We start from the raw sequence: 45,398 nt of genomic DNA on the forward strand, positions 1-45,398 counted from the left end.
CCTAACACCAGGGCACCAGCCAAATAAATCCAGCCCGACATGCCTGTGACGAAAGGCAGCAAACTGACCGCCAGTAACATCAGGGTGTAGAGCAGAATGTGCAGTTCGGTGAATTTATTGCCGTGGGTGACCGGCAACATGGGTATGCCGGCTTTGGCGTATTCTTCCTTGCGGTGAATGGCCAGGGCCCAAAAGTGCGGCGGGGTCCAGGCGAAAATAATCAGAACCAGTAGCAGCGCATGGCCTTCTACCTGGCCCGTTACTGCTGTCCAGCCCAGTAACGGCGGCATGGCGCCGGCGAGGCCACCAATGGTGATGTTCTGTGGCGTTGCCCGCTTCAGGAACAGAGTGTAAACCCCGGCATAACCTACCAGCGAAGCCAAAGTCAGCCATGCTGTCAGGTGGTTTACCTGCCACATCAGCACGAACATGCCCACACTGGCCAGCAGCGTGGCAAAGGTAATCGCTTCTACTGCAGAGATTTTGCCTGTAGCCACCGGGCGCTTGCGGGTGCGGGCCATAACGGTATCGATCTTCTGGTCGACCACGTGATTAACCACAGCGGCGGCGCCGGCAAGGAAGGCAATACCCATGTTGCCCCAGATGAGCACACCCAGATCGGGTAAGCCAGAGGTGGCCAGTAGCATGCCGATGACCGACGTGAGGATCATCAAGGCCACAACGTTGGGCTTGGTTAACTCCAGATAATCCCGCCAGGAAATACCGCGTGCAAATCGTCTGGATACTTGCTCAGCCGGCAGTGTGTCCACTTGCTCAGTCATGCCGTAACCTCCTGATGCATTGTTGTTGTGTGTGTTGCTATTGAAGCCTGAGGCTGTGGCAGCAAATGGTGCCGCCAAATCAGATAAATCACCGACAACAGCAACCCGGCGCCGACGGCGTTATGAGCCACTGCAACCGGTAGCGGAATATGAAGCAGAACGTTGGCAAGCCCCAGAGTAATCTGCGCCACCAGTAACGAGGCGACCAGCTTTACAGGACCGTGCAACTCCCGGTTGTGTCCTCTACGCCAGATCAACGCCAATAAAATGCCAAAGTAACCCAGTGAGGCCAGAGCGCCCATTCTATGGGTTACGTGTATCGCTACCCGGCCATCAGCGGTGAGCTGGCCGCCAAGATAGTTGGGGCCAACATGTTGCGTAATATCAAAGCCATGCTGAAAATCCATACCGTCTGGCCACCACTGGCCCTGACAGGTTGGCAAATCGGTACAGGCAACAGCGGCATAGTTTGCGGCTGTCCAGGCGCCCAGGGCAATCTGCAGAATAATGAGGAGCAAGCCGCCGTATAGCCAGGGGCGAAGCCTGGCCAGACCAGGCGAGGCGGTGGGCTTGGGCTGTGCCTGTGGTGCTGAACCTTTAGTAACATTGGCAGACGCCGCCTGCGCGGCTGAGAACTTGCGTAGCCGGAGCGCTAGCAAGGTGAGCAGGCTAACCGTGGTAAATCCTCCGAGAAGGTGCAGAGCCACAACCTGGGGCCAAAGCTTCAGAGTAACGGTCCACATGCCGAAGGCACCCTGAAGCAGAATAAACCCGGCAATAAAAAGTGGCAGTATGAAAGGTACACCGCTGCGGCGCTGTTTCACCGCAGCCGCTGCCAACCCGAATACCACCAGCCCCAGGGTACTGGCGGCGTATCGATGTATCATCTCTGGCCAGCCTTTGGCGACGTCCACTGGCGTATCCGGAAACCGGGCATTGGCGATGGCAATGTGCGTCTCGCTCTGGGGCACGGAAATAAAACCGTAGCACCCGGGCCAGTCCGGGCAACCCAGCCCGGCATCCACCAGCCGTGTCCAGGCGCCAAGCATAATAACCACAAAGGCCAGCACCACTGAGAGTGTTGCCCAGCACAGCATTACCTTTGCCCTTGGCTGGCTGTCGACAGGCCGATGGTTCAAGAGGACTCCTCCGGGCTGACCCTCAGCCTACCAGTGACAGTTTGAGCAGGTGCTTCAAATCCTTGAGCATATCCTTGCCAGAATTTTCCGGACCGTAATGCATCATTACATTACCGAACGGGTCGATAAGCATAATGCGCGGTTCTTTTTCCGGATTAATACCCGCGGGCCAAGCCGGCGTTGAGCCAGGGGCTGGCACCAGCCGCTCCATCAACCGGTATTCCGTAGGCCAGCGCGCAGCCAGATCACCAGTAATGCTGCCCAGCACGGCGGCCCGGGATACCCGGTTGGCGTTTTTACCCAGCGCAATATTGGCTTGCCGCGCCAGATAAAGCAGCTCTTCGCAGCGACTCTCACATGCTCCGGCGGCAACGAGCAATTGCCATTGGGGCTCCGCCTCGCTCACATTGAAGCGGTCTGCAAATGGCTCACCCGAGAGTGTTTCAAGGTGTAGATCCGCAGCCGGCACCGCGGGTTCAATCAACGTTCCCTGGTTGGTATGACCGGCCGGATTCAGCCAGCCGGTATAGAACATTACGGTGGCCAGAATCATCGGCCCAAAGCCAAAGGCTAATAGTAAAAAAGCCGTACGTCGGCCCTTGCGTGCTTGCTCTGGCGTAGGGCCGCCTGTCTCTTCGCTCTGTGGTATCCGGCTAGCCATCATCATTGTCATTATTGGATCCTGCCTTTCGATAACTCGCAACTACACTCAATATAGTCAGCACCACGGCAAGCGCAAACCATTGTGTTGCGTATCCGTAGTGAGTTTGCGGGCCCATAAGGTCCGGCTCCCAGTCAGCACGGTAGGCTCCCGGTTGCTCACTGCCCTGAAGCCGGATGATAGCTGCGGGCAAGTCTGCAATCTCAGCTCGTGCCATCGGCCCGGAAAGCCTCTGCACGCGCCTGGGCCAGCCTTCGCCCGTGCCAGTGTCGCCGGACAGAACCGGCGGTTCCGGGTATTGGCCTATCCGGCCGGTCAGGCTGAACACGTCGCCGGGAGCGGTGACGTCTGGTAATTCGCTTCGCATTCTTGGGGCCGCCACCCAGCCCCGGTTAACCAGAACCGGTGGGCCCTCAAGCGGGTAGAAGGCGGTTAGCACCTCATAGCCTGCCATACCATCACGGGTTCTGTTGTCCAGCAGCCAGCTATGGTCGCCATAGAGCCCTGTCACCGTCACTGGTCTACCGTTAACCAACCCGCCAGCCACCTGCTCCGGCCAGTTGAGGTTCTGTGATTCCTGCTGCCACTGATCCAGCAGAGCCTGCTTTTCTTCCGCCCGGTGCAGTTGCCAAATACCCAAGCACACCAAAAGCGGTAAAAAAGTGCCCGTAAACACCATTAACCGCCAGTCTGCATGCCATCGCCGAAGGTTTTTTTTTGCTCCTGTCATGGTCTGCTATAGTAAATCCGGCAGCACCCAAAACAAAAACCAAAGAGAGTTTTTATGCTCAAAGCCCTTATCATTATTCTTATGCTTGCCGTCATTTTCAGCCTTTTCAGCGGCCTGTTTTTCCTTATCAAGGATGGCGGAAAAACCAATCGCGTGGTGAACTCCCTGGCGGTTCGGGTCGCGCTGAGTGTGCTGCTGCTGATCGTCATTCTTCTGTCGCTATGGCAAGGGAGCCTGACACTGCACCCGACTCCCTGATCACAGCCCCTTGCTGCCTCAAATGACATACACAAACACAAACAGCCCAAGCCATACCACATCAACAAAGTGCCAGTACCAGGAGGTTGCCTCAAACCCGAAATGGCTGTCTGCGGTGAAATGCCCCTTGTGGATGCGTATCAGCATAATGATCAGCATTAACGTGCCCAACATTACGTGAACACCGTGAAACCCTGTGAGCATGAAAAACGTAGTGCCGTAAATGCCCGATTGAAGCGTTAGATTCAGCTCCTGATACGCGTGCACATACTCTTCTGCCTGAAAAAACAGGAACACAAGCGCCAGCAATATGGTGGCGCCAAGCCATATTTTCGTTTTTTTGCGGTTATCAGCTTTCAGTCCATGATGAGCAACCGTTATGGTAAATGACGAAGTCACCAGGAGTATGGTGTTAACCAGCGGCAGACCCCAGGCGCCAATCACCGATTCCGGCGCCGGAAAGGCCTCAGGATCCGGGTTCGTAATCAAAGGCCAGGTTGCCTGAAACCCCTCCCAGAGCATGTTAGAGCTGCCACGGTCGCCTTCCCCTCCAAGCCAGGGCACAGCAAACACGCGGGCATAAAAAAGCGCGCCGAAAAAGGCGGCAAAAAACATGATTTCCGAGAAAATAAACCAGCTCATCCCCCAACGGAACGAGCGGTCCATTTGTGGGCTGTAAAGTCCGCCACGGCTTTCTCTGATAACACTGCCAAACCAGCCAAAAAGCATGTAAATCATGATCAGAATACCGGCTGAAAATATCATCCAGCCGCCAGTTGTGCTTTCGGCCTGGTTACCGGCAACCATAATGGTGGCTGCCCCAAACAGGGTTACCCCCAAGCCCACAGTAGCCACAATGGGCCACTTGCTCTGTTCGGGAACGTAATAGGTCTGAAAGTCCGCCATAGCACTCTCCGATGGCTTATCCATTATCGTTTGTTGTTGTGTTTTGTACCGCAGCCTGCGGCTCTCCCTGATCATAAAGGGTATAGGACAATGTCAGCTTGGTGATGTAATCGGGAAGATCCGGGTCGACAATGAAGACCAGCGGCATTTCCGTGTTCTGCCCGGCAGGCAGCGGCTGCTGGTTAAAGCAAAAACATTCTGTTTTATGGAAATACAACGTGCCCTCGGATGGCGAAAGGCTTGGCACCGCCTGCCCCACCATATCCCGGCCGGTTGGATTTTCAGCATAGAAATTTACAGTGGTAGGCTCACCCGGGTGCACCTCAACGCTGCGATTGACAGGCCGGAATACCCAAGGCATGTCCGGCCCGTTTTGCGCCAGAAACTGAACCTTAACGGTACGGTTCATGTCTGCAGCCGAGGTTTCAGTGGCTTCATAGCGACCATTGGTCTTGCCATTAATGCCTGTGATATCACAAAAAACGTCATACAGAGGCACCAACGCAAAACCGAAGGCAAACATTCCGGCCACGCCGGCAAGACACCAGCCTATAACCCGCACATTGCTGCGCGGCGAATCGGGTTTGTTTACCGGCTGCTTAGCCATTTTAACCTGCCTCCTATTTCACATCTGGTGGCGTAGTAAATGTGTGGTAAGGCGCCGGGGAAGGTATTTCCCACTCAAGCCCATGGGCACCTTCCCAGGGCCGGGCAGGTGCTTTTTCACCGCCTCTGGCACACTTCACAACAATAAACAGGAACAACAACTGAGTAGAACCAAACATGAAGGCCCCGATGCTCGATACCATATTGAAGTCGGCAAACTGCAGAGCGTAATCCGGAATACGACGGGGCATCCCCGCAAGCCCCAGGAAGTGCATGGGGAAGAAGGCCAGATTCATGCCGATGAACGATAACCAGAAATGGGTTTTGGCCAGGGTTTCATCGTACATGTGGCCTGTCCATTTCGGCAGCCAGTAGTAGGCCGATGCAAAGATGCCAAAAATAGCGCCGGGCACCAGCACATAATGGAAGTGCCCCACCACAAAGTAGGTATCGTGATACTGGAAGTCGGCCGGAGCAATGGCCAACATCAGGCCGGAGAAGCCGCCAATACTAAACAGAATCACAAAGGCGATGGCAAACAGCATGGGCGTTTCGAACGTAAGCGCCCCCCGGAACATGGTAGCCACCCAGTTAAACACCTTCACCCCCGTGGGCACGGCAATCAGAAGCGTGGCGTACATGAAGAACAACTGCCCGGCAACAGGCACCCCAACCGTAAACATATGGTGGGCCCAAACCAGGAATGAGAGCAGGCCAATGGCACCGGTCGCATAAACCATCGAGGCATAACCAAACAACGGCTTACGGGCAAACGTGGGAATAATTTGGGAGATCGCCCCAAAGGCCGGGAGGATCATTATATAAACCTCCGGATGCCCGAAAAACCAGAACACGTGCTGGAACAGTACCGGGTCGCCGCCACCTGCGGCGTTGAAGAAGCTGGTGCCAAAGTTAATGTCCATCAGCATCATGGTTAACACACCGGCCAGCACTGGCATTACGGCGATCAACAGAAAAGCCGTAATCAACCAGGTCCAGACAAACATGGGCATTTTCATCAGGGTCATGCCCGGTGCCCGCATGTTAAGCACCGTGGCGATCACGTTGATCGCACCCATAATCGATGACACACCCGCAATATGGATCGCAAAAATAAAGAAGGTTGTACTCGGTGGCCCGTAGGTGGTCGACAGAGGCGCATAGAAGGTCCAGCCAAAGTTGGGCCCACCACCGGACATAAACAGCGTTGAAAGCAGAATCAGGAAGGCACAGGGCAGCAACCAGAAGCTCCAGTTGTTCATTCGTGGTAAAGCCATGTCTGGCGCGCCAATCATCAGCGGTATCATCCAGTTAGCCAGCCCGACAAACGCCGGCATAACGGCACCGAAGACCATAAGCAAGCCGTGCATGGTGGTCATCTGGTTGAAAAACTCCGGCTGCACGATTTGCAGCCCTGGCTGGAACAGCTCTGCCCGAATAACCATCGCCATGGTCCCGCCAAGCAGGAACATGGTGAAACTGAATATCAGGTACATGGTCCCGATATCCTTGTGGTTCGTGGTTAGCAGCCAGCGGCTGAAGCCGCGAGCCGGCCCGTGATGTTGATCCTGTGCGTGGGTACCTGCAACCGCACTCATGAAAACCCCCGTTACCGCCAATATTTGTGGCTGGTGATAGCTGTTATCCGGCGTTGATTACTGTTCGCTCTTGTAATCGAAGATTTCTTTGGGTGTGACCATATCACCCACATTATTGCCCCAGGCGTTCCGCTCGTAGGTAATAATGGCCGCAAGGTCGGCTTCATTCAGCTGGCTGCCAAAAGCCTGCATCGCGGTACCGGATACACCATTCACCACAACATCGAGGTGGGCGGTCATGTCTCCGGTTGCTATGGCGCTGCCTTTAAGCGCCGGGAAGGCCGGCGGTGCGCCACTACCATCTTCCTGGTGACAGGCCGCACAATTGCTGGCGTAGGCTTTTTCGCCGCGCGCCATCAATTCTTCCATTGACCAGTCTTTCTCGGTCAACTCGCGCTCTTTCTCGGCCGCCGCTTTCTGCTCCTCAACCCAGGCGTTGTATTCCTCTTCCGGAACAGCCTTTACAACCACCGGCATAAAGCCATGATTCTTACCGCACAATTCAGCGCACTGGCCACGATAGATGCCGGGCTCGTCCACCCGGGTCCAGGCTTCGTTGATAAAGCCGGGAATCGCGTCTTTCTTGAAGCCAAAGGCAGGCACCCACCAGGAATGGATCACGTCATTGGCTGTCAGCAGGAAACGGATCTTTTTGCCCACAGGGACAACCATCATGTTGTCGACTTCAAGCAAATAATTTTCGCCTTTCGCCTGAAGGTTGTTGATCTGATCCGGCGGCGTGGTGGTGTTGGAGAAATAGCCGAAATCTTCGTTGATGTATTCGTATTGCCACTTCCACTGATAGCCGGTCACCTTGATATCGATATCCGACTCAGTGGTGTCGTACATATCTATCAGGGTTGCGGTGGCAGGAATCGCCATGATGACAAGAATAACAAGCGGTATGAGCGTCCACAGAACCTCAACCATCGTATTCTCATGAAAGTTGGCAGGTTTCACACCCCTGGACTTGCGGTGGGCAAAAATAGACCAGAACATGACCCCGAATACCACGACACCTATGGCAACGCAGATCCAGAAAATGGTCATGTGAAGGTCGAATATATCGTTACTGGTACCGGTTACCCCGGGGGTCATGTTTACCGCCCAGTCCGCCAGGGACAGAGCGGGGAACGACAAACCGCCTAACAGGGCACCTGCCCGCTGAGCGTGCACGCGCATACTGTGTCTCCACAGAGTGTTATTCTTGTCGGATTTCGCGCAATCCCTCTACCCTCAACCGGCGCTCGCATTCACTGGAAGAGGTCAGAGTGAAAGCCTGCTTACAGATACATCAACATCGAGTATAGACACAGATCACCAAAATACTAAAAATCCCATTAAACCCAAAACGACTAAAAACCAGAAAATTTATAAACAGGTAGAATATGACATTCAAACTGTCGGTCACAGACCGGCGCCTATGGGCTCTGGCGTGGCCTTTAATGCTCACCAATTTGACGGTTCCCCTGTTGGGGCTCGTGGACACGGCTGTGCTTGGCCACCTGAAGAGCCCGGAATACCTTGGCGCAGTGGCCGTTGGCGCTAACCTGTTTACCATTTTGTACTGGAGCTTTGGCTTTATGCGCATGGGTACAACAGGGCTTGCCGCCCAGGCCTGGGGCAAGCGCGATAGCTTTAGCCAGGTTGCCCTGCTGCTACGCTCGGTGATGCTGGCAGTGGGCATTGGTCTGTTGCTCATTTTGTGCCATCAGCCTTTGATAAACATAGGGTTGACGCTAATGAATCCCAGCCCGGGTGTAACCGAACTTGCCGCTGAATACGCGACCATAAGAATCTGGAGCGCCCCAGCCGTGCTGTGCCAGTACACGCTGGTGGGCTGGCTGATCGGCACGCAGTACGCACGGGGGCCAATGGTCATGTTAATCGTCGCCAACGGCCTGAATATTGTTTTGGATATAGTGTTTGTAACGGTGCTGGGCTGGAATAGCCGAGGCGTAGCTATCGCCACAGTCATCGCTGAATATGGCGCTGCCATCATTGGTTTTGCCATTGTGCTGCGCCGCATGCCCGACGGACAGCGGCTCACCCGGGCATTGTTCGGAACCCTTGCGGACTATTTGGCCATTCTGCAGGTAAACCGCTACATCATGGTTCGTACCATCGCTTTGCTGCTGGTGCTGGCATTCTTTACAGCCCAGGGGGCCCGTCAGGGAGACACTATATTGGCGGCCAATGCGGTGCTGATTACCTTTTTACTACTCATTTCCAATGCTCTGGACGGCTTTGCCAATGCCGCCGAAGCCCTGATTGGTGAAGCCGTGGGCAGGGACAGCAAACGGCGGTTCCTTGTGGTATTCCGCTGCGCGCTGCGCTGGTCTCTCTGGGGGTCGCTGCTGCTCACTATCCTGTTTGTTTTCGGTGGCCGCAGCCTGATTGCAATGCTGACCGGTATTGAACAGGTGCGAACCACTGCCTGGCAATACCTGCCCTGGTTATGGCTGCTGCCTTTCGCCTCAGTATGGGGGTTTTTGTTCGATGGGGTCTTTATTGGTGCTACACGCACCAAGGATATGCAAAACACCATGCTGTTTTCGGCCCTGGGCGTTTTCGCACCTGTGTGGTGGCTGACCACAGGCTGGGGCAACCACGGGCTTTGGCTTTCGCTTATATGCCTTATGCTTGCGCGCGCTGGCAGTATGGGCTGGTTGTGCTGGTCGTACACCCGTAACGACCGATGGTTCACCCCCTGATAATCCGGAGACAATTGTTAACAATATCTGACAATCGAGAAATCACAGCTCGCCAAATCTCGTCTACACTTGTCAGAAAAGGCGGGCGCCTCGCAGTAGTGAGCAAATTTAATCTGCGGCGGCTTAATTGCCCAGTTACTTATTGCCCGTTACAGGAGGCGCCTTGCGACCTCAATTTGTTCAAACATCGGCATGGCCTCGCATGACTCCACAGGCTGTCCTAGAGATCATTGACCACGCGCGACGCAAGGAGGCCCGCTCGGGTACCTTTTTAAGGCAGTTGCATGAAAAAGCCGCTGCGTTGCCCTCTGCCGTCACGATTAATGGGTACCAGCCTGCCTCCTGTCTGTTTCAGTTCGCCATCGAATACATTGAAATGGCCCCCAGGCTTATAGAGTGCGTAGATGCCTGTGCCCGAGGGGCCGGCACAGCGCAGCTATTTGATCCCTTTGTAAAAGCCGCGATCGGCTACTTCACTGAGCCTTCCACGTTTCTGGTACACCACGATGGCCTGGATGGACTTTTGATTCGCGCTTATTTATGCCACCGCCTGATGGAAGAAATGCACGAGAATAACCACTCCATCAGAAACGGCGGGCTCGTCGATATGGAAGCCACTCGTGCCAATTTGCTGGTCCATGAGCTTATTGGCGAACCCTTCGCAAACGAACTGGACGACTCAATCACCGTTACGGTGCTGCAGATTGCAGGCACTCCGGATTATTACGAGCTGAATCTCGATCCATTCGTTGAGCAGGTAAACAACGATGCCTGGAATTGGATGCGAAACTACTGGGAGAACCTGCTGGTCCGCAACCATATTCGCTTTTCCCTGGGTTCTGGTCTGTCCTGACCTTTCTCTGGAAGGCTCTGCGCAATCATAAGGTCCACTGTTATAATGAGAAAACAAACCGTTTTTCTGTTGGCTGGGTATCTGCTGTCGGCCCCCTTGCAGTCAGAAGAGCTAACAGTAAAATTACAACTTGCGAACGGCACAGACGCTTTGACCGGCGCGGTGGTGTACCTTAATGACGGGAGCCAAGCGCCCCCCCGTGCAGGCAAAAGTGGTTCAAAAAGACCGCATGTTCCATCCTCACGTGCTCATTTTGCCCACTGGTTCCAGCGTTAACTTCCCCAACCGGGACAACACCCAACACCACGTTTACTCATTCTCGCCGGCAAAGCCCTTTAACCTTGAGCTCTACGCCGGTCAGCCTGAAGCGCCAGTCTTGTTTGATCAACCAGGTATCGTGGAGCTTGGCTGCAATATTCACGATCACATGCAGGCTTTTATTGTATTGGCTGACACCCGCGCCATTGGCCAAACCGATGAGCAGGGCGAGGTAACACTCGCGCTGGATTTTGGCGTGGCTCAAATACCCAGCACGCTGAGCCTGAATATCTGGCACCCCCGCCTGCCGGACAACACCAGGCCGGTGGTTCGGGAGATCCGTTCTACCGCCCTCACAAACGCTACTATCGAAACCATCAATATTGAGCTGGTGCCAGAAACACGCCATGAAAACCCAATGGATCATCTCCAGAAACGCTTCCGGGAACTTTGATGGCTCGCCTGACTTACCGTATAGGATTCCGCGGCCGTCTGGTTACCGCTATGGTTGCTCTGGTTGCCCTGGTAAGCCTGCTGATTGGCGCGCTTTTGATGGTTTACCTGTTCGAGGATGAAAAACTTCGGGCCCTGGAACAGCTCAATATCGCTGAGCGCCTGACCAATGACATCATTCACCGTCGCACCGACCTTGAGCTCTCGCGGTTGAATGTCGTGGTTCGCGACTTCGGCTTTCGCTCTGCCATCGCCAGCCGCGACCCGGGAACCCTCAACAGTGCCCTGGAAAATCACAGCGCGCGCGCCGGGGCAGATTTTGCACTGCTTTTAGACCGCCAAGGTAAACTGCTCGCCTCTACATTAGCTCACAGCGTTCCCGGCGTTACACCAGCACAGCTTTCAAATGCGCGAAAAAATGGCACAGACCGCTCATTGCTAACCATCGATCATCGTGGGTTTGAGATGCTTATAGTGCCGGTGGAGGCCCCTGGCTTGCGGGCGTGGTTGGCGGCTGGTTTTGAGCTGAATGAAGAACTTGCGTCTGTTATCGCTGAACTTAGCGGCAGTTCAATTATTTTTCGCACAAAGGCGGGAGATTCAGGCGAATTTGTCAGCCTTGCGGGATCTGCGGGGATCGATCAGGCATCTACACCAGTACGGCTAAGATCTACAAACAGTCAAAACTTTATCGAAAGCGCCCGCTACTTCACGCGCACGTTAAATCTTGGCACCTACAAGCAGGGCACTTTTGAAGCGCTGTTGATGATCAGCCGAGAGGCCAGCCTGCAAAATTACTACAGTCGTGCCCTGGAAATAGCCATGCTGGTAACAGCTATTATGGGGCTGGCAATAGTCTTGGCATTGCTCATGGCAAGGCACCTTGGCCGACCAGTATTGCAACTTGCCCGTTATGCACAGGCTGTGGGGCAGGGGAAAACCCCGCGCGCGCCCAACATTCACACAGGCGGCGAGCTGCGACAGCTACGAAACACGCTGCGGGATACGTTGGCTCGCCTTACCCGGCGCGAAGCAGAAATTCGCCACGCCGCTACCCATGATGAAGTGACAAAACTGGGAAACCGCAGCGCCCTGATGCATGCGGCCCACGAACATTTTAATACCGGGGTACCCTGTAGCTTGGTTGGCTTGCGGGTAAGCGACCTGTCCGACATCAACGACACCCTTGGCCTTGAGTTTGGTGACAAGGTTCTGCTTGGTCTGTCAAAGCGACTGCGCGACAAACTTCCGGATGCACACCTGATTGCGCGCACCGGTGGTGCCGAATTTCTGGCCATAGTGAGTGCCCATAGCGCCGAAGCTATAGAACAAAGGGCACAAGCCCTGCATGAAACAATAGAGTTGCCCCTGAGCATCGACAACACGCCATTTTCACTACGCTCCAACCTGATAACTCTGCAACTACCCGGCGATGCCTGTAATAAAAATGAGTTAAGACGGCGAATAAACCTGACCTTCGAGCGAGCACTGCAACACGGCTTTGCAGTCACCCGATATGAGCCTGGACAGGATGAAAGCCACTTGCGCGAGCTGAAGCTGATCGCTGATCTGCACACCGCCGTCCGCCGCGGTGACCTGCACATGAACTACCAACCCAAGCTGGATAGCCGCACCGGTGAGCTGCTTCAGGTAGAAGCACTGGTGCGCTGGATACACCCGGAGCTCGGGTTTATATCACCGGAAGAGTTCATTTTTCTGGCTGAGCAGTCGGGGCAGATTCACGGTCTGACAGATCATATCCTGCAGCGAGTTGCCAACGATGCCCGGGCCTGGTTTCAGGCAGGCCTGGAAGCTGGTGTGGCCATCAATCTTTCCGCAATGGACCTGTCTCGTCCCGGGTTGGCTGAACGTATCGCCGGCATTTTTGCCGACTGGCATCACAGCATGGAGCGGATCACCCTGGAAGTGACAGAAAGCGCCCTGATGGACGATCCCGAAGAGGCCATGGCCACACTAAACCAGCTGAGAAAACTCGGAGTAACCTTGTCTGTTGACGACTTTGGCACAGGCTATTCTTCACTGTCACAACTGCGCAAATTGCCCGTTCAGGAACTGAAAATAGATAAATCCTTTGTTTTAAAATTGCACACCGAGCCTCAAGACCAGTTGATTGTGCAATCCACGATCGACATGGCCCATGGCCTTGGCCTCAAGGTTGTCGCAGAAGGGATTGAAGATCTGGAGACCTGGAAATTACTGCAGTCCTGGGGCTGCGATCTTGGCCAGGGCTTCTATCTGAACCGGCCGGTTCCGGCCGACAGCCTTGCGCAGACTGCCGCTGCGATTGCCGAACGCCGGCAGGAGCTGGCTGACACTATGCCGGAGCAACCCTCATGACGTTATCTATCAACACTGTACACGCAAAAACGCTCGCGCCAATGCTTGCACTAGGGCTGCTTGCCACGCCTGTCGCCATGGCAGATATCGGCAGCCGCATTTGGGCCACCGGCGGCGTTACCACCATAGAGGGCAGCGCCGGCGGCGGGCTGGTGCCCTGGGCCCTGCTTGGCAGCTACGCAGAGATGAAGAATGGGGCGGTACACTGGCTGTAGGTCGCGCTGAGGTAGACGATTATACGCTTTCAGTGACCGGCGCAGGGATAAACTGGAACAACCGGGTTGAGGTGACGATTGCACGCCAAACCCTGGATCTTGATAGTCTGGTGTTTACTCTCAAAGACGGCTTTGGGCTTGAGCAGGATGAACTCAATCAAGACATCTTCGGTGTAAAAGTACGGCTGGCCGGCGATGTTCTCTACAGCCCCTGGGGGCAGTGGTCTGCTGGCGTGCAGTACAAACGACAGCGGGACTTCACCGTGCCAAACGCTATCGGAGCCAGGGACGACCGCGGCACAGATGTGTATATCTCCGGCTCCAAGGTGTTTTTTGCCGCCGTATTTGGCCGCAATCTGCTGGTGAACGCCACTGCACGGGGTACCCGCGCCAACCAGGGCGGGCTTCTGGGTTTCGGTGGCGACCGCAATAATGGTTACGAAGTGATGGCTGAAGTCGGCGCCGGCGTGTTTATAAACCGGCAGTGGTTAGTCGGTGCCGAGTACCGTCAGAAACCAGACAACCTGAGCTTCGCCCGTGAAGGCGACTGGTGGGATATGTTTGTTGCCTGGGTGCCCGACCGGCGCCTTGCGGTAACCGCCGCGTTCGTTAACCTTGGCGATGTCGCCGGGCTAACGGATCAGCAGGGTGCTTATCTGTCGCTGCAGGGGAGCTTCTAACCATGAATCTGCGCTCAATGAAGCCATATCTGGCCATATTGATGGTTACGGTGGGTTTGGCACTGGGTGGTAGCCAAAGCTTACAAAGCCCGCCGGATAACAGCCTGTACCTGCAACTGGGAGAGCGGGAAGGCATCGCCAACGTGGTGGAGGATATGCTTTACCTCATCGTGGAGGACGAACGCATTAACCATCAATTCAAGGGCATCAATGTTGCACAGTTCCATGGCAATCTGACGGATCAGTTGTGTGAGCTCAGCGGTGGCCCTTGCCAGTATTCCGGCCGCGACATGCGTGAACTCCACGCGGCAATGAACATCACCAACACCCAGTTTAACGCGCTGGCAGAAAACCTTATTCTTGCCATGGAAGAAAACCAGGTACCCACCGGCGCACAAAACCGGCTGATCAAGCATCTGTTGCCCCTGTACCCGGACATTCGCCATTTTTAAACCACGGAGAAAACAAAGATGACTGAGAGCAAACACCCTGTCCGTCCGGGCCGTTATCAACACTACAAAGGGCAGGATTACGAGGTACTCGGCACCGCCAGGCACAGCGAAACCGAGGAAGAACTGGTGGTTTACCGTTGCCTTTACGGCGATCACAGCTTGTGGGTGCGCCCGCTCAGTATGTTTCGGGAAAACGTAACCGTGGCGGGAGAACAGGTTCCGCGTTTCGCGCGTATCGACAAAGATTAACAGTTGCACAAGCACTTTGACTCAGCTGGCTAATTCCTGCACATTACCGCATTTTCATGATGCCAGCCTTCAAAAGAAGGCCGGATAACGCTAACGCCACACCCGGAGTTTCCCCATGAATGCCGTTGTTGCCGCGGTACTGATCATGCTCGTCATGAGCCTGGCCCGCATCCACGTTGTTGTTGCCCTTATTGTAGGCGCCGTCTCCGGCGGCCTGATCGCAGGATTATCTCTCGAAGCCACCATTGACGCGTTCAACAACGGCCTTGGTGGCGGCGCCACCGTTGCTCTGTCCTACGCCACCCTGGGTGCCTTTGCTGTGGCTATTGGCAAGTCTGGCCTGGCCCACGCGCTGGCAGACAAAACCCTGGCCATGGTGGGACAGCAGGACAACAGCGCTGCGGCCAAGGGCGTGCGTTATATGATTATCGGCGTACTGGTGCTGATCGCCCTGTCGTCACAAAACATTCTGCCCATCCATATTGCATTCATACCGCTGGTGGTGCCACCCATGTTGTATGTAATGGCGAAACTGAAAATGGATCGCCGGCTGGTAGCCTGTGCGCTCACCTTTGGTCTGATTACACCCTACATGTTTCTGCCTATCGGATTTGGCGGTATTTATCTGAACGAAATCCTGATGGCCAAAATCAGCGCCAACGGTGGCGCCACTGAAGGCCTGAGTGTGATGAGGGCCATGGCCCTGCCAGCCCTGGGTATGCTCTGCGGCCTGCTGATTGCTATTTTTATTACCTATCGTGGCAATCGTGAGTACGATCTTGAGGCCATTACCCGCACCGAGCGGGTGAACGTGTCCTATAGCCCGGGCACTCTGATCATGGCGCTAGTGGCCATTGTGGTCGCCTTTGTGGTTCAGTTGTGGCTGGGATCGATGATTCTGGGTGCGCTGGCGGGTTTCCTGCTATTCAACCTCTCCGGGGTGGTGAAGTGGAAAGAAGCAGACGACCTGTTTACCGAAGGCATGAAGATGCTGGCGATGATCGGTTTCATTATGATCACCGCATCCGGTTTTGCCGAAGTGATGCGCGAAACCGGCGAAATCGCCACACTGGTACAAAGCTCTGTTGACGTGATTGGTAATAACAAGCCTATGGCGGCGCTGCTGATGCTGCTGGTAGGTCTGATGATTACTCTGGGCATTGGCTCGTCTTTCTCGACCATCCCCATCATAGCGGCCCTGTATGTGCCCCTGGCTCTGGAAATGGGCTTCAGCTCCATGGCCATTGTCGCTTTGGTCGGCACCGCCGGCGCATTGGGTGATGCCGGCTCCCCAGCCTCTGACTCCACCCTCGGCCCCACCGCCGGCCTGAACGTAGACGGCCAGCACAACCACATCTGGGATTCTGTGGTGCCCACGTTCTTGCACTATAACCTGCCACTGCTCGGGTTTGGGTGGTTGGCGGCTATGGTTCTCTGATTTGGGAGTTGCCTTCTTTTCTCGTAGCCTGCTGGTTTTGGGGGCTACGAGGTCACGGGGGCCTTTTCTTCTGGAAAAAAGCAACTCGCTGCGCTCAGACATCTTTTTCCGCCAGAAAAGGCCCCCGCACCCTCTGAGCGAACCGTGCAGATATCGCCGCGGCATCGACCCCACCAATCCGGCAGACTACAGTCTTTAATCTTTAGTCCTCAGGCCCAGCCTTAAAGAAAACAACCTGCTTAACCGTATGATCATCCTCGTTATCACGGGTATTAACCCGCGTATCCAGCTCAGGGTTGGTGGGCTGCTCCGCATCTGAAACAGCATCGGTAAAACCGCAGGCCACACACTCGCGAATCTGCTCATCAGAATCGTCGGTGAACATCATGATTTTGTCCATCTCCGCACAGCGTGGGCAGATGGCACCGGCTATAAAGCGTTTCGGGGTCGCCATAACGTACCTCCAGATTAAAGCCTCCGGCAGCCATAATGGCCACCGGAGAAGGTTGGATCAGGCCGCGTCGTCCGTGATGCCGGTCTGTTTCAGTAAAGCGCCTACTTCAGGCTCGCGGCCACGGAAAGCTTTGAACAACTCCATAGGCTCCTGCGACCCGCCTTTCTCCAGAATGTTCTGCAAGAAGGCCCGCCCGGTTTCTGAATCAAAGATGCCGTTTTCTTCAAACAACGAGAAAGCATCTGCGGCCAACACCTCAGCCCACTTGTAGCTGTAATAGCCCGCGGCATATCCGCCGGCGAAGATGTGGGAGAACGCGTTGGGGAAGCGGTTGAACTCCGGACCCTCCACCACGGCAATGTCTTCACGCACTTTGCGGTGCATGGCCAGTGGATTGGTGGGCGCCTCTTCGGTGAATTCCGCATGCAGGCGGAAATCGAACAGGGAGAATTCCAGTTGGCGCACCATCGCCATGCCGGACTGGAAGTTTTTCGCTGCCAGTAGCTTCTGCAACAAATCTTCCGGTAATGGCTCGCCGGTTTCATGGTGGCTGGCAATCAGCGCCAGGGATTCAGGATTCCAGCACCAGTTTTCCAGGAACTGGCTGGGCAGTTCTACCGCATCCCAGGCCACACCGTTGATGCCAGACACTTCCGCCACGTCCACCTGGGTCAGCATGTGGTGCAGCCCGTGGCCGAATTCGTGGAACAACGTGGTTACTTCATCGTGGGTGAGCAGCGACGGCTTGCCGTTCACCGGTGGCGTGAAATTGCAGGTCAGGAAGGCCACGGGCAATTGCAGCGTGCCACGCTGATTGCGCCAGCGCACCCGGCAATCGGCCATCCAGGCACCACCGCGCTTACCTTGACGGGCAAACAGGTCAAAGTAGAACCAGGCGATAGGCTCACCATCGCGGCTGATGCAGTAGGCGGTGGCGTCTTCGTGCCAGGTTTCTACCTCTGGCTTTGCTTCTATCTGCACATCGAACAGCTTTTCGGCAACCCGGAACAGGCCCGGTACCACTTTATTCACAGGGAACCAGGGGCGCAGGGTTTCCGGTGAGATGTCGTAGCGCTGCTGGCGCAGCTTTTCGCTATAGTAGCCTACGTCCCAGGTTTTCAGGTCGTCGAGGGCGTGTTCGTCTTTGGCGAAGGCTTTTAGCTCGGCAAACTCTTTTTCCGCCACCGGCTTGGATTTGGCCGCCAGTTGGTTGAGAAAGCCCAGAACTTCATCGGTATCCCGGGCCATTTTGGTGGCCAGCGAGCTTTGCGCATAATTGTCGAAGCCCAGCAATTTGGCCTGGGCGTGGCGGCGCTTGAGAATCTCGGCCATCACTTGGGTGTTGTCCCAGGTGCCGGCATCCGGGCCTACGTCAGAGGCGCGGGTGACAAACGCCTCGTAAACTTCGTGGCGCAGTTCGCGGTTGTCGCAATAGGTCATCACCGGGAAGAAGCTGGGAAAGTCCAGGGTAATCACGTAGCCATCCAGTTCTTTCTGGCTAGCTGCCTGCTTTGCGCCTTCGATGGCGCTTTCCGGTATGCCGGCCAGCTCTTCCACATTGGTGATGTGTTTGAACCAGTTTTCAGTGGCGTCCAGTACGTTTTCACTGAAGCTGTTGGTCAATTCTGCCAGCTCACGGGAGAGAGCTGCATACTGCTGTTTCTGCTCGTCGGGCAGGTCGACGCCGCCAAGGTGAAAGTCTCTCAGGGTGTTATCCACAGACTTTCGCTGGGCTTCGCTTAGGTCTTTGAAATCCTCCCGGGCGGCCAGCTTTTTGTAGGCGTCGCACAGGGCGGAGTTTTGGCTGAGTTCAGTGCTGTATTCCGTCAGTTTTTCCAGGCAGTTTTTGTAGACTTTGCGCAGATCGTCGCTGTTCATCACGCCGTTGAGGTGCGAAATAACCGACCAGGCATTGTTGAGTTTGTCTTCCAGCGACTGCATGGGCTGGGCCAGGGTATCCCAGGTAGGGTCTTCGTTCTGGGCCAGGCTGGCGATTTTCACGCGATTCTCGCTGAGAATCTGGTCTATGGCCGTTTCCATGTGCTCGGTGCGCACATGATCAAATTTTGGCAGCAAATCATCAGTCAGTAACGGGTTATTCATGGATGCCCTTCTCAGCTGTTCAAATGTCAGGTAGCTTTATTGATATCAAACTTTGGGGGAAAGGCAGCTATGCAGGAGGTTGTTCCAAAACACGCTCCTTGCGGCACATCCATGTGACGCTTGGGCTCCGCCATCCATGGCTCCGCACAGTTTTGGAACAACCTCCTGCATAGCTGCCCCCGACTCCAGAGTTAATGCAACTAAGGTATATGTAATGACGAATATACGCTCTCACAAGGGTACCACGCCAAGTTTCGGAGAACGCGCTCTGGTGGATGCCAGTGCTGTGGTCATCGGAGATGTTCAAACCGGCGACGATTGCTCCATCTGGCCAATGACGGTGGTGCGTGGCGACATGCACAAAATCCGTATTGGCGATCGCTGCAGCATTCAGGACGGCTCGGTGCTGCATATCACCCATGCCAGCGATTATAACCCCGGAGGCTATCCGCTGATTATTGGCGATGATGTCACTGTCGGGCATAAAGCCCTGTTGCACGGCTGTACTGTGGGTAGTCGGGTGTTGGTAGGTATGGGGTGCATTATTATGGATGGCGCCGTGGTGGAAGATGAGGTAATTGTTGCGGCCGGTTGTTTGGTGCCACCGGGGAAAACCCTGGAATCCGGGCACCTTTATGTGGGTTCGCCGTGTAAGAAGGCACGGGCCTTGTCGGAAAACGAGCGTACGTTTTTCAAATATACAGCGGCCAACTACGTCAAGCTCAAAGACGAATATCTGGCCGAACCGGGCTGATCATAAGGGCAACCAACATGAACCGGGGGGCGCGGGAAATTCAGGGCAGGATTTCTACCGGTAGATCTCCCGTTGAAATAGCATCATCGCACTCGGGGTCGCGTATGGCGATTTCTACCCGGCGGTTCAGGGCCCGGTTTTCAGGGGTGTCGTTTGGGGCGAGGGCGTTGGTTTCCGCGCGGCCGGCAGCAACGACACGCTCTGCAGGCACCTTTCGGTTCAGCACGAGTTCATGCACGACTGATACCGCCCGGGCTGCGGAGAGATCCCAGTTGGAGCGGTATCGGCTGCTGGAAATAGGGCGGTCGTCTGTGTAACCGGAAACCAACACGTCGCCGGTGCAGCCAGCCAACACGCCCACTACCCGTTCGATAATGGGGATCATTTCCGGTTTGATAGACGCCTGGCCAGAACGGAAGGTGGCTTCTTCGGAGAACCGGATCACCACTTTGTTTTGGTCGTAGTTAACACTCAAAGCACCCGAAGCCACTTCAGTTTCCAGTTCGCTGATCATTCGGCGAGTCAAATCCAGCACACCGCCCGGGATAACCGTGGTTTCCGTTTCTGGCGCCCGTTCATCGATGAATTCGGGCTCTCGGGCCTGTGTCTCCGTAGGCTCTGGCAGGGAGACCGTGTCTGACTCCACCAGGGTGATCGGCGAACCGCCAATGCTATCGCCCAGTACGTTGGCGGAACCAAAAGCCACGGACATGGAATTGGCCATGGCTTTGTATTTTTCGATATCCATTTCTGCGAAAGACAACAGCAGAATAAAAAACGTCAACAGCAGGGTGGCCAGATCGGCAAACGTCACGATCCACGCAGGCGTTTGGTTTTTCTGTCTGGGCTTTTTGCTGTTACGGGGTTGCTGCAACGCGTCAGCCCTCCCGCTCCGGCGTCAGCCCTGTGCGCTGATCCGGCGTTACAAATGACGAGAGCATTTCGGTCATCACCCGTGGGTTTTCACCGCGCATGATGTTACGGATGGAGGTAACGATCAGTACCTGATTGCGGCTTTCGTCTTCCGCTTTCAGCTGCAGCTTGTCGGCCAGGGGCAGGGCAATTAACTGGGCAATAAACGCGCCGTAAAGAGTTGTTAACAGGGCAACCGCCATGGCCGGGCCGATGGAAGACGGATCGTCCAGCGAGTTTAGCATCTGTACCAGGCCTACCAACGTTCCCAGCATGCCAATTGCCGGCGCAGACTCACCAATGCCCCGGAATACCCGCTCGGCCACTTCATAACGTTCAGCCATCTGCTGGGACTCCTGAGCCAGAGCCTCCTCAACCAGTTCAGGGGGGTGGCCATCCACGCATAAATTAATTGCCTTCTGGAGGAATTCGTTGCTGGTTTGGTGGTTTTCCAGCCCCAGCACACCCTCTTTGCGCACGACTAAAGCCAGCGCCCCCGCTTCACGAATAAGCTCCGCCGGCCGGTCGACCTTGTCGGTAAATGCCGAGCTCATGGCCAGTCGAAACGCGCTGGTAACCGAGGACAAGCGGAACTTTATGAGCGTGACCGCAAATGTGCCGCCCAAAACAATCGCCAGACCGGGAAGGTTGAGGAAGGTCAGAAGCGAGGCATTTGCCAGCATCGCCAGGATAACGATCAAAATACCGGCGACAAGCCCTACGAGGGTAAGAATGTCCATGCACAGCCCTTACAGAAAGTCCCTTACGGATTGTTGTTTTGGAGAATGAGCCGCCCAAGGCGCCCTGTCTCAACCGTTACGCATCGCATCAATAACCGTTACTGTTTCCGGGCGCACACCCCGCCATACCTGGAAGGATTCGGCCGCTTGTTCAATCAGCATCCCCAGGCCATCAAACACGTGTATGGCCCCGTTATCCAAAGCCCACTGGTTAAATGGCGTTGTGTGTGAAGCGTACATCATGTCGTACACCACTGTGTCTGCCGTGATCACATTTGCGCAAAGGGGGGGTAAATCGCCCTGCAAACTGGCGCTGGTGCCGTTGATAATCAGATCAAACGGCTGATCCGGCTCTTCAAATCCACAGGCGCTCAATGTGGCGGTGCCGGCCTCATCTGCGAACAGTGTAGCCAGTGCTTCTGCTTTGGCCACCGTGCGGTTTGCGATCGTTAAACTGGCAGGATGCTGTTCAAGCATGGGGCTCAAAATGCCACGTACAGCGCCACCGGACCCCAAAACCAGTATTCTGGCACCTTTTAACCGCACGCCATGATTGCTCAGCAAGTCCCGAGCCAGCCCATGGCCGTCGGTGTTGTCGGCGACCAACTTGCTTTCATTGTTTTGATACAAGGTATTCGCGGCACCGGCTTTTTCAGCTCTCGCGGTTCGGCAATCCGCCAGCTCCCAAGCTTGCTCTTTGAAGGGGACCGTGACGTTCAGGCCTTTACCCCCGCCCTCAAAAAACTGGCGAACCGTTACCGCAAAACCGTCCAGAGGCGCTTGAATCGCTGTGTACTCAATCGGCTCGCCAGTCTGCTGAGCAAACTGGCTGTGAATTTTCGGCGATTTGCTGTGATTTATCGGGTGGCCCACCACCGCGTAAAGCTCATTACTCATGACATACCCCACTTACTGCCCGTCGTCGGCCAGCCAATCGCGCCCGGTTAAAAAATGCTCCGTCAGGCGGGCTTCTTCGCTACCCGCTTCCGGTACCCGGCTGTAATCCCACCTTACTAAAGGCGGCAATGACATCAATATGGATTCTGTGCGCCCGCCAGACTGCAAACCGAACAAAGTGCCCCGGTCATACACCAGATTAAACTCCACATACCGGCCACGGCGGTAGAGCTGAAAATCCCGTTCGCGCTCGCCGAAGGCAAGGCCCATGCGGCGCCGAACAATGGGTTCATACGCCTCAATGTAACTGTCGCCCACGGACTTCATCAGCCCGAAATCCTGCTCGAAATCACCGGTATTGTGGTCGTCGAAGAAAAGCCCGCCCACACCTCGCGGTTCGTCCCGGTGCTTCAGGTAAAAGTAATCGTCACACCAGTCTTTATAGCGCCGATAGGTATCTTCGCCAAACGATGCGCAGGCATTCCTGGCGGTCTTGTGCCAGTGCACGCAATCTTCGTCAAAGCCGTAATAGGGCGTCAGGTCGTAGCCGCCGCCAAACCAGTAAACCGGTTGGCCATCTTTCGGCGTGGCAATAAAAAATCGGACGTTGGCGTGGGAAGTGGGGACATAAGGGTTGTTCGGGTGAATCACCAGGGAGACACCCATGGCCTGCCAGGGAGCGCCCGCCAGGTGGGGGCGGTGGGCGGTGGCAGACGCCGGCATGGTGTCGCCCATTACATGGGAGAAATTAACCCCCCCTTTTTCAAACACCCGGCCATCGCTGATCACGCGGCTTACTCCGCCGCCGCCCTCTGGCCGATCCCAGGCATCACGCACAAGCTTTGCGCCGCCTTCCAGCGCTTCCAGGCGCTGGCATATGGTGTCTTGCAGGCCAAGCAGGTACTGCTTAACGGCATTACTATCCGGTTGCTGTGGCATGAGTTCTCCTAACGAAGCTGTTTACCGCTCACAATATCAATGATGTGACTGGGTTTCTGGCTGCCGCCAAGCGCACCCGGCACAATTTGATCGAGTTGATCACCAAAATAGTCGACAACCTGCCGTGCATTAAGCGCTGGCTCTTGCCCGGCGGGGTTGCAGGACGTGGAAACCAAAGGCATGCCCGTGGTTTCACACAGCGCCTTGACCACCGGGTGTTCGCTGACTCTGACCGCAATCGTGTTGTGATCACCACGCACCCAATCGGGAATCTGTTTGTTCACATCTGGCAGCAGGCAGGTAACAGGGCCGGGCCAATGGCTAAGGGCTTCTTGGTAAAGCTTTTCCGGTAGGAGATCCAGCAGAAAATGAACCTGCGCCACAGACGACGCAACCAAAATCATTCCTTTTTCCACAGGCCGGTTCTTGAGCGTGAGAATGCGCGTAACCGCCGAAAGATTCCATGGGTCGCACCCCAACCCCCAGACAGCCTCCGTGGGGTAGGCGATAACCCCGCCACGCAAGATCACACTACGAGCCAGCTGTAACTGTTGGTCGTCTAAGGAACTGGGCTCAGGCAATTTTTTGGAAACCTCCGGGGGCAGAACTTACCAACCCTTCAAGTTCAAGAATTAGAAGAGACTGAACAAGCTGATCGGCCGGCAGGCCGGTTGCTGAGCACAGTGCATCGGTTGACTGGGGATCATACCCTAATGCCTTGAACACCGCGATTTCTCTGCTGTTAAGCGTATCCATCCGGCCAGCTACCGGCTGTGCCATACCTGTGCGTGCGGCGCCCGGATCTGGCAAGCTGCAACCAGCCGGGAACGACCAGGCTGTACCCAATTCTTCCAGAATATCGTCTACCCGATCAACCAGGCGGGCGCCCTGCTTGATCAAATCGTGGCAGCCTCGCGCCACCGGGCTGTGAATGGAGCCGGGAATCGCAAAAACCTCACGCCCCTGCTCCAGTGCCAAGCGAGCTGTAATCAGGGAGCCACTTTTAAGGCCGGCCTCTACCACCAGAATACCGCGGCTCAAACCGCTGATAATGCGGTTGCGTTGAGGGAAGTGCGCAGCTCTTGCTGGCGTCCCCGGCGGGTATTCAGAGATCATCAGGCCATAGTCGATTACCCTCTGGCCTAGCCGGCGATGCTGGTTCGGGTAAATGCGATCAAGACCACACCCAATCACTGCAATGGTAGCGTGGCCCGCATCCAGTGCCCCCGCATGGGCCGCACCATCTACACCCAGGGCCAGCCCACTGGTTATCAGCAAACCGCGCTTGCTCAACTCTGCTGCAAAACGGCGAGCATGATCAAGCCCGGCCGGTGTGGCATTGCGACTGCCAATAATGCCAACCTGGTCCCGGCTCAACAAACCGGTATCACCCCGGGAATACAGCACCAGTGGTGCATCGTGAATGTGTCGAAGGGCTTCCGGGTAATGAGGGTGCTGCCAGCTGACTATTTCTATTGCGTGTCGCTCGCAGTCCGTCAAAATCTGCCGAACGGCGTTGACTACCGCATTGCTTTCATCCCGACGCTGCCAGGCAAGAATGGCTGCTACGGCCTCGCCGTTCAGGCCATAGGCCTTGAGCGTTGCGGGGTTTTTGGTGAAAAGATCCGTGAGATCGGGAATGGATACGAGCAAGGCTCGCCGCCGGGTGCGCCCAAATTTTGGCAAACAGGTAAGAAACAGCCACTGCGCAGAGCGAGAGGAAAACACAGCATCATCCTTGTAAACAACAAAGCCGGGCCTTCCTGGCCCGGCTTTTGATTAGCCAACTATGTGATCAGGGGTTGGTCACCTTATCGCCAACCGCCAGCGGGCGTGTTGCCTGCAGGATCAAGCCATAGCTCATTTTTTCGTAAACCTGGAATACCATCAGCAAGCCAGCCCGCTCGGAAGGCAACTCAACGGTTTCTTTGGTGATAGGGTCGCGTACCATATTTCCGCTTTTGAGGATAGCCATCACATTGCCGGCTTCTATCCCTTCACGACCGCCAAGGTTCAGAGCCACCACGTTATACTGGCCAATCTGGGTAACGCCGCTATCCACAGAGATCATTTTGCCTTCCACCTGATTGTCAGGGGAGCTAGGCATAAAGCTGGTGGTTAAGCGCCGGTCTTCGTTAACCAGCAAGCGATCACCAATGCGCACTTCTTCACTGGAGCTTGTCAGATCTACCGTCAGAACATCGCCATGTTCGGCAGACACATCACCGCGGGCAATGCTGCGCGCTTCCAGGCCGAGAAATTCGTCGGTATCCGGGTCCACAAATTCCTTGCTGCGACGGAACACACCCACTTTATCGGCGGGCTTTGTGCCACGGGCATACACCCGGTCGCCAGCACCGATAATGATGCGGCCGTCTTCGCCTTCCAGAATATACGGCGCTTCATTGATCAGCTCGGGGCTGACAATGCGGGTATCCGTCAAAAAGCTACTGATCGCATCCAGCGGAATGGCCGGTATTGGCGTATCAATCCGCTCAGAGCGTACCTTTGGTGACAGCTTTACTACACCATTGTCAGACTTCACCTTGGTAATACGGGGTTTTCCATCGATATAAACCAGAGCAAGACGATCGCCCGGATAAATCAAATGTGGGTTGGACACCTGCGGGTTAACGTGCCAGATCTCTGGCCAGTACCACGGGTCACTCAAAAAACGCCCTGAAATATCCCAGAGAGTATCACCCTTCACAACAGTGTACCGCTCAGGATGATCAGACCGCAGTTCTGGTGCAGCCTGAGCCCACGAGGTTAATAGCAGCGTAGTGGCCGCCAGAGCGTACAGCAGTTTCCTCATTGTCTAAGTCCTTGATCGCGTGCCTTGATTCTATGCATTCAGGTAAGGATGCAGTCAGTTGCCTGCAGCTTATTACGTTGTCATGCCGGATACTATAGAAGAAGTCTCGCAAATTGTGATGTTATCTTTTGTTCTTCCAGTAAATTCTATGGCATTTACGAAAGATTTTAACTATTGCCTGATCAGTTTGTACTCAATCGACAAATTGTTGGATAATGTACCCAAAGAGGCACAACGCTGCTTATATTAGTGCCAGAGGAACAATTTGCGCAGTACGCTGTCGCATTTCAGAGATCGCTTTCACACGGTTACAAAAGACAACGTTAAACGTTAGGTATACGAGCACCATGATACTAGACATTCTCGAATACCCAGACCCTCGCCTGCGTACCATTGCCAAACCGGTAAATGAGGTCACAGACGCCGACCGTACCCTAATCGACGATATGTTCGAGACCATGTACGATGCGCCCGGTATTGGTCTGGCTGCCACCCAAGTAAACGTTCACAAGCAAATCATCGTTATGGATTTGTCTGAAGACAAGAGCGAACCAAGGGTGTTCATCAATCCATCGGTTGAAGTGCTGGATGGTGATCTTGAAGCCATGCAGGAAGGCTGCTTGTCAGTTCCCGGCTTTTATGAAGACGTAGAACGGATAGAGCACTGCATTATCCGCGCAAAGGATCGCGACGGAACGCCCTTCGAAATCGAAGCGCGCGGCCTATTGGCGGTGTGTATCCAACACGAAATGGACCACCTGAACGGCAAGCTGTTTGTCGATTACCTGAGCAACCTCAAGCGCACCCGCATTCGCAAGAAGCTGGAAAAACAGCAAAAGCAGAGTGCGTGAACATTGCCTGAACAGCGCGTGAGAACCCTGTAACAAGCATCGGACCGGGCCCTGGCCCGGTCTTTTCGTATTCAACGGAACAGAGACCCAATACCGTGCGACTTGTTTTTGCTGGCACCCCGGATTTTGCAGCTACCGCTCTTACAGCCTTGCTGGGCACCCATCACACCATCGTAGGCGTGTATTCCCAGCCAGACCGGCCAGCTGGCCGTGGCCGCAAACTTCAACCCAGCCCGGTAAAACAGGTCGCCCTGGATAACGCCATTCCGGTATACCAGCCCGAAAGCCTGAAAACCCCGGAAGAGCAGCAGGAACTGGCAGATCTGCAACCCGACGTGATGATTGTTGCCGCCTACGGGTTGATACTGCCTGAAGCCGTATTGGCCATTCCGTCTCACGGCTGCCTCAACATTCACGCTTCTTTACTGCCCCGCTGGCGTGGCGCCGCACCTATCCACCGAGCCATTGCCGCCGGTGATGAACATACCGGCATAACCATTATGCAGATGGACAAAGGCCTGGATACTGGCGCCATGCTGTTGAAAACCCGAACCGCAATTGAATCAACGGATACCGGCGGCAGCCTCCACGACCGCCTTGCCGAGTTGGGTGGCCAGGCCATTATTGACGCACTGGCACAGCTGGAGAAGGGCGAGCTTAGTGGCAACGTTCAGGACAACCAACAGGCCTGCTACGCCCATAAGCTATCCAAGGAAGAGGGCCATATTGACTGGACCCAAAGCGCGGCCATCATCGAGCGCCTGGTTCGGGCCTTTAATCCCTGGCCCGGCACCTTTACCGATCTGGAACAACAACGCTTGCGAATACACGAAGCGAGCGCCACCGATGAGCACAGCCAGAAACCGGCAGGCACGGTAATACGGCGGGAGCGAGAGGGGATTGACGTGGCCTGCGACACAGGCACTTTGCGCATCACCCGGCTACAATTGCCTGGCTCACGCGCCCAAAGCGTGAACGACCTGATTAACGGCGGCAAGCACCTGCTGCTGCCCGGCCAGGAGCTCAACTGACATGGGCGACCAGAGCCGACCCATGCGCGCAGTTGCCGCCAGTGTTTTATTGGCGGTAGAGAACGGCGAGTCGCTATCGCAATGCCTGCCGCCAGCTCTGCAAAGCCTTGCGCCCAACGAGCGCCCGGTACTTCAGGCGCTTTGCTATGGCACCTGCCGCTGGTTTCATCGGCTCGACAGCGAACTGAACGACCGGCTAAAGAAGCCCCTTAAGAAACCCGATCGCGTTATTCATCACTTGATGATGGTGGCGCTATTCCAGTTGCGTTTCAGCCAACAAGCTAACTACGCCGTGTTGAACGAATCTGTAGAAGCCTGCCGCGCCCTCGACAAACCTCACCTGACAGGTCTGGTGAATGGTGTGTTGCGTTCGGCTGAGCGTGAAGGTGCGCCAGAACCAACAACGGACGCCAGCCGCTTCAGCCATCCGGTTTGGATGGTGAAAAAACTGCGTCATAACTGGCCAGATAACTGGCAGCAAATTCTGGAAGCCAATAACGCCCAAGCTCCCATGACACTGCGGGTAAACGCCCTGCGATTTAGCCGTGATGAATATCTGGCACTATTAAACGAAGCCGGCATTGAGGCGACCGCTACCCGTTTTGCGCCCTACGGCATCCAACTCAGCCACCCGGTACAGGTAGATCAGTTACCCTGGTTTGCCGACGGCGCAGTCAGCGTTCAGGACGAAGCGGCTCAGTTATGCACAACTCTGCTCGATTTGGCTCCGGGACAACGGATTCTGGATGCCTGTGCCGCACCCGGCGGAAAAACCTGTGCAATTCTGGAAAACCAATTGGAGCTGGCAGAAGTCGTGGCCATCGACGAATCTGCCGCGCGCTTGCCACGGGTGCAGGAAAACCTCGACCGTCTGGATCTTCGGGCCAGCCTGCTGCAGGCAGACGCCGCAAACACGGAGCAGTGGTGGGACGGCCAACCTTTTGACCGCATTCTGCTGGATGTGCCCTGCAGTGCAAGCGGCGTGATACGACGCCACCCGGATATAAAACTACTTCGCAGGGAAACCGACATAGTGCCGCTGGCAGCCATACAGCTCGGGCTTCTGGCGGCCATGTGGTCGGTGCTCAAGCCGGGCGGGCGCCTGCTCTACGCAACCTGCTCCGTGTTTCCCCAGGAAAATCACCGTATAATTCAACGGTTTCTGAAAAAACAGGCTGATGCTGTTCTTGCAACGCCAGACGTTCAGTGGGGATGCGACATGGGCGCAGGGCGACAGCTTCTCCCGGACCCGGTCAGCCATGACGGCTTTTTCTATGCCGTACTGGAGAAACCCGAACTATGAAAATTCTAATCCTCGGTGCCGGCCAGGTAGGCGGTACGCTCGCTGAGAACCTCGCCAGCGAAGCCAACGATATAACCGTCATCGACACAGATGCGGTGCGGCTCCGGGAGCTTCAGGATCGTCTGGACATTCGCACCGTGCAGGGCAATGCCTCCTACCCATCGGTACTGAACCAGGCCGACGCCGACGACGCCCACATGTTAATCGCCGTCACCAACAGCGACGAAACCAACATGGTCGCCTGCCAAATCGCCAGCATTTTATTCAACACGCCCGCCAAAATCAGTCGTGTAAGGGCCAGTGACTATTTGGCTAGCAGTAAAAAACTGTTTGGCAAAGACGGCGGTTTTCCCATTGACGTAATGATCAGCCCTGAGCAGCTGGTTACCCGGCACATCACTCGCCTGGTTGAGTACCCGGGTGCCCTGCAGATACTGGAATTCTCCAAGGGCCTGGCCAGGCTGGTCGCCATTCGTGCCACCGAAGGCGGGCCGTTGGTGGGGCGGGAATTGTCTTATTTCCGCATGCATATGCCCAAGATTGATACCCGAGTGGCCGCCATTTTCCGTAAAGACCACGCCATCATGCCCAAGGGCAATACGGTGATAGAGGACGGCGATGAGGTGTTTTTCATCGCCGGCGCCAGCCACATTCGTTCGGTGATGAGCGAACTGCAGCCATTGGTAAAAACCTACAAGCGTATTTTTATCTGCGGCGGCGGAAATATTGGCCAGCGCCTGGCCGATACCCTGGAAAACCGGTACCAGGTAAAGCTACTGGATCGCAGTCATGAGCGCTGTGTACTGCTCTCCGAAAAGCTCCGCAAAACCGTTGTGCTGGAGGGCAATGCCGCAGACAAGGATATACTGCTGGAAGAAAACATCGAAAACACCGACGTATTCATAGCCGTAACCAACGACGACGAAGCCAACATAATGGCTTCGTTATTGGCCAAACGCCTGGGCGCCCGCAAAGTTTTTACCCTGATCAACAATCCGGACTATGTCGACTTGATTCAAGGCGGCGAAATTGACGTAGCAATCTCGCCTCAGCAAACCACCATTGGCAGCTTGCTCACCCACGTGCGCCGAGGCGACGTTGTGAATGTTCACTCACTGCGCAGAGGGGCTGCGGAGGCCATCGAGGCGATTGCCCACGGCGATCACAAAACGTCCAGGGTCGTTGGCCGCCGACTGGATGAAATAAACTTGCCCCAGGGCGCAACCATTGGTGCCATCGTTCGTCACAACGAAGTGCTGATCGCCCACGATCACTTGCGGGTACAGCCAGACGACCACGTTATTATGTTCCTGGTAGACAAGTCCCGGGTGCGAGAGGTTGAAAAACTCTTCGCGGTTGGGCTTACGTTCTTCTAGTTCAAAATCAAGAGCATGAATCCCACTTAGAAATACCGCTTGGGCGCGCGTATAATACGCCTTTTTCAGCATGACCCTCTTCCGGGCACATTGAAGATTGGCTCCAGATTAAGTGGAAGAGCGGATACACACAGACCGAATCAGCAGGCGAGCGTAGTGATAGACAAGGCGACAAACAGCACAACTCCCGATATCAAGACCTTTCAGGGCTTGATTCTGGCTCTGCAGAATTTCTGGGCGCAGCATGGCTGCGTGGTACTTCAGCCGCTGGATATGGAAGTGGGCGCTGGTACCTTTCACCCGGCTACCTTCCTGCGGTCCATTGGGCCGGAAACCTGGAATGCGGCCTATGTACAGCCAAGCCGACGCCCCACAGACGGGCGCTATGGCGATAACCCCAACCGTCTGCAGCACTATTACCAGTTTCAGGTTGTGCTCAAGCCCTCCCCGGATAACTTTCAGGAAATCTACCTCGATTCGCTGCGGTTTCTGGGCCTCGACCCACTGGTTCACGATATTCGTTTTGTAGAAGACAACTGGGAATCGCCCACACTCGGCGCCTGGGGGCTGGGCTGGGAAATCTGGCTCAATGGCATGGAAGTGACCCAGTTCACCTACTTTCAGCAGGTGGGCGGCCTTGAATGCTATCCGGTTACCGGCGAGCTTACGTACGGCCTTGAGCGCCTTGCCATGTATTTGCAGAACGTCGACAGCGTGTACGACCTGGTCTGGACCCGGGGCCCGGAGGGCGTGGTCACCTATGGTGACGTGTTCCACCAGCAAGAAGTGGAGATGTCTACCTACAACTTTGAACACGCAGATACTGAGTTTCTGTTCCAGAGTTTTGATGTTCATGAGCGCGAAAGCGCCCGGTTGATAGACGCAGGCCTTGCTCTGCCGGCCTATGAACAGGTTTTGAAAGCATCTCACACGTTTAATCTGCTGGATGCCCGTCATGCCATCTCGGTCACCGAGCGCCAACGTTTTATCCTGCGCGTACGCACCCTGGCCCGAGCCGTTGCCCAGGCGTATTTCGACAGCCGCCGCAAGCTTGGTTTCCCACTGGCCAAAGACGATATTCGGGATGAAGTGCTGGCCATAGCCGCAGACAGCAAAGCGGGCAGCAAGAAAGGCAAAAAAGCGAAGCAGGCACAGCAGGTAGAGGGAAAGGCATAATCATGGCAACACAGGATTTTCTAGTAGAACTGGGCGTTGAGGAACTACCCTCCAAAGCCCTCAAACCTCTGTCTGAAGCCTTCACTCAGGGCATTGCCAAAGGCCTGGAAGAGGCAGGCATCGCATTCGATAAAGTCGAAGTGTTTGCCGCACCACGCCGCCTGGCGGTCCGCATTCGCGATCTGGCCGATGCACAACCAGACAAGCCTGTTGAAAAGCGCGGTCCAGCCGTGAAGGCAGCTTTCGACGATTCCGGTAACCCAACACGGGCCCTGACCGGCTTCGCCACATCCTTGGGCGTAACACCAGACCAACTCGACACTCTGGAAACCGACAAAGGTGCATGGTTGGTTTATCGCACTATTGAGCAGGGCAAGCCAACAGTCGATCTGATGTCCGGGCTGGTAGAACAGTCGCTGGCGGCACTGCCTATTCCCAAGCGCATGCGCTGGGGTGCGCACCGCACCGAGTTTGTGCGCCCTGTCCATTGGCTGGTGATGCTGTACGGCAACAAGGTGATTGATGCGCCCATCATGGGGCTAACGCCCGGCAACAAAACCCTGGGCCACCGCTTCCACTGTCCCAAGGCGCTGATTATCCCAACGCCAGCAGATTACGAGGTTGTCCTTGAGCAGGAAGGTTATGTGATCGCCGACTTCGCCAAGCGTCGTGAGCAAATCCGGGCCGGCGTCAGTGCCCTCGCCAAGGCCGAGGCGGGCGGCAACGCAGTCATCAATGAAGACCTTCTGGATGAAGTAACCGGCCTGAACGAATGGCCGGTGCCGCTGATGGGCCGTTTCGACAAGCGCTTTCTGGAAGTACCTGCAGAAGCACTGATTTCGTCCATGGAAGAACACCAGAAGTACTTCCATGTGGTGGACGACAACGGCGATATGCTGCCGCTGTTTATTACCGTAGCCAACATTGAGAGCAAAGACCCCTCTCAGGTTGTCTCCGGTAACGAAAAGGTGATCCGCCCGCGCCTGGCAGATGCCGCGTTCTTCTATGAAAACGACCGTAAAACCCGGTTAGAAGATCGTGTGGAACGGCTCAAGCCGATTGTGTTCCAGGAAAAACTCGGCAGCGTTTACGACAAAGCGGTTCGGGTGGCAGCTCTGGCCAATAAAATCGCCACCGCCATCGGCAGTGACCCGGCTCTGGCCGAGCGCGCCGCCATGCTGGCGAAGACGGATCTGGTCACAGAAATGGTACTGGAGTTCAGCGACCTTCAGGGCATTATGGGCCAGTACTATGCCGCCGACGATGGCGAACCGGCCGATGTAGCAAAAGCCATGAACGAGCAGTACATGCCACGCTTCGCCAAAGACAGCCTGCCCACAACCCTGACCAGCTGTGCGCTCGCCATCGCAGATCGCCTGGATTCACTGGTTGGGCTATTCGGCATTGGCCAGCCGCCTTCCGGTACCCGCGACCCGTTCGCCCTGCGCCGCGCGTCCTTGGGCGTGTTGCGCATCATCGTAGAGCGGGAGCTGCCGCTGGATCTGCAAACCTGCTGCGAATGGGCAGAAGAAAACTTCACCGGGCTGAGCGCTGAGAATACCGCCTCCAACGTGGTGGATTACATGCTAGAGCGGTTCCGTGCCCATTATGACGAGCAGGGCATTGGTGCAGAGGTGTATCTTGCCGTTCACGCTCGCCGGCCAACCCGCCCGCTGGATTTCGATCGCCGCATAAAGGCTGTAGAAGCTTTCCGCCAGCTACCGGAGGCTTTGGCCCTGGCCGGTGCCAACAAACGTGTATCGAACATCCTGGCCAAGCAGGGCGGCGATAGTGTGGGCGAAGCTGTAAACGACGGCCTGCTGCAGGATGCCGCCGAAAAAACGTTGGCCACAAAGGTTGAGCAACAGGCAGACAAGGTACTGCCACTGTTCGAGCAGGGCGACTACGCCAATGCGCTGCAATCGTTGGCGAGCCTGCAGGAACCCGTAGACAGCTTCTTCAACGACGTGATGGTTATGGCCGAGGATGAAGCTGTGCGGGATAACCGACTGGCATTGCTCAACCGTCTGCACAACCTGTTCCTGCGGGTTGCGGACATCTCACTGTTGCCTGCCGCTGGCTAACCATGCTCATCATCCTCGACCGGGACGGGGTCATTAACCAGTACAACGGCAGCTACATCTGCTCTGTAGATGAATGGCTCCCCATTCCCGGCAGCATCGAAGCGGTGGCACGGCTTTACAAAGCCGGCCACCGACTTGCTATCGCCACCAACCAATCCGGTATAGCTCGTGGTTTCTACGGCGCAGACGTGTTGGACAGCATGCACCAAAAAATGGCACAACTGGTGGAAGCGCAAGGCGGCCATATAGATTTCATCGCCTACTGCCCACACCATCCTGATGAGCACTGTGGTTGCCGCAAGCCGCTCACCGGCCTGCTGGACCAGATTCGGGACCACTTACAGCTAAGCACTCTGGAGGGTGCCGTAATGGTGGGTGATAGCCGCAAGGACCTGGAGGCGGGCCTTGCGGAAAACTGCCAAACGGTACTGGTGCGCACCGGCAACGGAAAGTACACCGAGCAAGACCTTCAAACCCGGCCAATACCCGGCGCAAGCGTGATCACTCACGACAACCTCAGGGCTTTTGCAGATGCGGTTTTATTGGCTGAGGGGCTGGAAAAAAAATGAGTGAAACCGTATACTAACGACTGTTAGTCGGCGTGTGGCGCAGCTTGGTAGCGCACTTCGTTCGGGACGAAGGGGTCGCAGGTTCGAATCCTGCCACGCCGACCAACCTCCCGCTTTACCTGCTTTAACCTCACCCTATCTGTCGCCATTCACTCCTGTTATTTTTGTATCTATAGTAAGTCTGCTAATGTTCTGAGCTTAAGCTGAAACGGAGGGATGCGTTGAAATCGGAAACAGTGCACAGGTCAGGCAATTTTGGTTTTCTGGCCGAACACGATTCGCTGTTTGTGGAACTTGCCGAAGCTGCAGAACGTGCTTTTTCCAGCGACCCCAACACCACCCTCATCAAACTCCGCCAGCTTGGCGAAGCCATGGCCCAGCACTTGGCCGCCCTCTGTGTCATTGAGTTTGACGAGCAAACCAGCCAATCCGATCTGCTCTACGATGCCTTCAAAGATCTCTACAACGGCCAGTACAACGAAGCCGCCGTAGCCAAGATCACCGGCCAGAGCGATAAAGTGGATCAACTCATCCGCCGCTACAAAAACGAACGCTACCCCAACATTGCCATCACCGTAGACCTGCTGACCACCGGCATAGACGTACCCCATATCTGCAAGATGTGAACACCATGAAGCCCTTGGTGAAAGACCCCAACATCACCCTGGAACAGCTGGTAGACGAACTCACCGACGAAGAGCAGCTTGAAAAAGCCTTGAACAGCCCCGGCGAGTTACCGGACGAAAGCCAGGCCGACGTAGTACTCAGCCAGCTCAGCCAAAAACTTATGCGGGTACTGCGCAAGGCCGACAACAAAGCCGAAAACCGCCCAGCCCTTAAGCAAAAACTGGACGAGCTGCAGCAAAGCTGGGGCGTCGAGCCCAAATCTCTACACCAACACCTACACCTACACAAACTCGGCCCGCGCCAAGCCTCAGAGTTCATCAAGCAACACAGTGGCTTGTTAAACCAGTTAGCCGAAGTGAAATCGCTGGTGGGCAGCGAAACCATGCCACTGATTTCCGATCACGAAGACGAGATTCGCGAACGCACCCAAAGCTGCGGCGTACACGCAAAACCCGAAGACTATCTGGACAGCTTCAACGAGTTCATCAAACGGCAACTCAACCAGTCTGCCTCCCTGGCGGTAGTGGTTAACAAGCCCCGCGACCTCACTCGCGAGCAGTTACGAGAGGTGAAACTGCTATTGGACAACCACGGCTACTCCGAAGCCCGCCTGCAAAGCGCCGTGCGCAACCAGACCAACAAAGACATAGCCGCCAGCATCATCGGCTATATCCGCCACGCAGCCCTCGGCGAAGCCCTGATTCCCTTCGAAGAACGCGTAGCCAAAGCCATGGACCGCATTCTCACCCAACACAGTTGGACCCCGAATCAGCGCAAATGGCTGGAACGGCTGGCTAAGCAGCTAGTGCACGAAGTCATCATCGACCGGGAGTTTGTGAACACCCGCTTTGCTGATGATGGCGGCGCCAGGCAAATGGACAAGATTCTGGGGGCGCAGCTGGATACGGTGCTGGAAGAGTTGAATGAGGCGATGTGGCCTGAGAAGAGTGCCTAGAACATGCATAGATTTTGCGTTTTTCTACATCCGTGACATGTCACATATATAGAAAACTGCAGTTTCCTTTGCATATCCTCCCCGACATGTATAGATTTTTGGCTTTTCTATACACGAATTGAGAAAGGGATAGTCTGTGCTGCCAACGTTACCCTTAAAGCAGGTTGAACAGTGGGAATCCAGAACCGTGCTGAAAAAGGCGGCGGAAGCTCATCGCTACCTGGCGGAGCTGAAGGGCGTCGCCGCAACTATTCCCAATGAAGAAATACTGATCAACACGCTGACTTTGCAAGAAGCCCGGCACAGTTCCGAAATTGAAAATATCATTACCACTCAGGATGATCTTTATCGCGCCGTGGTAGCAGATGAAGCCAGTGTGTCGCCCGAAACCAAGGAAGTGCAGGACTATGCCACTGCACTAAGGGCCGGATTCCGAAGTGTTCGAAAATCCAGGTTGATTCGCCTGAATGACATACTTTTGATTCAGGAAACCTTGGAGAAAAATCGCGCGGGTCTGCGCAAACTTCCAGGAACCGCTCTGAAAAATCAGGGCACCGGCGAGGTGGTGTATGAACCACCCCAGTCGGCTCGGGAAATCGAAGACTTGATGACTAATCTGGTGGCGTACATCAATGATGACGAACTGTGCGATGCGGACCCACTGGTTAAAATGGCCATAATCCATCACCAATTTGAAAGCATTCATCCTTTCTACGATGGCAATGGCCGAACCGGACGCATCATTAACATGCTCTATTTGGTTGCAAAAGATCTTCTCGACCTTCCGGTGCTCTATTTGAGTCGCTACCTGATACAGACCAAAGCCGGCTACTACCGGGAACTGCAAGCCGTTCGCGATACAGGTGAATGGGAACCGTGGCTGCTCTATATGCTTGAAGGTGTTAGCCAAACTGCCCAACAAACTATCGCACTAATCGGCCAGATTCGGGAACTGATGCAGCATGCTAAGCACCGTATGCGGGACGAGTGCCCGAAAATTTACCGCCAGGAGCTTCTGAACAATCTGTTTAACCATCCTTATACCAAGATCGAGTTCGTGATGGAGGATCTGGCCGTCAGCCGAATCACCGCCACCAAGTACCTGGATGAACTGGTCAACATTGGCCTGCTGGAGAAAACCAAGGTGGGGCGAAGCAATTTCTACATCAACTCACCGCTGATGGCGCTGTTCCTCGAGCGCGCTTAACATTACCCGGAAGCATCCATGACCAACAACGACATAGTCCAAAAACTCTGGAACCTCTGCGACGTACTGCGGGACGACGGCATCAACTACTCGGATTACGTGACCGAATTGGTATTGCTGCTGTTCATCAAAATGGTCCACGAGAACACCGAAGCCGGCACCCTGAAAAAGCACCCACTCCCCGAAGGCTGCCGTTGGACCGACCTGAACGGAAAATCCGGTATCAACCTGCTGAACGACTACAAACGCATCCTGCTCAGCCTGTCCACCGGCAAGGATGGCGACGGCACCCTGGTGCACGACGACCCGCTGATCAGCGCCATCTACGCCGATGCCCAAACCCGCCTGCGGGAACCTCGGCACCTGGAGCAGATGATCAAAACACTGGATCAGATTGACTGGTTCAGCGCCCAGAAAGACGGCCTGGGCGACCTGTACGAAGGCCTGCTGGAAAAGAACGCCAACGAAACCAAATCCGGCGCCGGTCAGTACTTCACTCCCCGCGCCCTGATCAACACCATGGTGCGCTGCCTGAAACCCCAACCCGGCGAGCGCATACAGGACCCGTCGGCTGGTACGGCAGGCTTTTCGATTGCGGCCCACGAATACATCAAAAGCCAGACCGACGACCTCACCTACAAAACCAGCAACAAACAACTGGCCTTCTTGCAGCACATTTACCGCAACCTCAAACCCGGTGGCCGCGCCACTGTAGTACTGCCAGACAACGTACTGTTTGAAGCCGGAGTAGGCACAGACGTGCGCCGCGATTTGATGCACAAGTGCAATCTGCACACCATCCTGCGCCTGCCTACTGGCATTTTTACGCTCAGGGCGTGAAAACCAACGCGCTGTTCTTCACCAAAGGCAGTGAAACAGACAAGAATCAGGAAGAAAACTGCACCGAAACCGTCTGGGTATACGACCTACGCACCAACATGCCCAGCTTTGGCAAACGCACACCGTTCGGCGACCAACACCTAACTCCCTTCGAAGCTGTTTTCTCACCTTCTCAACCAACAGGGGAGTTCGCTTTTCCTCCCTCTCCCTTGACGGGAGAGGGCCGGGGAGAGGGTGAAAACCCCATTGCCCACCCCAAAAACCGCACCGAAGGCGAACACAGCTTCCACTCAGAAGAGGTGGCATTGCCCGAAAGCACCAGCGAAAACGAGGGAATAGACCCAAAACTCGCCCACAGCCGCTGGCGCAGCTTCAGCCGCCAGTGGATTGCTGAGAACAAGGGCGATTCGCTGGATATTTCCTGGCTGAAAGACAGTGACAGTGTGGATGCCCTGAAAGGCTCAGATCAGCCATACTTGAATACGTCATCACTAGGAACCTTCGAGATTTATGCGCCCGAATTAGAGAAGCAAACCGAAATCATCCACCAAGTAGACCAACTCTTCGCCCACGCCGACCGCATCGAACAACAGGTCAACAACGCCCTGGCCCGCGTTAACAACCTCACCCAGTCCATCCTGGCCAAAGCCTTCCGGGGAGAACAGTGCAGGGGCGTTGCTGGAGAGAATCAAAGCGGAGCGTGCGGCCATGAAGCCAGTGAAGAAAACCCGAAAGAAGGCGTCATCGTGATCCGGGTGCAGCCTTAGATCCCTGTAGCTTGGGTCCGGCCCGTTTTATTCGGATTAACTTCAAGGCCAGCTTTTTCATAAAAAGGTTTATAGAAGGGTGGTAGCGCACTCGCTACCTGGCGTGCTCCACCATAATCAACTCGGTTAAATCAAAGCCCTCCGCCACGGCGCGGGTTTTGAAAGTCGCCAGCGCCTGGCCATTCACTTCGGGCGTGCGCGACATCAGCCACAGGTAATCCCGCTTGTAGCCGGTAATGTAGGCGGTGGCGTATTGGCTATCCAATTCAAACACCACATACGACGCGTAGAAAGGCCCGAAAAAGGAGACTTTAAGGTGGCCCACGTCGCTGTCGCCCACGAACACCGCCCGGCCTTCTGCTTCCTGCCACTGGCCTTCTTCGGCGTTGTAGCCCCGATTGATGACCTTGATGCTGCCGTCGTCGTTCAGGCTGTAGTTGGCGGTCACCCTGCTGAGCCCCTCCTCAAAGGAATGATCCAGTCGGGCGATTTCGTACCAGGTGCCCAGATAGCGCTGCTGGTCGAAACCGGTAACCGGTTCAATATCCTGGGGCACTCCGGTGCAGGCGCTGAGTAAACACAATGCAGTTATGAAAACCAGAATACACTTCATCAAAACATCTCCTGAAAACGTCGGCGGGTTATCACCTTACCAAAGCGTGGTCCCGGATTTTCGGTTTAGCTGCTAAGCTCCAGATCGTCGCTGCCTACGTATGTATGGCGCAAATCAACCAAGGAGTTCACTATGATCGGATACGTTACGCTCGGTGTCAGTGATATGGATCGGGCCAAAGCCTTTTATACCAGCCTGCTGGGTGATCTTGGCGCCAAGGTGCTGATGAATATGGAACGGATTGCGTTTATTGGCAAAGACATGGGCTCGCCCATGCTGGCGGTGTGCACTCCGTTCAACGGCGAACCCAATCATCCCGGCAACGGCAGTATGGTGGCCATTCCGGCAGGCTCGAAAGAGGCTGTGGATGCGTTTTATCACAAGGCCATTGAACTAGGCGCCACCTGCGACGGCGAACCGGGGCAGCGTATTCCGGATATGTTCTACGGCGCCTATGTGCGCGATCCGGACGGCAACAAGGTCGCGTTCTTCGAGTTCGGCTAAGTGTGGAACGCCACCGCCAGGCCCAAACGACGAAAAAGCAGAGCATAAATAACCACCTAAGGCTATTTTAGTGACGGTACGGAAATGGTCAGCCTCGGTGTAGGTGCAGTAACCAAGGTCTGAGACGCTCAAGTGTCTGTTTGACAACCCGCTGGCACCAGACCAAAATTCGAAACACATCCGCTTCTTGGCAACATGCGCCTCGCTCGACGAACCAGCAGGGGCGCGGCACCTCTGAAGCATTCGTATTGCAGGAGAACCAAGGCGCTTTCCCGCATCATGGAATATGGGGAAAGGACATACCCTCTGTGGCCAAAGCTCTACCGACAGTTGAGATCATTGAGGTCATCCGCCGCTCGGAACACGGGATTACCAAGCCTTTTATCTGCAGGGGTAACGATGACAACTTCTACTTTGTCAAAGTATTGGCGCGGGCCGGGACAGTCAGATCAAAGAATGGATTTCAGGGAACCTAGCGCTGCACTTCGATATACCCATTGCCCCATTCAACCTTGTCACGGTGCCGGAAGAAATTCTTGAGGTTTTACCAGCTGATCATGCACGAGCCCTGGGAGCAGGACCAGCGTTCGGTTCTCTTGAAAGGCGCGTTACTGAAATAACCTATCCTCAAATTTCGGAGGTTCCACTAGAGACTAGAAAAGCACTTCTGTGTTTTGACTGGTGGATATCAAACGGCGACCGGTGCTTTTCTGAGAACGGTGGTAATCCCAATCTGTTCTGAGAGCCTGGAAAGCGGGAACTGATCGTTATTGATCACAACCAGGCTTTCGACCCTGAGGTCACTGCTGACACGTTTTTCTGCGATCCTATTTTTAATGATGTAGCTGCGGACATTGCGGATGATTTGATTGAGCGTCAGATCTACACTGACAGAATGGCCGAAACTTCGTAACCAAGGAGTATCAGGAGCGGCTCATGGAGAAGGGTATCAAGCGTCTTCTGGAGCAAGAAAACCTTGGTAAGCGCTACCATAAGCGGAAAGTGCAGGACAATATTTACAGTGTCTCATTTCCGTTTGTCGAAGAGCTGAATCAAAAGGCCGTGCGAGTGATCAAACCCTTGTTTCTGGGCCAGGCTGATTCAACCGCGATTATCGAGCACGGTGGCCACTGGCGACTGAAAGTTGAACAGCTGCAAAAGCGCAAGTTACTCCATGGCCCGATTCTGTTTCCGGTTAAAGGGCCCGAAGATACCAAGGCGGGTGACCATCGCCATGAGGCGTTTGAAGAAACCTTGCATAGCCTTGAGGGTGCGGGAATACAGCTGGCCGCCTACGAGGAAAACCGGAAGATTCTCGATTTTGCTGCTCAGGCCCTCCACTGAGAGTGCTGCCCCTACAGCAACCCCTCAATCGGCAAAAATGAGAATATCGACACCAGCATCCGCTTGAACAGCCCGCTGCCGGGGTCGTGGCTGTGGCGGATTTCCTCTTCGCCGTTGCGCTCTATCCACTGTAAGTCGCCCTTTTCATCCAGCACGACTTCATAGGCCGTTATCCGAACCTGCTCCTCGAAGTGGTCTTCCATTACCTGCGCAAGCTCAGGGCTTTCGATCACAAACCCCAACTCGGTGTTGATGTGCACCGATCGGGGGTCGAAGTTGAACGAGCCCACAAACAGACTTTCTCCATCAATGGCAAACGTTTTGGCGTGCAGACTGGAGGAGGAACTGCCCATCAGGCTGCTTTGCAGCCCTTTCTCAACGGAGTTGGCAGACAGCTTGCGCAACTCGAAAAGCTGCACACCCGCTTCCAGCAGGGGTTTGCGATATTTCGCGTAACCGGCGTGCACCATGGCTACGTCGTTCGCTTCGAGAGAATTGGTCAACACCCGCACCTCAACGCCCTTGCGCTCCAGGTTGCGGAACATTTCCACGCCGGTTTTGGTGGGTATGAAGTAGGGGGAAACCAGAGTCAACGAGTGCCTGGGGTCGCCCATGGCCTCGGCCATTTGCTGGCTCAGAAGGCCTTTTTTCGGTTTTTTGCCAAGCACTTTGGCTGGGTCGTCACTAATCATGGAAACCGGTGCCCAGGTGAGCGCCAGGTCGCCCGCCAACAGGTCCTGCAGAAACGCAGACTGTTCGATTGCGCACACATATTGACTGGCCTCGGAACTGGCGTTGCAGGTTCTGGCGGTTTCCACCACTTTTGCCAGATCCTCCTCATCCGCCTCATCCAGAATGCTCGCGGCAGGGTATGCCGAGGCGCTGGACCAGTAACGATCAAAGTCAGTGGAAAGTTCCTGCACCACAGGGCCGATTGCCAACACATCCAGGTCCGCAAACAACGCGCCCTGACCAGCCCCGAAGTATTCATCGGCCACATTGCGCCCACCAATCACTGCGGCCTGGTTATCAACCGTAAAAGACTTGTTGTGCATGCGGTGGTTCAGCCGCTGAAAACTGGTGATGTAGCCAATCCATTTGGGGCTGCGAACCACAAACGGGTTAAACAGTCGAACCTCAAAGTTCGGGTGGGTATTCAACGCAGCCAACGCGTCATCCAGCCCGGAGATACCATTGTCATCCAACAACAGCCGAACCCGAACCCCACGCTCGGCGGCCCGGTAGAGAACATCCAGCAACATGGTGCCGGTGATGTCGTACTGCCAGATGTAATACTGCACATCCAGTGTGGCTTCGGCGCTTTCAGCCAACAGTGCCCGTGCGGCGAACGCGTCGTGGGGGTTTTGAAGCAACGCAACGCCACTCTTACCAGGATGTGCCTGTTCTAGCGGCGTAATGGCACGTCCCAGACGCGTATTTTCGGCCTGGTCGGGCGGGTAAGTGTAGCAGTTCCCCCGCCGATTTTTAGATTCTTACAAAGACTATAGCCACAGAGTGAAAACAGCTCTCCAACCTGAATGTCAATGTTAAATACTTAAAAATTCCGGAAATATTCTTTTTATACAACACTTTAGCGACCAAAGTCACAAACTGCAAAAAGTAACAGAATATTCATATGCCTTTTTTAACGGGCCACTAAACTGCGCTACATTCCTAATAACCAAGGGGTTTTTAAAGTGCGTGGACACAAATTAATAGGCATGCTGTGCGCCTTAATTTTGACAGGCTGTGGTGAAGATGGCGGCGACATCAGAGGATGGGCCAGCAATAAAAGCGAAGTGGGTAGCGACAACGTTCGAGAGGTTAGCGACAGCGGCGGAGGGGTTAGCGACACCGGTGGAGCGGGCAGCGACAGCGGCGGAGAGAGTGGTCCTGAGGCCTCGCCCCCGAACATTACTGGAAGTCCGGCACCCGCGGTCGCTGAGCTACCATACCATTACCAACCCGTGTTAAAAACGAGTGCAAAGACGTTGCAGTTCCGCGCCACAGGCCTTCCCGATTGGGCGAACCTGGATGCCGCTACCGGTGAAATCAGCGGCACACCTGGCGCGGACGACGTAGCGGCATACACCCCGTACACACTCACGGTTACATCTGATGCCGGCAGTTCCACTCAGGAACAGGCGCTGCGGGTTCTGCCCACAGATACTTACCTCGGCGATGCCAAGGTACTTGCGTTTGACGCCATTGATTACGAAGGCAATGAACGAACATTACGCAATGATCTGTCCGGCGGGCTGCTGAAGGGCCAGGTCACCTTTGCCCAATCCCATACGGTGAAGCCCCATAACAATTTCGTGAGAGACGGGGGCGACGAAACCCAAAGCGTGTACACGCCGAAACCGGTTGCCCTGCGCGATGCCTTGTTGCTGTTCACACCGGATACGCAGGACACTCCGATTACAGTTGAAGTCACGGCAACTCTCAACGGTGAGCCGGCCGGTCGCTTCGTTATGAACCATCCCAACGCGCTACCAAGATCGGATTACTCTGGCCCACGTCGCGTTGAATACTCTACCCACGCCTGGAATGTGCGGCTGCCCTGGAATCTGATGCGCAATGGCCTGTCCTTGACCTTTACCGTGAACGGCGATGCCCCCGACGCGCTGACCGGCCGGCTGGTTGCGTCCGACATAGATATCGGTGACGCCAGCCAGCTGGTATTCCAGTCTATTCGGCTTGGCATGCTGACCCATGTCGATCGGAACTGGAAGCATTTTACCTTGAATGATCCCGTTATGGCGGCTACTGATTACTTCCAGAACCTGCCCGTTTCGAAGCTGGTGATGGGTAGCTACGCCGATATGGAGCTGGACAAAGTTATTATTGCCGATGGCACGATTTACACCGACAAAAGCGACTACGACAACGCTAGCATCTACGAAGGCGACATGCGGGAAAACGTTGCAAAATCCCAGGTCAGCATCGGTATTAACCAAGCAAGCTATGGCGTTACCAGCAACAGTATGAATCAGTCTTATTTCCATAACTTCAAGCAAATAACCAACCACCACGCCTGGGGCAATTATCAGAATGGGCGTCAAGAGCATGGACTCAGTGGTGGCAACGGGGCAGGTACTGTAACCGCTACTTTGGGTAACGAAGCAAGCCACGAATGGGGACACGCCTACGGGCTTGGCCATTATCCAGGCGGCGGGCTTACCGAGGACAGCCGCTGGCAGCGCCACCATGCAGACAGTAGTTGGGGCTATGTTGCCTACCGAAATCGTATGCGTAGCAATTTCGAAAATAATAGCTGGACTGCGGAGGCCCAGCCTGTTGGCTCCCATTTCATGGGACGTATTCGGTACTACAAAGACGCCATGTCAGGTGGCTGGGGCAGTTCCCCATTCTCTGAATATACGTTTTATACCGGCTACTCGGCGCGCATTATCCAAAACGATCTGGCTGGGTTCCCCATTCCGGATGAAACTTACGAAACCGGCTATAAAAAGTGGGATACACAGGCCGGCCAATACGAAACCCATCAGTTCGAGGCCTGGCGAAACGTTCTTGCTCCGGTGAAAACCGGCGTGCCTGTCGCGACGGTTCTGGGCGGTTACGACCCGGATGGCACCAACGCGGTTATCTACCCGGTATTCCACGGTAACTACGGCAACGTGTTTGATTTGCCAGAGCCGGATATGTCCCGCACAACCGGTATCTGTTGGGTTGATGTACAAAATGCCAGTGGTGAGCAAACACGCATCGAAGTGGCCGCTCAACGCCATAACGGCGGCACCATTAACCAACTACACGTCAATCTGGAGGCGTCCTTCCGCCCTACAGAAGCAACGTTGACCTGCCGCCGCGATGGCACGGATATTGAGTTGACCAAAACAACCTTTGATGGCGAGATCCCGGAACTGCCCCCGGTGGCCATTGTGGGCCAGGAACACGGCTACGAGCAGCTTCGTGACCTCGAAATCGCGAAATTGAACACCGCACTGGAAGCCATCGCAGCCGACAGCGTGCCGGTATTGCCGACAGATGCACAACGTTGGCTTGCCAGTTACTCTGCGGCTGACATGGCGGATGGGCTGAGCGAAACAGCAAAGCCGGTTCTTGCTCGCATTCAGAACACCAGTGACACTGTCATGCGAGCGCAGGCTCTGGTCAACCAGCAAGAAGCGGAAGGCGCAGCGGCTAACGATATTCAGGCTTTG

41 protein-coding genes, 1 tRNA gene and 3 pseudogenes are annotated in these 45,398 nt (G+C 55.2%); 26 read left to right on the forward strand and 19 right to left on the reverse strand.

The genetic code is table 11. From position 1 onward, the window contains the following. The 4 genes from cyoE to ACTHYN_RS10990 all read right to left on the reverse strand — a co-directional run. On the reverse strand, positions 1–782 hold a 782-nt coding region (gene cyoE / locus ACTHYN_RS10975), incomplete at its 3' end, for a heme o synthase (protein ID WP_441812496.1). Next, positions 779–1,879: a COX15/CtaA family protein gene (locus tag ACTHYN_RS10980; protein WP_441812536.1), complete on the reverse strand. Its 1,101-nt coding sequence runs from the start codon at positions 1,877–1,879 to the stop codon at positions 779–781. The genes cyoE and ACTHYN_RS10980, both read right to left, overlap by 4 nt. 64 nt (positions 1,880–1,943) lie before the next feature. After that, positions 1,944–2,594, reverse strand: coding sequence for a hypothetical protein (locus tag ACTHYN_RS10985; protein WP_441812497.1), 651 nt, complete (start codon positions 2,592–2,594; stop codon positions 1,944–1,946). After that, positions 2,575–3,312, reverse strand: coding sequence for an SURF1 family protein (locus ACTHYN_RS10990; RefSeq protein ID WP_441812498.1), 738 nt, complete (start codon positions 3,310–3,312; stop codon positions 2,575–2,577). Before ACTHYN_RS10990 ends, ACTHYN_RS10985 begins: the two co-directional genes overlap by 20 nt. A gap of 54 nt (positions 3,313–3,366) precedes the next feature. Here ACTHYN_RS10990 and ACTHYN_RS10995 point away from each other — a divergent pair, with 54 nt between their 5' ends. Next, the gene (locus tag ACTHYN_RS10995) at positions 3,367–3,570 is read left to right on the forward strand and encodes a twin transmembrane helix small protein (protein WP_441812499.1); all 204 of its coding nucleotides are present in this window, start codon (positions 3,367–3,369) and stop codon (positions 3,568–3,570) included. 18 nt (positions 3,571–3,588) lie between these two features. On the opposite strand, the gene ACTHYN_RS11000 is transcribed toward ACTHYN_RS10995, so the two are convergent. From ACTHYN_RS11000 to coxB, 4 genes are read right to left on the reverse strand one after another with little or no spacing between them, the layout of a single operon-like run. Then, complete coding sequence (locus ACTHYN_RS11000) at positions 3,589–4,476, reverse strand: cytochrome c oxidase subunit 3 (RefSeq protein ID WP_441812500.1); 888 nt, start codon at positions 4,474–4,476, stop codon at positions 3,589–3,591. 16 nt (positions 4,477–4,492) lie between these two features. Beyond that, the gene (locus tag ACTHYN_RS11005) at positions 4,493–5,083 is read right to left on the reverse strand and encodes a cytochrome c oxidase assembly protein (RefSeq protein ID WP_441812501.1); all 591 of its coding nucleotides are present in this window, start codon (positions 5,081–5,083) and stop codon (positions 4,493–4,495) included. 13 nt (positions 5,084–5,096) lie between these two features. Further along, entirely contained in the window at positions 5,097–6,680 is a 1,584-nt protein-coding gene (ctaD, locus tag ACTHYN_RS11010; protein WP_441812502.1) for a cytochrome c oxidase subunit I, read from the reverse strand. A 57-nt stretch (positions 6,681–6,737) separates the two neighbouring features. Next, positions 6,738–7,862, reverse strand: coding sequence for a cytochrome c oxidase subunit II (coxB, locus tag ACTHYN_RS11015; protein ID WP_441812503.1), 1,125 nt, complete (start codon positions 7,860–7,862; stop codon positions 6,738–6,740). Between the two features lie 206 nt (positions 7,863–8,068). On the opposite strand from coxB, the gene ACTHYN_RS11020 reads away from it, so the two are divergent. The 8 genes and pseudogenes from ACTHYN_RS11020 to ACTHYN_RS11055 all read left to right on the forward strand — a co-directional run bounded on the left by ACTHYN_RS11020 (position 8,069) and on the right by ACTHYN_RS11055 (position 16,350). Further along, positions 8,069–9,394: an MATE family efflux transporter gene (locus tag ACTHYN_RS11020; RefSeq protein WP_441812504.1), complete on the forward strand. Its 1,326-nt coding sequence runs from the start codon at positions 8,069–8,071 to the stop codon at positions 9,392–9,394. A 202-nt stretch (positions 9,395–9,596) separates the two neighbouring features. After that, positions 9,597–10,247, forward strand: a complete 651-nt coding sequence (locus ACTHYN_RS11025; RefSeq protein WP_441812505.1) for a hypothetical protein — start codon at positions 9,597–9,599, stop codon at positions 10,245–10,247. A gap of 175 nt (positions 10,248–10,422) precedes the next feature. After that, positions 10,423–10,959 (forward strand): methylamine utilization protein, encoded by a 537-nt coding sequence (locus tag ACTHYN_RS11030; protein ID WP_441812506.1) that lies wholly within the window; start codon positions 10,423–10,425, stop codon positions 10,957–10,959. Beyond that, positions 10,959–13,316 (forward strand): putative bifunctional diguanylate cyclase/phosphodiesterase, encoded by a 2,358-nt coding sequence (locus ACTHYN_RS11035; protein ID WP_441812507.1) that lies wholly within the window; start codon positions 10,959–10,961, stop codon positions 13,314–13,316. Before ACTHYN_RS11030 ends, ACTHYN_RS11035 begins: the two co-directional genes overlap by 1 nt. Further along, positions 13,313–14,211 (forward strand): annotated as a pseudogene (locus ACTHYN_RS11040) (DUF3034 family protein). The gene ACTHYN_RS11035 and the pseudogene ACTHYN_RS11040 overlap by 4 nt, the downstream one beginning before the upstream one ends. Positions 14,212–14,213: 2 nt before the next feature. After that, on the forward strand, positions 14,214–14,663 hold the full coding sequence (locus ACTHYN_RS11045) for a group I truncated hemoglobin (protein WP_441812508.1): 450 nt from the start codon (positions 14,214–14,216) through the stop codon (positions 14,661–14,663). An 18-nt stretch (positions 14,664–14,681) separates the two neighbouring features. Further along, positions 14,682–14,912 (forward strand): DUF1653 domain-containing protein, encoded by a 231-nt coding sequence (locus ACTHYN_RS11050; protein WP_441812509.1) that lies wholly within the window; start codon positions 14,682–14,684, stop codon positions 14,910–14,912. A gap of 115 nt (positions 14,913–15,027) precedes the next feature. Continuing rightward, positions 15,028–16,350 (forward strand): Na+/H+ antiporter family protein, encoded by a 1,323-nt coding sequence (locus ACTHYN_RS11055; RefSeq protein ID WP_441812510.1) that lies wholly within the window; start codon positions 15,028–15,030, stop codon positions 16,348–16,350. A gap of 202 nt (positions 16,351–16,552) precedes the next feature. On the opposite strand, the gene ACTHYN_RS11060 is transcribed toward ACTHYN_RS11055, so the two are convergent. Together ACTHYN_RS11060 and prlC are read right to left on the reverse strand one after the other, a co-directional pair. Further along, positions 16,553–16,804, reverse strand: coding sequence for a YheV family putative zinc ribbon protein (locus ACTHYN_RS11060; RefSeq protein WP_441812511.1), 252 nt, complete (start codon positions 16,802–16,804; stop codon positions 16,553–16,555). 57 nt (positions 16,805–16,861) lie between these two features. After that, entirely contained in the window at positions 16,862–18,907 is a 2,046-nt protein-coding gene (prlC, locus tag ACTHYN_RS11065; protein WP_441812512.1) for an oligopeptidase A, read from the reverse strand. Between the two features lie 214 nt (positions 18,908–19,121). Here prlC and ACTHYN_RS11070 point away from each other — a divergent pair, with 214 nt between their 5' ends. After that, positions 19,122–19,661, forward strand: a complete 540-nt coding sequence (locus ACTHYN_RS11070) for a gamma carbonic anhydrase family protein (protein ID WP_441812513.1) — start codon at positions 19,122–19,124, stop codon at positions 19,659–19,661. Positions 19,662–19,701: 40 nt separating this feature from the next. Here ACTHYN_RS11070 and ACTHYN_RS11075 read toward each other — a convergent pair whose 3' ends face one another. The 7 genes from ACTHYN_RS11075 to ACTHYN_RS11105 all read right to left on the reverse strand — a co-directional run bounded on the left by ACTHYN_RS11075 (position 19,702) and on the right by ACTHYN_RS11105 (position 25,964). Further along, positions 19,702–20,535 carry a flagellar motor protein MotB gene (locus ACTHYN_RS11075; RefSeq protein ID WP_441812514.1) on the reverse strand — a complete coding sequence of 278 codons (834 nt, stop codon included), beginning with the start codon at positions 20,533–20,535 and terminating at the stop codon, positions 19,702–19,704. 4 nt (positions 20,536–20,539) lie between these two features. Beyond that, positions 20,540–21,313, reverse strand: coding sequence for a MotA/TolQ/ExbB proton channel family protein (locus tag ACTHYN_RS11080; RefSeq protein WP_441812515.1), 774 nt, complete (start codon positions 21,311–21,313; stop codon positions 20,540–20,542). A 69-nt stretch (positions 21,314–21,382) separates the two neighbouring features. Further along, positions 21,383–22,210: a shikimate dehydrogenase gene (aroE, locus tag ACTHYN_RS11085; RefSeq protein ID WP_441812516.1), complete on the reverse strand. Its 828-nt coding sequence runs from the start codon at positions 22,208–22,210 to the stop codon at positions 21,383–21,385. A 12-nt stretch (positions 22,211–22,222) separates the two neighbouring features. Then, positions 22,223–23,149 (reverse strand): oxygen-dependent coproporphyrinogen oxidase, encoded by a 927-nt coding sequence (gene hemF, locus ACTHYN_RS11090; RefSeq protein WP_441812517.1) that lies wholly within the window; start codon positions 23,147–23,149, stop codon positions 22,223–22,225. Between the two features lie 8 nt (positions 23,150–23,157). After that, positions 23,158–23,730 carry an L-threonylcarbamoyladenylate synthase gene (locus ACTHYN_RS11095; protein WP_441812518.1) on the reverse strand — a complete coding sequence of 191 codons (573 nt, stop codon included), beginning with the start codon at positions 23,728–23,730 and terminating at the stop codon, positions 23,158–23,160. Further along, a complete protein-coding gene (dprA, locus tag ACTHYN_RS11100) occupies positions 23,723–24,877 on the reverse strand; it encodes a DNA-processing protein DprA (RefSeq protein WP_441812519.1) in 1,155 nt (384 codons plus the stop codon). Before dprA ends, ACTHYN_RS11095 begins: the two co-directional genes overlap by 8 nt. A 67-nt stretch (positions 24,878–24,944) precedes the next feature. Next, positions 24,945–25,964 carry a LysM peptidoglycan-binding domain-containing protein gene (locus tag ACTHYN_RS11105; protein WP_441812520.1) on the reverse strand — a complete coding sequence of 340 codons (1,020 nt, stop codon included), beginning with the start codon at positions 25,962–25,964 and terminating at the stop codon, positions 24,945–24,947. Positions 25,965–26,311: 347 nt separating this feature from the next. Between ACTHYN_RS11105 and def the strand changes: the two genes are divergently transcribed. The 12 genes and pseudogenes from def to ACTHYN_RS11165 all read left to right on the forward strand — a co-directional run. After that, positions 26,312–26,815 carry a peptide deformylase gene (gene def, locus ACTHYN_RS11110; protein WP_441812521.1) on the forward strand — a complete coding sequence of 168 codons (504 nt, stop codon included), beginning with the start codon at positions 26,312–26,314 and terminating at the stop codon, positions 26,813–26,815. 95 nt (positions 26,816–26,910) lie between these two features. Continuing rightward, complete coding sequence (gene fmt, locus ACTHYN_RS11115; protein ID WP_441812522.1) at positions 26,911–27,846, forward strand: methionyl-tRNA formyltransferase; 936 nt, start codon at positions 26,911–26,913, stop codon at positions 27,844–27,846. Between the two features lies 1 nt (position 27,847). Further along, positions 27,848–29,149, forward strand: coding sequence for a 16S rRNA (cytosine(967)-C(5))-methyltransferase RsmB (gene rsmB / locus ACTHYN_RS11120; RefSeq protein WP_441812523.1), 1,302 nt, complete (start codon positions 27,848–27,850; stop codon positions 29,147–29,149). Then, positions 29,146–30,525, forward strand: a complete 1,380-nt coding sequence (gene trkA, locus ACTHYN_RS11125) for a Trk system potassium transporter TrkA (protein WP_441812524.1) — start codon at positions 29,146–29,148, stop codon at positions 30,523–30,525. Before rsmB ends, trkA begins: the two co-directional genes overlap by 4 nt. Positions 30,526–30,681: 156 nt before the next feature. Then, complete coding sequence (gene glyQ / locus ACTHYN_RS11130; RefSeq protein ID WP_441812525.1) at positions 30,682–31,701, forward strand: glycine--tRNA ligase subunit alpha; 1,020 nt, start codon at positions 30,682–30,684, stop codon at positions 31,699–31,701. A gap of 2 nt (positions 31,702–31,703) precedes the next feature. Then, positions 31,704–33,785: a glycine--tRNA ligase subunit beta gene (gene glyS / locus ACTHYN_RS11135; protein WP_441812526.1), complete on the forward strand. Its 2,082-nt coding sequence runs from the start codon at positions 31,704–31,706 to the stop codon at positions 33,783–33,785. A gap of 2 nt (positions 33,786–33,787) precedes the next feature. Beyond that, a complete protein-coding gene (gmhB, locus tag ACTHYN_RS11140) occupies positions 33,788–34,354 on the forward strand; it encodes a D-glycero-beta-D-manno-heptose 1,7-bisphosphate 7-phosphatase (protein WP_441812527.1) in 567 nt (188 codons plus the stop codon). A gap of 28 nt (positions 34,355–34,382) precedes the next feature. After that, positions 34,383–34,459, forward strand: a tRNA-Pro gene (locus ACTHYN_RS11145). A gap of 116 nt (positions 34,460–34,575) precedes the next feature. Then, positions 34,576–34,980 (forward strand): hypothetical protein, encoded by a 405-nt coding sequence (locus tag ACTHYN_RS11150; RefSeq protein ID WP_441812528.1) that lies wholly within the window; start codon positions 34,576–34,578, stop codon positions 34,978–34,980. A 5-nt stretch (positions 34,981–34,985) separates the two neighbouring features. Continuing rightward, entirely contained in the window at positions 34,986–35,936 is a 951-nt protein-coding gene (locus tag ACTHYN_RS11155; protein WP_441812529.1) for a type I restriction-modification enzyme R subunit C-terminal domain-containing protein, read from the forward strand. A gap of 136 nt (positions 35,937–36,072) precedes the next feature. Beyond that, complete coding sequence (locus tag ACTHYN_RS11160) at positions 36,073–37,143, forward strand: Fic family protein (RefSeq protein WP_441812530.1); 1,071 nt, start codon at positions 36,073–36,075, stop codon at positions 37,141–37,143. An 18-nt stretch (positions 37,144–37,161) separates the two neighbouring features. Continuing rightward, positions 37,162–38,546: pseudogene (locus ACTHYN_RS11165) on the forward strand (N-6 DNA methylase); the annotation flags it as partial. 298 nt (positions 38,547–38,844) lie between these two features. On the opposite strand, the gene ACTHYN_RS11170 reads toward ACTHYN_RS11165, so the two are convergent. Continuing rightward, complete coding sequence (locus tag ACTHYN_RS11170; protein ID WP_441812531.1) at positions 38,845–39,363, reverse strand: lipocalin family protein; 519 nt, start codon at positions 39,361–39,363, stop codon at positions 38,845–38,847. Between the two features lie 132 nt (positions 39,364–39,495). Between ACTHYN_RS11170 and ACTHYN_RS11175 the strand changes: the two genes are divergently transcribed. The 3 genes and pseudogenes from ACTHYN_RS11175 (at position 39,496) to ACTHYN_RS11185 (ending at position 41,211) form a co-directional block, all read left to right on the forward strand. Further along, positions 39,496–39,867: a VOC family protein gene (locus tag ACTHYN_RS11175; RefSeq protein ID WP_441812532.1), complete on the forward strand. Its 372-nt coding sequence runs from the start codon at positions 39,496–39,498 to the stop codon at positions 39,865–39,867. 308 nt (positions 39,868–40,175) lie between these two features. Then, positions 40,176–40,780 (forward strand): annotated as a pseudogene (locus tag ACTHYN_RS11180) (HipA family kinase). A gap of 23 nt (positions 40,781–40,803) precedes the next feature. Continuing rightward, the gene (locus tag ACTHYN_RS11185; protein WP_441812533.1) at positions 40,804–41,211 is read left to right on the forward strand and encodes a hypothetical protein; all 408 of its coding nucleotides are present in this window, start codon (positions 40,804–40,806) and stop codon (positions 41,209–41,211) included. Between the two features lie 11 nt (positions 41,212–41,222). Here ACTHYN_RS11185 and ACTHYN_RS11190 read toward each other — a convergent pair whose 3' ends face one another. Beyond that, a complete protein-coding gene (locus tag ACTHYN_RS11190; RefSeq protein ID WP_441812534.1) occupies positions 41,223–42,584 on the reverse strand; it encodes a phospholipase D family protein in 1,362 nt (453 codons plus the stop codon). 324 nt (positions 42,585–42,908) lie between these two features. On the opposite strand from ACTHYN_RS11190, the gene ACTHYN_RS11195 reads away from it, so the two are divergent. Further along, positions 42,909–45,398, forward strand: a 2,490-nt coding sequence (locus tag ACTHYN_RS11195) for a M66 family metalloprotease (protein ID WP_441812535.1), incomplete at its 3' end; no start/stop codon positions are given.

Source organism: Marinobacter sp. (assembly GCF_052091845.1).
GTDB lineage: Bacteria > Pseudomonadota > Gammaproteobacteria > Pseudomonadales > Oleiphilaceae > Marinobacter.

Excerpts from the sequence above, each read along its gene's own strand:
- ACTHYN_RS10980 (WP_441812536.1), bottom strand. The coding sequence starts at position 1,879 with ATGCTGTGCTGGGCAACACTCTCAGTGGTGCTGGCCTTTGTGGTTATT.
- ACTHYN_RS10985 (WP_441812497.1), bottom strand. The coding sequence starts at position 2,594 with ATGACAATGATGATGGCTAGCCGGATACCACAGAGCGAAGAGACAGGC.
- ACTHYN_RS10990 (WP_441812498.1), bottom strand. The coding sequence starts at position 3,312 with ATGACAGGAGCAAAAAAAAACCTTCGGCGATGGCATGCAGACTGGCGG.
- ACTHYN_RS10995 (WP_441812499.1), top strand. The coding sequence starts at position 3,367 with ATGCTCAAAGCCCTTATCATTATTCTTATGCTTGCCGTCATTTTCAGC.
- ACTHYN_RS11000 (WP_441812500.1), bottom strand. The coding sequence starts at position 4,476 with ATGGCGGACTTTCAGACCTATTACGTTCCCGAACAGAGCAAGTGGCCC.
- ACTHYN_RS11005 (WP_441812501.1), bottom strand. The coding sequence starts at position 5,083 with ATGGCTAAGCAGCCGGTAAACAAACCCGATTCGCCGCGCAGCAATGTG.
- ctaD (WP_441812502.1), bottom strand. The coding sequence starts at position 6,680 with ATGAGTGCGGTTGCAGGTACCCACGCACAGGATCAACATCACGGGCCG.
- coxB (WP_441812503.1), bottom strand. The coding sequence starts at position 7,862 with ATGCGCGTGCACGCTCAGCGGGCAGGTGCCCTGTTAGGCGGTTTGTCG.
- ACTHYN_RS11020 (WP_441812504.1), top strand. The coding sequence starts at position 8,069 with ATGACATTCAAACTGTCGGTCACAGACCGGCGCCTATGGGCTCTGGCG.
- ACTHYN_RS11025 (WP_441812505.1), top strand. The coding sequence starts at position 9,597 with ATGACTCCACAGGCTGTCCTAGAGATCATTGACCACGCGCGACGCAAG.
- ACTHYN_RS11030 (WP_441812506.1), top strand. The coding sequence starts at position 10,423 with ATGACGGGAGCCAAGCGCCCCCCCGTGCAGGCAAAAGTGGTTCAAAAA.
- ACTHYN_RS11035 (WP_441812507.1), top strand. The coding sequence starts at position 10,959 with ATGGCTCGCCTGACTTACCGTATAGGATTCCGCGGCCGTCTGGTTACC.
- ACTHYN_RS11045 (WP_441812508.1), top strand. The coding sequence starts at position 14,214 with ATGAATCTGCGCTCAATGAAGCCATATCTGGCCATATTGATGGTTACG.
- ACTHYN_RS11050 (WP_441812509.1), top strand. The coding sequence starts at position 14,682 with ATGACTGAGAGCAAACACCCTGTCCGTCCGGGCCGTTATCAACACTAC.
- ACTHYN_RS11055 (WP_441812510.1), top strand. The coding sequence starts at position 15,028 with ATGAATGCCGTTGTTGCCGCGGTACTGATCATGCTCGTCATGAGCCTG.
- ACTHYN_RS11060 (WP_441812511.1), bottom strand. The coding sequence starts at position 16,804 with ATGGCGACCCCGAAACGCTTTATAGCCGGTGCCATCTGCCCACGCTGT.
- prlC (WP_441812512.1), bottom strand. The coding sequence starts at position 18,907 with ATGAATAACCCGTTACTGACTGATGATTTGCTGCCAAAATTTGATCAT.
- ACTHYN_RS11070 (WP_441812513.1), top strand. The coding sequence starts at position 19,122 with ATGACGAATATACGCTCTCACAAGGGTACCACGCCAAGTTTCGGAGAA.
- ACTHYN_RS11080 (WP_441812515.1), bottom strand. The coding sequence starts at position 21,313 with ATGGACATTCTTACCCTCGTAGGGCTTGTCGCCGGTATTTTGATCGTT.
- aroE (WP_441812516.1), bottom strand. The coding sequence starts at position 22,210 with ATGAGTAATGAGCTTTACGCGGTGGTGGGCCACCCGATAAATCACAGC.
- hemF (WP_441812517.1), bottom strand. The coding sequence starts at position 23,149 with ATGCCACAGCAACCGGATAGTAATGCCGTTAAGCAGTACCTGCTTGGC.
- ACTHYN_RS11105 (WP_441812520.1), bottom strand. The coding sequence starts at position 25,964 with ATGAGGAAACTGCTGTACGCTCTGGCGGCCACTACGCTGCTATTAACC.
- def (WP_441812521.1), top strand. The coding sequence starts at position 26,312 with ATGATACTAGACATTCTCGAATACCCAGACCCTCGCCTGCGTACCATT.
- rsmB (WP_441812523.1), top strand. The coding sequence starts at position 27,848 with ATGGGCGACCAGAGCCGACCCATGCGCGCAGTTGCCGCCAGTGTTTTA.
- trkA (WP_441812524.1), top strand. The coding sequence starts at position 29,146 with ATGAAAATTCTAATCCTCGGTGCCGGCCAGGTAGGCGGTACGCTCGCT.
- glyS (WP_441812526.1), top strand. The coding sequence starts at position 31,704 with ATGGCAACACAGGATTTTCTAGTAGAACTGGGCGTTGAGGAACTACCC.
- gmhB (WP_441812527.1), top strand. The coding sequence starts at position 33,788 with ATGCTCATCATCCTCGACCGGGACGGGGTCATTAACCAGTACAACGGC.
- ACTHYN_RS11155 (WP_441812529.1), top strand. The coding sequence starts at position 34,986 with ATGAAGCCCTTGGTGAAAGACCCCAACATCACCCTGGAACAGCTGGTA.
- ACTHYN_RS11170 (WP_441812531.1), bottom strand. The coding sequence starts at position 39,363 with ATGAAGTGTATTCTGGTTTTCATAACTGCATTGTGTTTACTCAGCGCC.
- ACTHYN_RS11175 (WP_441812532.1), top strand. The coding sequence starts at position 39,496 with ATGATCGGATACGTTACGCTCGGTGTCAGTGATATGGATCGGGCCAAA.
- ACTHYN_RS11185 (WP_441812533.1), top strand. The coding sequence starts at position 40,804 with ATGGAGAAGGGTATCAAGCGTCTTCTGGAGCAAGAAAACCTTGGTAAG.